Genomic DNA, 53,922 nt, shown 5'->3' on the forward strand with positions numbered 1-53,922 from the left:
CCTACATCGTCAACTCGATCGATGATCTGGTCTATGAGTTCGCTGGGGCCGCCAACGGCACTGCGGATGAGGTCAAGTCCAGTGTTTCTTACTCCGTTGATCAACGGTTCACACAGGGCGTCGAGAACCTCACCCTCACAGGGGCAGGCAGCATCAACGGCACGGGGAATGCTTCCAGCAATGTGCTGACGGGCAACAGTGGTGCCAACACATTGGCAGGCGGAGGGGGCAACGACACCTACCGTGGCGGATTGGGCGCCGATGCATTGGTGGCCGCTTCGGGCACATCCAACGACACCTACATCTGGGGTCGAGGCGAGGGCGCGGACACCTTGAGCGATGCCGGCGGCACCGACCAACTCAGCGTGCTGGTCGGCGTCACCGCCGACCAATTGTGGCTGCGCCATGTGGGCAATAACCTGGAACTGTCGGTGATCGGCACCACCGACAAGTTCACCATTAACAACTGGTACACGGCGGTAGCCAACCAGGTCGAGAGCGTGAAGCTGTCGGACGGCAAGGCACTGATCGCCAGCAAGGTAGAGAATCTGGTCAATGCCATGGCCGGGTTCACGCCACCTGCGGCGGGCCAGACCACCTTGCCAGCCAACTACCAAACGTCCCTCAACCCGGTGATCGCGGCCAACTGGGCATAAGGCCCCTCAGCGAAGCAACCATGCGCATCCTCTTCATCCACCAGAACTTCCCTGGCCAGTTTCGCCGCATTGCCCAATCCTTGGCGGCGCAGCCCGGCTGGGAAGTGCTGGTAGGGTTAGGCCGCCGCACGGTGTCAGGCATGGAGGGGGGGCGCTGGCACAGCAAGATGCAGCAGCCCGATACAGCTTTGCTGGCGAACAGGCCTATCGGCAATTTCTGGAACGAAAATTCTAGGCGTCCGCCAAACCTTCCACCATGATCTGAACGCGCTGGCGTCCCTGGTATTCGTCCAGGCCGATGCGAAACGCCAGGTGCACTTTGTCGGGCAGCGGTTCCGTGCGCCCAAACCAGATGCCATCGCGCACCTGGCCTTGCACCCGCAGGCTCAGCTTCATGTGGCGCGTGCCGACCAGGCGCTGGCTGATCACCTCGACCGCGTCGCTGAAGACGGGTGTGTCAAAGCCCGGCCCCCACACCGTTTGCTCCAGTGCCGATGCCGTCTCAGGCGTGAACCATTGCGTTTCCAACGGGCCGTCTGTGCTGATCTGGCGCGCCAGCAGGCTGGGGTCCAGGCCCTCGTGGGCGACCAGCATGATGGCTTGCTCGAAGGTGTCGAAATCTTCCTCCAGGATGGTGCAGCCGGCCGCCATGGCGTGGCCGCCGAACTTCTTCAGCAAACCCGGGTGGCGTTTGCTGACCAAGTCGAGCGCATCGCGCAAATGAAAGCCGGGGATCGACCGGCCCGAGCCTTTGAGCAGGCCGTCCTGGCCCAAGGCGAACACGAAGGTGGGGCGGTGCTGGCGGTCTTTCAGGCGCGAGGCGACGATGCCCACCACGCCTTCGTGAAATTCCGGATCGAAGATGGCGATGGCGGGCGGCGGTTCGTCTTCGGGCATCAGTGATTCGAGCAGCGCTTCGGCTTGCTCGCGCATGCCGGTTTCCAGCTCGCGGCGTTCGCGGTTGATGGCGTCCAGTTGCTGGGCCAGTTCTTGCGCGCGGCCCACATCATCGGTCAGCAGGCATTCGATGCCCAGGCCCATCTCGGCCAGGCGGCCCGCCGCGTTCACACGGGGCCCCAGGGCGAAACCGAAGTCCTGGCTCGAAGCTTTGACGGGATCGCGCCCCGCCGCGACAAACAGCGCCGCGATGCCCGGCTGCATGCGGCCCGAGCGGATGCGTTTGAGGCCCAGGCTGACCAGTCGGCGGTTGTTGGCGTCCAGGCGGCCCACATCGGCCACGGTGCCCAGTGCCACCAGGTCAAGCAGGCTGTCGATGCGGGGCTGGTTGGCGGCATCGAAGGCGCCGCGTTGGCGGAGTTCGGCGCGCAGGGCCAGCAGCACGTAGAACATCACGCCCACGCCCACCAACGCCTTGCTGGCAAAGGGGCAATCGGGCTGGTTGGGGTTCACGATCACGTCGGCCAGCGGCAGGCTGACCTGGCCATCCGCGTTGACCACGGGCAAGTGGTGGTCGGTGATGACGACCTGGATGCCCAGGGCATGGGCACGGTCCACGGCTTCGTGGCTGGCCATGCCGTTGTCCACGGTCATCAGCACCTTGGCCTGCTTGGCGTGCACCATCTCCACGATGGGTGGCGTGAGGCCATAGCCGTGCAGGGCCCGGTCGGGCACCACGAAGCTGATCTGGCCGGGCAGGGCGCCCAGCATCTTCAAGCCGCGCAAGCCCACGGCGCAGGCGGTGGCGCCGTCGCAGTCGTAGTCGGCCACGATGCAGATGTGCTGGTTTTGCTCGATGGCATCGGCCAACAGGCGAGCGGCTTCCAGCGCGCCTTTCAGCTCGCTGGGCGGCAGCAGTTTGGCAGGGGCATCGTCCAGTTCATCGACGTGGCGCACGCCGCGCGAGGCGAACAGGCGCGCCAGCAGCGGGTGCACGCCGGCTTGCTCAAGCGCCCAGGTGGTGCGGGCGGGGACGTCTCTGGCGGTGATTTTCATGGGGCGGGATGGGGCCAGTTCAAAGTGTGGCGAGCAGGGCCGAAGGCAAGGTGCCGGGGCGGCCCAGCCAGCGCTGGGCGCGGCTGATCAGGCGCTGCGAGAAAGAGGGCGCAGCGGGGGCGCTCAAGGTGATGGCGCTGCGCTCGCCGCACAGCGTCAGCTCAATGGTTTGGCCGGCGTCCAGCGCGGCGCAGGCGGCTTTCAACACGGTGCCGTCCAGCGCATGCCAGGTGGCAATCCAGTCGGCCAGGTTGCTGGCGAGCAAGGGGGCGCGCAAATCGATCACCAACTCTGTGCCTTCGGGCAAGGTTGGCGTGGCTTGGCTGGGCAATTGCCCGGTGCCGCTCAGCCAGAAGGAGTTGACGGTCAATTGGCCGGCCGCCTCGCGCGGCGCGTTGAGCGGGTGCTCGTACATCAGCATCTGCACTTCGTTTTGCAGGCGCTTGATCAGGCGGGCTTGCGGGTGGTCGGGCATCCACACATCGGGGTTGCGGCCAATGACCCGGTCCAGCGAAGCGGTGGGCAGGCTGGTCAGCGAGGGGTGGGCGGCGTACCAGCGGGTCGGGTTGGCGTAGAGCAGGGTCCAGCCCTCCTCTTCGAACCAGGGGCTTAAAACCTCCAGGAAAGCGCGGGCCTCTGCGTCTGTCAGGCGCAGTTCATCGGGGTCGAGCAGGGTCAGGGTTTCGCGGCCCATCAGCCAGTGGCAGGGGCTCAGGAGGCCCCAGGCCAGGCCTTCGGTGGCGATGCCGCTGGCCTGCGCCTGCCAGGCCGCCCAGGGCAAGGTGCCGTCGGCCAGGTCGCCCCAGCCCAGGCGCGAAGCCAAAACGCGCTCGTGGGGCATGGCCCGGGCGTACTCATCGCCATCCAGGCGCTGGGAATGGGTTAACCGCCCCAGGAGTTGGTGCAGGTGAGGTAACTGCTGGGCGTCGTCCAGCCGGGGCAGGGCCTGCTGGCAAGGTTCGGACAGGCTGGCCGCGAAAGGCAGGATCAAATGCTGAGAGGGAATCGAGGCGGGCATCCGGGGATTATCAAGTGAGTACACTTCGCCCACCATGAACCTTCCCTATGAATGGCGAGTTGGTTGGCGCTACACCCGCGCCGGCCGAGGTGCCCGCCGCAATGGCTTTATCTCTTTCATCTCGGGTGTGTCCGTCCTGGGCATTGCCCTGGGCGTGGCGGCGCTCATCATCGTTTTGTCGGTGATGAACGGCTTCCAGAAGGAGGTTCGCGACCGCATGCTGTCCGTGATTGCCCACGTCGAGATCTACGACGCGCATGGCGGTCCGCTGGACGACTGGAAGGCCTTGGCGGCCAGGGCCCGCCAGAATCCGCAGGTGATTGGTGCGGCGCCTTTCGTGCCGGCACAAGCCTTGATCGCGCGGGGCGAGAACATGCGCGGCACCATGGTGCGCGGCATCGTGCCCGACGAAGAGATCACGGTAACGCCTTTGGCTGCGCAGATGAAGTCCACCATGGCTTTGCTGACGCCGGGCAGTTGGGGCGTGGTGATTGGCGCCGAGTTGGCCAACGGCATGAATGTGCGCGTGGGCGATCCCATCACCTTGGTGGCCCCCAGTGGCCAGGACACGCCTGCAGGCGTGGTGCCGCGCATCAAGCAGGTCACCGTGGTGGGCACTTTCAATGCGGGCCACTATGAATACGACAACGGCCTGGTGCTGATGCACGCCGACGATGCCGCGAAGTTGTTCCGCACGGGCGGTCTCACCGCGGTGCAGCTCAAGCTCAAGGATTCGCAAGACGCCCGCGTGGTGGCCGGCGAGTTGGCCGTGTCGCTGGGCAGTGATGTGGTCGTCAACGACTGGACGCGCACCAACCGCAACTGGTTCGATGCCGTGCAGGTTGAAAAACGCATGATGTTCATCATCCTGACCTTGATCGTGGCCGTGGCCGCTTTCAACCTGGTTTCAACCTTGGTGATGACGGTGACCGACAAGCGCGCCGACATCGCCATCTTGCGCACCCTGGGCGCCACGCCAGGCTCCATCATGGGGATCTTCATGGTGCAGGGCGCGCTGTCGGGCATCCTGGGCACGCTGAGCGGCCTGGGCCTGGGCCTGCTGGTGGCCTTCAATGTGGGCGCCATCGTGCAGTTCATCGAGCATTTGTTGGGCGTGCACTTTCTGCCGGGCAGCATCTACCTGATCAGCCGCATGCCCAGCGATCCGCAAGCCGGTGACATCGTGCCGATTGCCGTGATCTCGCTGGTGCTGTCTTTCCTGGCCACGATCTACCCCAGCTGGCGCGCCAGCCGAGTCCAGCCCGCCGAGGCTTTGCGTTATGAATGAGCCCATGTTGTCGTCGCCCGATTTGATCCTGCACGCGCAGGGCCTGACCAAACGCTTCACCGAAGGCCCGCTGGACGTGACGGTGCTGCAGGGCGTGGACCTGACCATCTCGCGGGGTGAGGTCCTGTCCATCGTCGGTGCATCGGGATCGGGCAAGAGCACGCTGCTGCATTTGCTGGGGGGGCTGGAGGCGCCCACCTCCGGTCGCGTGCAACTGATGGGCCGCGATTTCTCGCAGCTCAACGCGGCGCAGCAAGGCGGCTGGCGCAACCAGCACCTGGGCTTCATCTACCAGTTCCACCATTTGCTGCCTGAGTTCTCGGCCGTGGACAACGTGGCCATGCCGCTGTTGATCCGGCGCCTGTCGTTGCCTGAGGCGCGCCAGCGGGCCATGGCCATGCTGGCCCGTGTGGGCTTGTCATTGCGCGGCGAGCACCGTCCGTCTGAGTTGTCGGGCGGGGAGCGCCAACGCGTGGCCGTGGCCCGAGCCTTGGTCAGCCAACCTGCCTGCGTGCTGGCCGACGAGCCCACCGGCAACCTGGACCGGGGCACCGCCGATGGCGTCTTCGACCTGATGCTGCAGGTGGCCAAGGAGCAAGGTACTGCCTTCGTCATGGTCACGCACGATGACAGTCTGGCCCACCGATGTGACCGCTACCTGCGGCTGGTCCAGGGCCGTCTGGCGGCCTGAGCGCACCGATTCAACGCGCAGTTTCTTTGACAGAAGACGGCCGAAGCGACCAGCGGCAAGCGCCTCACTGGACCTGGCGCCCACCATTGTCGAGAAAGGTACCTTGAAGATGGCGCCTTCTGCGCAGACGCACTGGATTTTTGGGGCGTGCTTGGGTTGGAGTGCTTTGTCTGGGCAGCGCGCGCCCCGCGCCACACAGAAAAACGCCAACAACCGTCGAACACTACACTAGCCCGACCATGTGGATCGACACCCATTGCCACCTTGACGCCCCCGAGTTCGACGCCGACCGCCAAGCCGTGATCGAACGCGCCTCGCAAGCGGGCGTCGGGATGATCGTCGTGCCGGCCGTCATGCCCTCCACCTTCGAAGCCGCCCGCCAGGCCGCCTTGCAATGCCATGGCACCTACGCCCTCGGCATCCACCCCTTGTTCGTCAAACAAGCAGGTGACGACGCCATCGACCAATTGCGGGCCGCCCTGCAACAGCACCACGCCGACCCGCGCCTGGTGGCCATCGGTGAGATCGGCCTGGACCACTTTGCCCTCAGCTTGAAAGACGAAGCCAGCAACGCCTTGCAGGACCGCATCTATGCCGCGCAACTGGCGCTGGCCGTGGAGTTTGAGCTGCCCGTGATCGTGCACGTGCGCCGCAGCGCCGACGACCTGCTCAAGCACCTGCGGCGGCTGAAGCAACAAGGCAAGGCGATACAAGGGGGCATCGCGCACGCCTTCAACGGCAGTGCCCAACAAGCGCAGGCCTTCATCGACCTGGGCTTCAAACTGGGCTTCGGCGGTGCCATGACTTTTGACCGCGCCTTGCAGATCCGGCGCCTGGCCGCTGATCTGCCCGGTGATGCCATCGTGCTGGAAACCGACGCACCCGACATCCCGCCCCACTGGCTGTACGTGCTGGAAAAAGACCGCGCCAAGGGCATCTCCAGCCGCAACGAGCCCGCCGAGTTGCCCCGCATCGCGCAGACCCTGGCCGCCTTGCGCGGCTGGTCGCTGGAGCAGGCCCGCGACCTCACCACGGCCAACGCGCTCCAGGCTTTGCCCCGCCTTCAAACCCTGATTCGCGCCTGAGCGGACAATACCCCTTTCCCCTGGCGACATCGCCACCCTCTTTTCCCCTTGACCGGGGACACGCACCGCCTCCATGTCCGCCACCGCTCCCGATCCCCGCAGCCTGCCCATTCCCCGCCACGCCAGCCGCGTTCCCCCGCACCTGAATGCCGAACAAATCGGCCGCATCCGCCAGGCCGCCTACAACCTGCCGCAGGTGGTCAAACCGGCCGATTTCATCCCCGAGAACACCCCGAATTTCGAGGACTACCTGGATGGCCAGGGCCTGATCCTGCTGCAAAAGGCCGTGTCTGGCGCGCGGCCCAGCCGCTGGATTGCGCCCGAGTTGATGGACCTCGCCCTGCGCCACCTGGATGCCATCGGTGGCGGCCGCGAAGTGCGCACGGTCATGCTCGACCGAGCCACGGCGCTGGAGGCGCTCGGGCTGTTCCGACGCGGCCATGATTGGGACAGGCTGATCAGCCAGACCTTGGCCGTGCCTGATCAGGGCTGGAAAGTGGTGGTGTCCTTCAAAGTGCCCATCGATGCCGAGCAGGTCTGGGACTTTTACCGAACCGGCGACAAGCCCGCGTTGATCAAAAGCCTGGGCACGCCACCAGCCTACGGGCATGCCGATGAGCTGCTGGCCCACCTGCAAGCGCTGCTGGCCCGGGCCAAGGTGAGTAACCCGCGCCAGATGGCCTCCTTGCTGCCGCGGCTGCAGGCCGAGTGCGGTACCCCCCAGCCGTTTGATGCCCTCAAGGCCGCGTGCACCCGCGCCCTGGAGCGCTGGGAGCACCACGAAGCCGAGCTCGACACCCTGGACGACCTGAACGACCAACTGGCCTTTGATGGCTACCCCGACACCTTCCAGAAAGCGCGCCAACTGCAGCGCAAGGTCACCCTGTATGTGGGGCCGCCCAACAGCGGCAAGACCCACGCCGCCTTCGAGCGCCTGGCCAAGGCCAGCAAGGGGGCCTACCTGGCGCCGCTGCGCCTGCTGGCCCTGGAAGGCCGTGACCGGCTGCAAGGGCGCGGCGTGGCCTGCTCGCTGCTGACCGGTGAAGAAAGCGTGCCGGCCGACGGCGCCGCGGTCGTGTCCAGCACCATCGAAATGGTCGGCACCAACGAGCCCATCGAAGTCGCCGTCATCGACGAAGCGCAGATGATTTTCGATGCCTTCCGTGGCTGGGCCTGGACCCAGGCCATCGTGGCCGTGCCGGCCGACGAGGTCATCATCATCTGCTCGGCCTACGCCGTGCCCGCCATCCAGAACCTGCTGCGCCTGTGTGGCGAGGACTGCGAGGTCAAGCACTTTGAGCGCAAGCAGCACGTGCAACTGTTGCCCGCGCCCCTGTCCATCAATGCCCTGAAAAAAGGCGATGCCGTGGTGGCTTTCAGCCGCCGCGAAGTGCTGATGCTGCGCGACCAGATCGCCGCCAATGGCAAGACCGTGTCGGTGATCTACGGCGCTTTGCCGCCTGAGGTGCGCCGCCGCGAGGCCGAGCGCTTTGCTCAGGGTGAGTCGCACGTGCTGGTGGCCACCGACGCCATCGGCATGGGTCTGAACCTGCCGATCCGGCGCGTGCTGTTCAGCACCATGGTCAAGTACGACGGCCAGACCGACCGGCCGCTCACCGTGTCCGAGGTCCACCAGATCGCGGGCCGGGCAGGGCGTTTCGGCATGCACGACGAAGGCTTCGTCGGCGTGCTCAAGGAGGCCGAACCCACGGCATTGCGCATGCTGCGCGACTTGCTGCCCAAGCAGCCCAAAGCGCCGATTGATTTCAAAGCCCCCGTGGCGCCCAACTGGTGGCACGTCGAGACCATCGCCACGCGCCTGAAGAAAGACCGCTTGCGCGACGTGCTCGGCATCTTCATGGAACAGCTGGAGCTGGACGACGCCCACTTTGCGGTGGCCGAACTCGAGCAGATGCTGGACCTGGCCGCACAGCTTGACGCCAGCGCTGGCAAGCTGACATTGCGCGAACGCTTCATCTACGCCCAGGCGCCGGTGGACACCCGCACCGAATCCCAGGTGCAGGAGTTCCTGAACTGGACGCATTACCACGCGCTCACGGGCGAGGCGGGCAGCCCCTGGTTCCTGGAGGACGTGGATGAGCACAGCCGCCTGGAGCGCATGGAGCAAGCCCTGCGCTCTTGCACCCTGTGGCTTTGGCTGGACCTGCGCTTTCCCAACGTCTACGGACACTTGGACCGCGTGGTAGACCTGCGCGGCCGCCTCAACGATGGCATTGAGAGCCACCTCAAAGGCAAGAAGCCTTTGTGGCAGACGCGGGGTCGTCCGCGCCGGCCTTGATGACGAACGGTGTGAGGCTCAGATGCGCAACAGGGCCTGCACGCGCATTTGCTCGTCGGGCGCGAAGTTGGATTTCACGTAGCTGACGATCTCGGCCTTGCGTTGTGCATCCGACAGGTTGGATGCCTTTTGCAGACGTTCCCACTCGCGCTGGGCGCCGCTCAGGCGCGCTTCCCACTGCGCCCACTCCTCGTCGGCCTTGGCCAGCCGATCGGCCGCGGCCTCGCCATAGCGGGCCACGCGTTCGGCGCGCACGGCGGCCGGGTCCTTGCCAGGCGCCATCTGGGGCACGGGCTCACCCGGATCGGGTGGAGGCGGTTGGCCTGATTCCAATTGGGCGTAGTAGTCCTCGAAGTGCTTCTCGTCGTCCTTGAAGAACGCCTCGGCCCAGGGCGCACCCAGAACCTGGCGCCGCACGGAGCGCTGCTCTTCAAACACCGGCTTCCAGGTGGCACGGTCGGACTGGACGAACTTGTTGCGCCAGTCGTAGGTGCGAACCTGCCAGTACTTGTCCCAGACGGCCATGATTTCGCCGGCCAGTTGGGCACCGTTCTCGCGTTTGGCTTCGTCCTGGATCAGGCTGCGAATTTCTTCAATGGTGACTTCGCCCAGGCCCAGCACGTAGTACTCGAAACGGCTGCGCAACTCGCCACAGGGTTTGAGCTTTTGCTCGGCCACGCACCAACTGCCGGCGGCCTCGGTGCCCGCGAACGAGCCTTCTTTGAACAAGCGACGGCGTACTTCGTCGGGGGAGCGCACTGGCGAAGCGGGCTTGGCGGCCCCCAGACCAAAGGCGCGACCGGCGTCGGCGATTTGCCAGGTGCTTTCACCTTCGGCGTGCGATGGTGACGAGTCGGATTTTGACGTCACCGCGCCCTGCTGCCACAGCAGCCAGGCCCCACCGCCCACCACGGCTGCGGTCAAGCCTGCGACCCAAGCTTTGCGTGTTTGCATCGGACATTCCCATTGAATTGAAAAAGGGCCAACTTCGCGTGAAATTGGCCCCCCGGCGGTACTGAGAGGAAATTACAGCGCCAAAGCCTTCAGGCGGCTGGCTTGTTGCTTGTAGAAAGCGACTGGATCAGGATCGCCCTTGCCAATGGTGCCCAGGACTTGGTTGACTTCGTCCAGGTGGTTCCAGTGGTAGTTGTCCTTGATGACCTTGCCCCAATGGCTGGAGCACTGGCTGACCAGGCCGTCGTTGGCTTCGCCCTTGAAGTAGTCGCCGGTGTAGGCCAGCAGCACGTCGGAGATGTCCCAAGCGTTGGTCTTGACGGCTGTGCCGGAGATCGAATACCAGCGGATGCTGTTGCCATTGACGCTGGCCACTTCAGGACCTTGACCGCAATCGCTGGTAGGGGCGCCTGCGGGGTACTTGGCGTTGAAGGCCGCGGCACCAGGGGTGCTCAAGGCGCCGAGGGCGGTCAGCAGGTCAGCTTGCTTGTAGGTGCCATTGCCGGACAGCCAGCCGATCAGTTGCAGACCACCGGTGGCGACTTTGTCAAAGGTGCCGTCAGGCGTGGTGCCGGCCAGGATGACGTCAGCGACCTTGCTGCCGAAATGGGTGCCCGCGACCGTGGTCACGCTGGCCACCAGGGAAGGCACCGTGCCCGCTGCGTAGCGAACGGTGGGGCCGCCATGGCTGTGACCGATCAGGTTGAACTTCTTGACGCCGTCTGCGGCGGCCCATTGCTGGAGTTGCCTCACCAGCTCTTCACCACGGAATTCGGTGGTTTGCGACGGGTTCACCGAGGCCACGTAGACGGTGGCGCCGTCCTTGCGCAGGCTGTTGGGGATGTTGTAGAAATACTGGATGCCCAGGATGTTGTCAAAACCGATGAAGCCGTGCACCAGCACCAGGGGGTACTTGGTCTGGGAGCCGGTGGTGGTGGTGGCTGCTTGGGCAGCAGGGGCGGCGATCACGGCGGCGCCAGCGACTGCAACGGCGGCGCAAACAGCACGCATGGAGAAAATCGATGTCATGGCTTGATTCCTTGGGTTGTTGTTGATGGGCTAACTGCTGTGATGAATGTCTCGCGGAACGAATAACGAGCCTCGGGTGGTAACCCTTGAATCCGGGGTTGTTCCCACCCCGAAACAATGGGGGTCAGGTAGAAGGCGCGTCAGAACGCAGCGGATGTCGGAGATGTCCTACGGGCAGGCGAGGTCGTGTCCGAATGTCTGTCGTCCATGGTCGATCCACCATGGTTGTTTCCCACATCAAGAGAGAGGCCCCCATATGAAAAAGCTTTCAATTCTTCTCATCAGCTTGTTGTCGTCTGCGGCGGTGTTTGCGCAGGCGGAGCCGTCCGGTCGGGAAATCGTCATGAACACCGACCAGGACAAGGTGGCCGAGGTCGAGCGCCATGCCCAGGAGCTGAAAGACAAGCAGGACGCGGCCATCAACGCGGCCGAGCCCACAGCGGCGGGCCCCAAGCACCAGGCCAAGCGGCATCACAAACGCATGCACAAGCATGAGATGCCCAAGGCCGACATGCCCTCGCCTGCTCCCCAGTGAATCAATGGCCGGATGGCCGCATTGCTCGGGTAACCTCGGCATATCCAGCAACTGGCGCGGCCATTCATGTCATTCGAGTCTTTAGGTTTGTCCCCAGCCCTGGTTCGCGCCACCCGCGAACGGGCTTATCTTGAGCCCACGGCCATCCAGGTCGGGGCCATTCCTGCAGCATTGCGTGCCGCTGACGTGCTGGGTTGTGCGCAAACCGGCTCGGGCAAAACGGCGGCATTCGCCCTGCCCATCTTGCAGCGCCTGTCGGATATCCGCCGCGATCGACCGCGCCAGGTCCACGCCCTGATCCTGGTGCCGACCCGCGAGTTGGCCGCTCAGGTGGGTGACACCTTCCGCAATCTGGCGCAGTATCTGCCCGAGCCTTTGAAAATCGCCATTCTTTTCGGTGGCGTCTCCATCAATCCGCAGATGATGGGTTTGCGCGGCGGTGCCGACATCGTGGTGGCCACGCCCGGGCGTTTGCTCGATTTGGTCGAGCACAACGCGCTCAGGTTGGGCGATGTCCAAACTTTGGTGCTGGACGAGGCCGATCGCCTGCTGGACCTTGGCTTTGCCGACGAGTTGGCACGCGTGCTGGAAGAATTGCCAGCGCGGCGCCAGAACCTGTTTTTTTCAGCCACCTTCCCGCCGGCGGTTCAAAGCCTGGCCGATCAGTTGCTGCGCGACCCGGTTCGCATCGAAGTGGCGGCCGAGCCCGAAGAAAAGCCGGACATCTTGCAGCGGGCGATCGAGGTCGACACGGCCAAACGCACCCCCCTGCTGCGCCACCTGATCAAAGAGCAAGGCTGGACGCGGGTGCTGGTCTTCGTGGCCACCAAGTACGCGACTGAGCTGGTGTGCCACAAGCTGGGCCTGGCCGGCATCCACGCGCAGGCTTTCCATGGCGAGCTCAGTCAGGGCGCGCGCACCCAGGTTTTGTCGGATTTCAAGGCGTCGCGGCTGCAGGTGGTGGTGGCCACCGATGTGGCGGCGCGGGGCATTGATGTCGCACGTTTGCCGGCCGTGGTGAACTACGATCTGCCGCGCTCGGCGGTGGACTACACGCACCGCATTGGCCGCACTGGCCGGGCCGGTCAAAGTGGCGTGGCCATCAGCTTTGTCACGCCAGATGCCGAAGCTCATTTCAGGCTGATTGAAAAGCGCCAGGGCGAGCGGGTGCCGCGCGAGCAGATCCCTGGTTTTGAGCCGGTCGAGGCGGCCCCTGGGCCCGTGTCCGACGTGAACGGCGGCGTCAAGGGCCAGCGTCCCAGCAAGAAAGACAAGCTGCGCGCGGCGGCGGCACGCGGCGGCTCGTCCACCTGAAGACGGGTCAGTCTTTGCGCGCGGTGCCCAGGCGTTTGGTGGCCAGGTACTCGCGCCGGTAGATCTCGAAGGGCATGGTGTCTGCCGCTTCGATGCGGGCTTGCTCATGAATCGACTCGCGCGCCATGAGCTCAAAGTGCGCTTGCTGTTCGGCATCCCAGGGCGCGTCCAGCAAAGTCTGCCGAGACTGCGTTGATTGCGCGCGAACAAAATCCACGTAGACCTTGTCATGCGCTTGCATCAAGGCGGTCAGCACGCGGGCTGAGGGCAGCGTTTCGGGGTGGTTCAGCGCGTCCAGGGCTGCCTGCCACGCTGTCATGTGGCCGTGGTCGCCCTGGGCCGCGTCCAGGGCCTGGGCGATGGGCTCGCATTGCTGGATGACCTCGCGTGCCCAATCGGCCAGCACCACCTCGCGGCCTTGGCGTTCCAGCGTCAAGCCAGGTTCGCGGCCGCGCGAGGCAGTGCGGTGCTGGTTGCGCGCCAGCTCGGCGATCTCTGGGGCCGTGTCTGGTGGGCTGTCCAGCAACAGGCAGTGCAGCAGGAAGGTGTCCAAAAAGCGCGCCGTGCTGTCGTCAATGCCGACGGGCAGGAAGGGGTTGAGGTCCATGCAGCGCACCTCCACGTATTCGACACCGCGCTCGCGCAGGGCGTGCAGCGGGCGCTCACCCGGGAAGATCACGCGCTTGGGCCGGATGGTGCCGTAGAACTCGTTCTCGATCTGCAGCAAGGTGGTGGACAGTTGCCGGTAGTCGCCCTCCGGGCCCTGGATGCCGATGGCTTGATAAGGCGGGTAGCTGCGCGTGAGGGCATCTTGCAGCGAGGCGCCGTAGCCTTCCAGGCCGTTGTAACTGACCGAGAGCGACGATTGCGCATCGCTCTGGTAGCCAAGCCGCCCCATGCGCAGTGAGGTGGCGTAAGGCAAGTACAGCGTGCGGTCGCTCAAGGTGTCCAGGCCATGCTGCTGGCCCGCCACAAAGCTGGGGCAGACGGCGGGCGAGGCCCCAAACAGCAGCAGCAGCAAAAACGACTGGCGTCTGAAATTGCGGATCAGCGCGAAGTAGTCCTCGTTGGACATGCCGGGCAGCGACCAGTTGTAATGGATGCCCGAGATGGTCTGCATGCGCGGGCCATAGCGGTTGGCCAACCCGATGCGGTACACGCTCTTGGCCTGGCCCACGTTCGACGTGCCGTAGTGGCCAATGGGGATGCCTTGATCGGCCGGCAGGATGCTGGGCATGCTACTGACCCACAACTGCTCGTCGCCAGTTTGTGCCAATGAGCGGTAGACGAACTGGTGGATTTGCGTCAGCTCGGCGATGGCGGCTTGCACGCTGCCATGGGCACCGGTCACCAGCTCAATCTGTGACTCGCTGAAATCGGTGGTGATGCTGGGGCTGGCCAAGGCCGAGCCCAGGGCGGCCGGGTGGGGCGTCAAGGCCAGGCGGCCATCAGGGTGCACGCGCAGGCTTTCTTTTTCGATGCCTCGGCGGATGCCTTTCAATCGCTCGGGCGAGAGCGTGCGCAAGCGTTCGTCAAAACTGGTCACGCTCGGGTCTCCTGAATCGTGTTGGACGCGAAGGTACCAGAGTTGGTCAAAACCTGCTGGCGATGCGGGCGCTGCACATGGTTCTGCCTAAATCTTCTGGTAAAGGCGCGAAAAGTCGCGTACTTTACGGTGTCGGCCTGAGCATTTTGTTTCATAGTTGTAGAAGCATGGTCGACCTGCCTTTCGAACACCAATGTGCCTCATCATCAAGAAGCCCGCCGGGCGCACGATTTGCGCTGATTTTTTGAAGAACGCCTGGGAACGCAATTTCCACGGCTGGGGTGGTTTCTTCGTCCAGAACGGCGAAGTGGTCTGGGCGCGAGGCTTGGCTTTTGACGAGCTGCTTGAATACAACCGCCGCCTGCCCGCCCATGTCGAGGCTTGCATTCACCTGCGCAAGGCCACGTATGGCGAGGTGAACCACGACATGGCGCACCCCTACGTCGTCAGGCCAGGCCTGATGTTGATGCACAACGGCAGCATTGCCCACTTGGCCCCACAAGATCCCGCTTTCAGCGACACCTCCGAGCTGGCGCGCCTGCTGGGCGATTTGCTGAAAGGCCTGTCAGACGCGCAGGCCCGCGACTTGATCCGAACCCAAGCTTTTGCCCGCTTGACGGCGCCCTTGATCGAGGGATCAATGGTGGTGCTGATGGACCAGGACGGCGTGGTGCGCCTGGGCCGCGATTGGCACACCGTCAAGAGTTGCGAATGGACCGGGGCCATGACCGGCATCCAGGTTTCCAACTCGCACACCTGGGGCGAAAAGGCCCGGGCGCTGTCGCAGCAAGCGCGGCGCGGTTCCTGGCAGGGGCTGGTCCATGCCCTGCAGGTGCGCCTGGCCCCGGCTTTCCGGGTCATTGGTCGGGCCGCCTCCGGCCGCTGACGGCCTGGCATAAGATCTTCTGCTGGCCGCGCGTGGCGGTCATCAGGAGAGATCATCTTGAGCAAAAAAGTCTGTGTCGTGACCGGCTCGTCGTCCGGCATTGGTGCGTCCACCGCGCGTTTGTACGCTCAGCATGGCTGGGACGTGGTGATCAATTTTTCGCGCGATCCGGTGCCGGCTGAAGCCGTGGCGGCAGACTGTCGCGCACTGGGCGCCGAGGTGCTGGTCGTCAAGGCCGACGTGGCGCTCAATGAAGATTGCGTGCGCCTGGCGGCCGAGGTCCAGGCCCGCTTTGGCCGGGCCGATGTGCTGGTCAACAACGCGGGCACCACCAAGTTCGTGGGGCTGAAAGACCTGGATGGGCTGGAGGCCGATGACTTTCACCGCATCTACAGCGTCAACGTGGTCGGCGCCTATCAAATGATCCGGGCCCTGGCGCCTTTGTTGAAGCAGAACCCGGGCGCGGGCATCGTCAACATCTCGTCGGTGGCGTCGATGATGGGCGTGGGCTCGTCCATCGCCTACATGGCCTCCAAAGGCGCCTTGAACGCGATGACGGTGGGCCTGGCGCGTGCCCTGGGCCCTGAGATCCGGGTCAATGGCGTGGCCCCGGGCTTGGTTGAAACCCCTTGGTTGCAAAACGGCTTGGGCGAGGCGCGCTATGCCGCGTCGGTGCAGGGCTACAAGGCCCGTGCCGCCCTTGAGAGCGTGCTCAGCCCCGAGGACGTGGCCGAGGCGGCCTGGTGGCTGGGCGCAGGCGCGGCCAAAACCACCGGCGAGGTGCTGTTGGTGGACGCGGGCTTGCGGATCACCAAGGCGTGAACTGGTTTAAAAAAGTGCGTCTTGGTCGGCATGCGGTGAGCGTTTGGCCATGACCGCATCGCCCACCTTGATCGACCCGCCTGCCAGCACGCGGGCATTCATGCCGCCATGTCCGCGCATCGCGTTGTAGCCGCCTGGGCCCAGCAGCGCTTCCATTCGCGAGCATGGCTCGCACGGGCCGGTGATTTCCAGCATCACCTCGTTGCCGAGGCACAGCACCATCGGCTCGTTTTTGAACAGTGCGCGGGCGGCCAGCAGGTTCAAGCCCGACACCACCAGGTTGCGCCTGAGCAGCATGGGATCGACCTGGCCCAGGCCCAGGCCAAGGAAGGCCGCGATCACAGGCAGGTGCTCGGCCTGGATCAGGGTGACCTGACGTTTGCCACTACCGCCAGCGCCTGATGGCTTGCGCGCCGAGGCGCGGTCGCCAGCCAGCCCTTGATCCATCAGCACCTGAACGCGGTCGACGTGCACCGTGGGCGCGTGCCGCTCGGGCCGCAGGATGATGCGGTCCAGCCGACCTGGCCGGGGAAACTGCTGGACCAGATGGTGCAGGTTGCTGGGGTCGATCGTGCTGAGTGAGGTCACTGGGCTGAATCCTGAAGGCAAGGCCCACAGGCTACCGCATGGCGGCGCGCATCAATGTGCCGGCACGCCCCCGCTTCCATTGCCACCGGTTGTTCAGGATCGCGTCCACCAGGGGCCGCCGACGGGGCGCGGGCTGTGCGGATTGCCAGTGTGGGCTTGAGCCACCGGCATCAGGGCCAGGCCCGTCAACAGGGCCATGATCGCGCGGCGCAGCCATGCGACGGCCCAGCCATTTGAACTACGTCCGATGGACCCCGAACTCTTGGAGCACCTCGCGCCACGCCGCCAGCTTGCGGTCGAATGACCAGGATGCGTTGGCCGCGCTGGTCGATGGCAGCTTGACGACCGGCAGCCCCAGTGTCTGGGTGACGCGCATGTGTTTTGCGGACTCGCCGCCGTTGTGCGCGATGCCCCGCAAGCCCGGCGCCCATTCACGCAAGCGTTGCAGTTCATTGAGCTGCGCCTGCTCGATCGCGCTGTCCAGGCTGCCTTGCCGCTGGCAATGGGCGTAGACATCCCAGATGCCCAGGCCGTGGGCCCGTGCCGCGTCCAAGCGACATTCATACGGCTGAAGGCGCAGATCGTCTGCGCCGACCAATCCCCACAGCTTTGAGAGGATGAGCCAGAACTGATTGCGCGGGTGGGCGTAGTACTGCTGGTGGGCCAAGGAGGCCATGCTGGGGAAGCTCCCCAGCACCACGAGCCGCGTGTCGGGCGTGATGAGGGGAGGCAGGCCTTGCAAGGTGGGCCGGGCCGGGGGTGGTGAAGCGCTCATCTCCGGTTTATAGCGCGACCATGCCGGACCGGCCTCTGGCATGCGCCACCTCCTGTCGTCTGGGCCCTCGTGCGACACTGACAGCCCCATTCTTGAATGTTTTTCATCACCGCCCAGTACCTGTGAAGCGCAAACTTAAACTGCCCGAAGCCACGCTGTCGGAATCCCGTGGTGTGAGGTGCCTTCACCTGGACACGCCCTGGATCCAGGGCGCCATGCGTGTCAGCAAACCCCTCAAACTGGAGCTGGAGTACATCCAGCGCATGATGGCTTGGCTGCTGTTGCGCGACCCGTCCGCTTTGCCTGACACGCGCTGCGTGCAACTGGGCTTGGGCGCCGCGGCCATCACCAAGCATTGCCATGCCGTGCTGAAAGCGGCCACCACCACGGCGGTCGAGCTCAACCCGACCGTGATCGGCGTGTGCCGCAACTGGTTCAACCTGCCGGACAATGACGAGCGCCTGAACGTGGTCCAGCTTGACGCCGCCAAATACGTCGCCAACGCTGAGCACATCGCCAGCGCCGATGCCCTGTGTGTGGATTTGTACGACCAGGAAGCGGCCAGCCCGGTGCTGGACGACGAGGCCTTTTACCGCGACTGCTGGCGCCTGCTGGCCGACGGCGGCGTGATGAGCGTCAACCTGTTTGGCCGCGATGCCAGCTTTGCGGTCAGCGCAGCCCGCATCGCCGCCGCCTTCGGCCCTGGCCGCACGGCGATGCTCAAGCCCACCCGTGATGGCAATACCATCGTCCTGGCCTGGAAGGGTTTCGAGATGCCAAGCCGAGAAATACTGGCGGAACGGGCCGAAACTTTACAAAATAGATTCGAGCTGCCGGCGGGAAAATGGCTCAAGATTTTGTCCACTTTCACCCCCCGACCGACGACATGACCACGTCAAGCCCGTCCGCACCCGCCAAGCCCGCCAAGAAGCGCTCCCTCACGCACAAGGGGCCGCTGGATTGGAAGTGGCTGTTGGCCTGGTTGACCGAGGACGGCATCATCACCGTCAAGGAAGGCGAGCGCGTCGCCCAGCGATTCGCGGCCGGTGACAGCGCTCAGCACCCCTTGGTGCGCCTGGGCGCCATGGGCCTGAAACGCGCCGACAACGACCACGTGCTCGAACTCGAAGCCCTGACCGAATGGCTGGCCAAGCACTTGGGCCTGGGCTACCTGCGCATTGACCCCTTGAAAGTGGACGTGGCCCGCGTGTCCGAGGTCATGTCCATCAACTATGCCGAGCGGCGCAAGTGCCTGCCCGTGCAGGTGGGCCTGAACGAAATCACCATCGCCACCAGCGAGCCGCTGGACGTGGCCTGGATCGACGAGATCCTGTCGCACACCAAGAAGAACGTGCGCCTGGTCGTGTCCAGCCCGCTGGACTTGCAGCGTTACCGCACCGAGTTTTACACCCTGGCCAAGTCGGTCCGCGACGCCAACAAGAAGGCCGGCGACAGTGTGGCCCACAACTTCGAGCAACTGGTTGAGCTGGGCAAGACCAACCGCCAGTTGGACGCCAATGACCAGGGCATCATCCAGGTGGTGGATTGGCTGTGGCAATACGCTTTCGACCAGCGCGCCTCCGACATCCACCTGGAACCGCGCCGCGAGATGGGCGCCATCCGCTTCCGCATCGACGGCGTGCTGCACACGGTTTACCAGGTGCCGCTGTCGGTGATGCAGGCCATGACCGCGCGGATCAAGCTGCTGGGCCGCATGGACGTGGTCGAGAAGCGCCGGCCACTCGATGGCCGCATCAAGACCCGCAACCCGGCGGGCGACGAAATCGAAATGCGTTTGTCCACCATGCCCACCGCCTTTGGCGAAAAGCTGGTGATGCGGATTTTTGATCCCGACAACACCGTCAAGTCGCTGGAGGCCCTGGGCTTTGCGCCCAATGAGCAAACGACCTGGGAGCAACTGGTCTCGCGCCCGCACGGGATCATCCTCGTCACCGGCCCCACGGGTTCGGGCAAGACGACCACGCTGTACTCCACGCTCAAGCGCATCGCCACTGACGACGTCAATGTCTGCACCATTGAAGACCCGATCGAAATGATTGAGGCGTCTTTCAACCAGACGCAGGTGCAGTCCAACATCGACCTGAACTTCGCCGATGGCCTGCGCGCGCTGATGCGGCAGGACCCGGACATCATCATGGTCGGCGAAATCCGCGACCTGGAAACCGCTGAAATGGCCATCCAGGCCGCCTTGACCGGCCACCTGGTGTTCTCGACCCTGCACACCAACGACGCGGTCTCGGCCATCACCCGCCTGACCGACATTGGCGTGGCGCCCTACCTGATCAGCGCCACCGTGATCGGCGTTCTGGCCCAGCGCCTGGTGCGAACTTTGTGCCCGGTCTGCAAGAAGCCCGATGAGGTTTTGTCGCCCGAAACCTTGGCCGCGTCCATCAAGCCTTGGCGCATGAACGGCACACTGCGGCCTTACCAGCCTGTGGGGTGCCTGGATTGCCGCATGACGGGCTTCAAGGGCCGCGTGGGCCTGTACGAACTGCTGCCCATCACCGAGCCTTTGCGCGCCGCCATGACACCGACGGTGGACATGGCCAAGCTGCGCCAGGCGGCCGCGCAAGAGGGGCTGCGTCCCTTGCGTTTGTCGGGTGTGATGAAGGTGTCGGAAGGGGTGACCACGCTGGATGAGATTTTGCGCAACACGCCGCAGTGGGAAGGTTGAGCTGAGTTGGCCTGGGGTTTGAAGGGCTGAAGGGCGTGGCGTGCTTGGGGCGCGTGCTTTGTATGGGCAGCGCGGGGCGGGGATGAGTCGGAGGCGGGCGGGGCTCCTATGGTGGCGGTCCACCGCGTAGCGGCGGACTGCGCTCGGTGCTCGGCCACGGCGGGCGGCTGCGGAACTCGCGCTGCGCGCTCAAACAGTCCTCGCCGACCCCTCGCTGTGCGAGGGGCAACCCGCCGCTGCCTGCGCGCCTCGCCGCCCCCGAAGTCGCCCCGCCCGCCTCCGCCTCATCCCTAATCGCCCCGCTGGTGGTGCAGCACGATTGCAACCGTGGCATGCCACCAGCGGGGCGAACAAAGGGCTGGGGCGGTTTCCGGCAGGGCGCCTGGCTTGGTGCTGAGAAGCGAAATGCCTATGTGGGCACGCGCAGCGTGCATCGTCATCTGACTGGCCGTGGCTGTTTGAACGAAGCGGCCAAAGGCCGCGCAGTGAGTTCCACGGCCCCACCTCGGCATGAGCATCGCAAGGTAGTCCCGCTACCAGCGGGACCACCAAGCTGAAGCCCTGCCGGAAACCGCCCCAGCCCGCGCCCCGCGCTGCCAAGAAAAAGCCGTGGCCTCAGCCAAGCACCGAACAACGCCTCAAAGCCCATCGCCCGACGGCCCCGCACTGGCCGAGAAATTCTCGACCACCACCTCGCAGCACACCCCCTTGGGCTCGGCTTCGCTCCAGCGCACGGTGCCCCCCAGCTGCTTGACGCGCTTGCGCACACCACCCAGTCCCAGGCCATGGGACCAGGTCTCGGGCGCCCGTCCCAGGCCGTTGTCGGTCACCGTCAGTGACAGCTGATCGTTCGCCAGCACCAACACCACCTGCACCTTGGACGCCTTCGCGTGGCTGATGGTGTTGTTGACCAGCTCACGCAGGATGCGGGTCAGGGCCGACCATTGGCCCATGGACAAGGTCACATCACAGTCCTGCGCCATCTGCCAGGTCAACTCGCATTGCGCGAAGCCCAGGCGCTGATTCAAATCGCGTTTCCACTCGCCGGCGGCTTCGCTCAGGCCATGGCTTTGGGCAGCCAGCCCGCGTGTCAGCGTCTTCAAGTCTTGCAATGTGTGGCGGATGTATTCCTCAATGTCGGCATTGGGTGCCTGGTACATCAGGGTCAGCAGGCGGGCGCCGATGTCGTCATGCAAGTCTTGCGCGATGCGCACGCGCTCTTCGCTGCGGCCTTGCTCCACGGCCTGGTCAAAGCTCAGCACCCGGTGCAACTGGTCAATGATCCGGTCGGCCAGGCGGGCGTCTTCCGAGGTGAACAGTCGCCGACCTTTGTTCGAGTGCTTCAGCACCAGGGCGTGCTTCGAGGGCGTTTCCCTGGTGGGCCGCAAAGAAGGCAGGCGCACCAGCATCACCGAGCCATTGCCGCGCAATTCAGACGCGAACACTTCGCCGCGCGCCACGGTGACTTCCAGCGGATCGAACAACTCGCGCATCAGTCGGGCCATCAGGTCATCGGTCTTGGCGGGGCGGCGCTCCAGCTCGCGCGCCATGCGGTACAGGCGTTCGAAAAGCCGCTCCATCGTGATGGGATCGCGCCCTGGAAGGCGGGTCATCAGCCAGCGCCTCACCGTCATGTACACACCGAAGGACAGGAACAGCGACAAGGTCATCGACGTGAACTGGCCCAGCGAAAACACCGCCACGAAGAGCAGGTCGAGCGAGGCTGCCACGGTGCTAGAGGCGGCCAGCAGCGAGAACTCCTGCAAGATCTGTTTGGAGCGCGACAGGTAGGGCGCCAGCAGCAGCTCGGAGGCGAAGAACACATGCCAGGTCATCACGCCAAAGGTGGTGATGTTGAGCAGCATGTCAGGCCGCGCGCCACCTTGTGCCACGGCCACGCTCAACAATACCCAGGTCGCCAGCGTGATGATTGAAAAGCGCTGCAAGACCAGCGTGAATGGGTGGGGCGAGGCGCGGTAGGCGGCACCCATCAGCATGATGGCGGCCGCCGTCATGACCGTGCAGCCGGTGTGCAACCAAAGCCAGCTGCTGGGGTGATCCAGGCTCATGGTCGTGATGCCCAGGCCGGCGGCGGCGGCCCAGCCCAGGGCCATGAAGTAAGGCCAGCCTTTCAAGCGGCGGGGGTGCAGCACGGCCACCTGGATCATGGCGGCCGCGGTGATCAGGTCCAGGCCGCCACGCGCGCGCATGTCCAGCGTCATGAACCACTCCGGCAGGAACAGGTCCAAATTGGTCTCGACCGCGATGAACATCAACTGCCCCGCCTGGCTCAAGGCCAAGGCCAGGTAGGCCAGGTTGCGCAATTGCGGCCCGGCCAGCACCACCACGGCGCCCACGGCAAACAGGGTCATGGCCAGGGCCGACAGCAACCAGAACAGGGGGCTCAAGCCTGACCAGCCGCGCGGTGTGATCAACACCGGCTCGTCCGGCGCATTGACCAACTGCAACTGCACCACCTTGTTGTCGCCCGGCAAGGCCGCGAGCAATCGAGCCACTCCCAGGTGCAGGTCCACAAAGTGCTGGCGTTGGTCGGCGTCACTGATCCAGCGCCCAGAGCGTTGCAAGGCCAACATCTCGATGGGCGTTTCCAGGACCAGGGTGCTGCCGTGGGCCTGAACGATTTCGCCGCGCAGGCCTTCCAGGATGTGCCCTTCCAGGCGTTGCATCGCGGGGTTGTCCACCGAATGCAAGCGGACCGTGCCTTCTGCCGTGGCGCGCAAGGTCACGGGCAGCCGGGGTTGGCCGGACAGCCAATGCCCCACCAGAAGCACCAGCACGAAGCCCATCAGCACCGCGCCCACCAGCATGCGCAGACGCCAGCCAATCCAGCGCGGCAGATCGTGCGAGCCCTGCAGCACCTCGTCCAGCGTGGGGATGTAGCCGGAGCCTCCGATCAGCAAATCAGGCGCAGCGCGGGGCGGCGAGGTGTCCATGGCCGGCATGGCGCGAAACTCAGACCAGGCCTTGCTTGCTGGCCAGCACCGCCGCTTCTGCACGGCTGGACACGTTCAGTTTTTTGTAGATGGATTTGATGTGGTCGTTGACCGTGAACCACTTGATGCCCATCAAGGCCGCGATTTCCTTGATGGTGAAGCCCTTGCTGAGGTAAGTGAGCACTTCGCTTTCACGCGGCGTCAGGCGTTCATGGTCCAGTGGGGCGGCGGGTGCGGGCGCGCTGACGGGGGCAGCGGCAGGCGCGGCCGGTGCATGGCCCGCCAGCAAACCATCGCCAGTGCGGAAATGCGTCAGCAGGCGGCGGGCAATGGCGGGCGACAGGGGCGGCTGGCCCCGCACGATTTTTTGCAGCTCTTCCACCAGGACCTCGAAACGGTCCTCTTTCAGCAGGTAACCGTCGGCGCCGCACTGCAGGGCAGGGAACAGGTGTTCGTCGTCCGAGTAAAGCGTGGTCACGATGCGCGTGGCCGGGTAGTTGGCCAGCTCGGTCAGCAATTCCAGGCCGCTGCCGTCGGGCAACTCCAGATCGACCATGATCAATTGGTAAGGATCGTCGCAGGCGGCGGCTCGGCCACGGGCTTTGTGGCCCAGCAGCCGTCGCGCGGCTTCGAGATCGCCGGCTTCGGCGATGCTGCTGATGTCGCTGAAGCTTTCGCGCACCACGCGGCACAAAAAGCCCCGGGCGACCGGGTTGTCTTCGAGAATCAGAACCTTGACAGCCATGGAGCCCCTCCCGAAGCTTGCTGCCAGGGACGGCAAGCCGGGGTTAATCTGCACCCCTGACCACCCGGGGCGAACAATCTTTGATTATCCGCATGTCTACACATGCCGTCATTCGAAATCGCATCGTTCCAACACCAAGATGGGTGGTCCTCACTCCTACAATTGGCAACATGCACATATTGATCGCCAACGACGACGGCTACCTGGCCCCCGGCCTCCAGGCTTTGGTCGATGCCTGCCAGGGTTTGGGCACCATTGACGTTTTCGCCCCTGAGCGCAACGCCAGCGGCACCTCCAACTCCCTCACACTGCACCAGCCTTTGAGTGTTCACACGGCGGCCAACGGCTTCCGCTTTGTCACAGGCACCCCGTCCGACAGCGTTCACCTGGCCTTGACGTCGGGTTTGATCGCCAAGCCCGACCTGGTCCTCTCTGGCATCAACAACGGGGCCAACATGGGCGATGACACCCTGTACTCCGGCACGGTTGCGGCCGCCACCGAGGGTTACCTGTTTGGCATTCCATCGATCGCGTTTTCACTGACCGACAAGGGCTGGGCGCACCTGGACGTGGCCGCCCGCGTGGCCCGCCGCGTGGTGGAGGCCGTGTTGGCCAATCCACCACAGCAGGGCCACTTTCTGCTCAACGTGAACATCCCCGCCGATGCCAAGGCCGAATCCGCGCCTTGGCGCACCACGCGCCTGGGTCGCCGCCACGCCAGTTTTCCCGCCATCGCCCAGACCAATCCCCGGGGCGAGCCCATTTACTGGATCGGGCCAGCGGGTGAGGCCCGCGACGTGGGCGAAGGCACCGATTTCGAAGCGACGCGCCAAGGCCTGGTGTCCATCACGCCCCTGCAGGTCGACATGACGCACCACGCCGCCCTGCCGCAATGGCAAACCTGGGTGGGCCAACAGCAGTGAGCGACAAAGCGCCTGAACGCAAAGCCAGCCGGTTTCCCTTGCGGCTGGATCAGATGGGCTCCGCGCGCCCGGCGGCCACAAGCCGCGACACCCTGCTGCTGCGGCCCCAGGCCCCCCTGCAAGCCGCCGAGCGAGACCGCAAGGCCGTCACGGCCCCCCAAGGGCTGGGCCTGGATTCGGTCCACGTGCGCATGCGCATGGTCGACCGCCTGAGGGCCGACGGCCTGCAGAACCCGCGCGTGCTGGCGGCGTTCGCCCGCGTGCCGCGCCACCTGTTTGTCGATACCGCCCTGGTCAACCAGGCCTACGAAGACACCAGCCTGCCCATCGGCCTGGGCCAGACCATCTCCAAGCCCTCGGTCGTGGGTGCCATGATCGCTTTGCTGTTCGCCCGGCCCGGATTGGCGGCAGATGCCTCGCGGCCTTTGGGCATGTGCCTGGAAATCGGCACGGGGTGTGGCTACCAGGCCGCCTTGCTGGCCGACCTGGCTCGCCAGGTGATCTCCATCGAACGGTTGCGCGATCTGCACCTGAAAGCCCGTCGCAACCTGGACGTGGTCCGCCAGCAGCTGCCCGCCTCGCCCGATGTGAGGCTGGTGTATGGTGACGGCATGCTGGGCCATGCGCCTTCCGCGCCCTATGACACGATCATCGCGGCGGCAGGTGGGCGCAGTCTGCCTCAGGCCTGGTTGGACCAGTTGGCCCCCGGTGGGCGTCTGGTGGCCCCCATGGACGATGGCCGAGGCCAAGGACAAGTCTTGACTGTGGTCGATCGACACCTGGATGGTCGGCTTGAGCAAACGGTCTCCGGTGCCGTGCTGTTCGTCCCCTTAAAATCCGGCATCACCTGATGCCTTGGCCGTGGCTGACACGCGCCCGCTTTGAGTCCTCCTCACATGCAAATCATTCTGAATCCCCGCTTGTTGGCCAGCGTTGCGGTCGTGTTGTCCTTGGTGGGTTGCGCCACGCACAACCAGCGCGCGCCGGTTGAAGATCGCAGCCGTTCCGGCGGCAGCAGCGCTGCCTCTGGTGGTGCCAACGCGCCTGCCCGCGCGCTGCCTGGCGCCGAGAACGCCGGCAAGCCCGGTTACTACACGGTCAAACCCAACGACACCCTGATCCGCATCAGCCTGGAAACAGGCCAGAACTGGCGCGACCTGGCGGCCTGGAATAACTTGGTTGATCCCAATCGGATTGAGGTTGACCAGGTGCTGCGCGTGGTGGCCCCGGAGGCCATGGCCAGCGGCGCCTCATCGACCAAGCCGATCGCTTCGCCCAACATTCAGGCCCGGGTCATTGATCCGAAGGCCCCGTCGTCGGCTGCTTCTGGTGTCAAGCCTGGCGCCTCGGGCGCCACGGCAGCGGCCAGTCAGGCAGCCTCGGCAGCCGAGACCGCCAAAGAGCCCGCCGCCAAAGAACCCCGCGAAGCGGATGAGCCCAATTGGCAATGGCCCGCCAACGGCCCTGTGCTGGGCGGCTTTGAAGAAGGCAAGCGCAAAGGCCTGGTCATTGGTGGCAAGGCAGGCGACGCGGTGTTCGCTGCGGCCGATGGCCGCGTGGTCTACGCCGGCTCGGGCCTGCGTGGCTATGGCAATCTGGTCATCATCAAGCACAACGCTGAGTACCTGACTGCCTACGCCCACAACCAGACTTTGCTGGTCAAAGAAGACCAGGCCGTGCGCAAAGGCCAGAAGATCGCCGAAATGGGCTCGACCGATGCCGAGCGCGTGCAACTGCACTTTGAAATCCGCAAACAAGGCAAGCCCGTTGACCCTGCACGTCAGTTGCCCACACGTTGATCGATCGTTCGTTGATGTCTGAAGCACAAGTTCCCCTTCGCCCTTCGGATGAATGGCTGAAGGTCGAGTCCCTGGATTTGGAAGCCCAGGGCGTGGCCCACCGTGCCGATGGCAAGGTGGTGTTCATTGAAGGTGCATTGCCAGGCGAAGAAGTTCGCGCGAATGTGTTTCGCCGCAAGAACAACTGGGAGCAGGCCACGATGACCGAGATGCGCCGCGAAAGTTCGCAGCGCGTGGTCCCCCAATGCCCCCACTTTGAAACGTGCGGCGGTTGCAAGATGCAGCACTTCCACCCGGCGGCGCAGGTGGCCGTCAAGCAGCGCGTGCTGGAGGACAACCTCTGGCACCTGGGCAAAGTCAAATCCGAGACCTTGCTGCGGCCCATTGAAGGGCCGGCCTGGGGCTACCGCTACCGCGCCCGCCTGTCGGTGCGCCATGTGGCTAAGAAGGGCTTGGTGCTGGTGGGTTTCCGCGAGCGCAAATCGCACCATTTGGCCGACATCCAATCCTGCGAGATCCTGCCGCCACATGTGTCCCGCCTGTTGCTGCCTTTGCGCGAGCTGATCGGTGCGATGGATCACTGCGACCGTGTGCCCCAGATCGAGGTGGCCGTGGGCACGCACGTCACAGCCTTGGTGCTGCGCCACCTGGCGGCGCTGAGCGCCAGAGAGATCAAGCTGCTGCGCGATTTCGCGGCCAGGCAAAGCGCCCACAGTGAAGGGCGCTTTCCGATCGTCTGGTGGCTGCAATCGAAGGGCCCCGAGACCGTCAAACCGCTGGACGACACCCAGCCTGGTCTGGACTACACCTTGCCTGAATTCGGCATCACCATGCCATTCAAGCCCACTGATTTCACCCAGGTCAACCATGCCATCAACCAGGTGCTGGTGGGCCGGGCCTTGCGGCTGTTGCAAGTGCAGCCTGACGAGCGCGTGATCGACTGGTTCTGCGGGCTGGGCAACTTCACCTTGCCCTTGGCCACGCAGGCGCGTGAGGTGTTGGGCATTGAGGGCAGCGAGGAGTTGGTTGCCCGCTCACGCGACAACGCGCAGCTCAATGGCCAGGCCGATCGCACCAGTTTTGTCGCCCGCAACCTGTTCGAATTGACACCGACCGAACTGGCCAGCCATGGTCACGCCGACAAGTGGCTGGTCGATCCGCCGCGCGAGGGCGCATTCGCCCTGGCCAAGGCGGTGGCTGATTTGAACCAGGACCCGAGTCTGGCGCCCGATTGGGTCGCGCCCAAGCGCATCGTGTACGTCAGCTGCAATCCGGCAACCCTGGCGCGCGATGCCGCCTTGCTGGTGCACCAGGGCGGCTACCGCTTGGTGGCGGCGGGGGCGGTCAACATGTTCCCGCACACCGCGCACGTCGAAAGCATGGCCGTCTTTGAAAAGGACGAGGCCTGACCGACCAGCCTCATCAGGCCAGGTAGTCGCCATCGCAGAAGGTGTGGCGCTCGGTGCGGTTGCGGCCAGTGGCCTTGGCCTGGTACAGAGCCTGGTCGGCGCGTTCGATGGTGGCCACGATCGATTCATCCACCTGGTAAGTGGTCATGCCCGCCGAGAAGGTCACGCGCAGTTCCGGCAGATTGGAGCTCACCACCGTGTTGCTCAGCATCAGCCGGATGCGCTCGATCACCACGGTGGCGTCTTCGCAGTCGGTTTCGGTGAACAGCACCAGAAACTCTTCCCCACCCCAACGTGCCACCACGTCGGTTTCGCGAAGGCCAGCTGCAATCACGTTGGACAGGGACCGCAGCACCTCGTCGCCGGTGCCGTGGCCCCATTCGTCATTGATCTTCTTGAAGTGGTCCACATCGATCAGGCCCAGGCAAAATCGGCCCTGGCTGCGGTCGGTGCGCTGCCCTTCGGCATTCAGCACGCTGACCATGTGACGCCGGTTGAACAGGCCGGTCAATTCATCCCGAATGGCCAGCTCCTTGATCTGTGCCAGCGCGGCGGTCAAGTCTGACTTGCGCTGGGTCAGGCGGGCTCGCAGGCGGGCCATCTCGTTGACCAGCAGGCACACGCTCACCAGCATGATCACCAGCACGCCGCCGTACACCATCTGCAACTGCACGGTGATTGGCGCGGCTGATTCACGCATCGCGGTCATCAGAAACACGGTGGCAAACACGATCCCGGCCAGCACGCTGGATCGGATCAGTTGGCGGGACGTGGCCGTGAACATGCCGAACATCAGGATGATGAACAGCAGCATCAAGGCCACCGGCGCTCCCGGGCCGCCGATCAGGTAGCCCCAGCCCAGAAAGCCGATGGCCGCGGCCATCTGGGCTTCCGACATGGAAGGATTGGCCAGCTTGCGGTTCCAGCCGGTGCGCAGCAGGCCGTAAAACGTGCCCATGATCAACACGGCGGCCCAGGTCAGTTGTCGGCACCCGTCTGGGTCGATCACGCCGACGCTCGCCCCATAGTTCAAGGCCACCAAACCGGTGGTGCAATTAACCACGCCCACCATGTAGCGAAGCCCGATCTTCTTTTGCTTGATGTCCCTGGTGAACAGGACATCGCTCAGCCAGCCCAGGCTCAACCAGCGGTGCAACCAAAGGGTGTTGCAGCGGATCATGGCGGTCACGCAGACCACGACGGCGGTGATCAGCACGGCCCACGCAATCAGGTAGTGGGCTTGGGCGCCGAGCAGATCGGAGGGGGTGAATTCAGGCAGGTATTTCAAGGCAATGTCTGGTTCAACACGGCCTCGGCTTGTCCGAGGCCCCGTGTTTTCCATTTTGAAATACACGGCCACCGTTTCTGTCAGGGTTGCACCTGCGAAATGAGCACTAGTGCAGGGTCTGTGCCCCTTGTTCGCGGGGAGTCAGCCCTGCTGCCGGATCCAGGCCTGCACCGAGGGGCGTTGCCATTGCCGCGCCACGTAGGTTTTCAAACTGGGCGGCACGGGGTCTTGGTTGAGCACCAGCCGGTTCAGCATCAGGGCCAGCTCGGTGTCCGCGATGGACCAGGCGCCGAACAGATTGTCGCCCGCGTCATTGATCAGGGATGAGGCCACGGTGATCAGTTGCTGAGCAGCGGCTTGTCCCGAAGGCGACAAGGGCAGGGCGCTGGGTTGTTGGAAGATGACGGTGGTGGGCCGGTCTTCGCGAAGCGGCATCAGATCGCTGCGCAGCCAGGCCTGCAGCTGACGCGCCCTGGCCCGGTCGCGCAGGGACGCGGGCAGCACGGCGAGGTGGTGGGGCGCAGGAAAAGCATCGTCCAGGTACTCGATGATGGCCGATGACTCGGACACCGAAAAATCGCCATGAGCCAGCGTTGGCACGCGGCCAGTGAGCGACAAGTGCTGGTAACCGCTGGTGTGGTGCGCGTTGTTGACCAGGTCGATTTTCTCGATGGCGAAGGGGATCTTTTTTTCAGTCAGCGCCACGAAGGCGAACATGGCGTAGGGACTGAAGAAACGGCTGTCAACGTACAGCGTGAGATTCGAGCTCATGAGGCCTCCCGATGTGGATTCGGGAAAGCATACGCCCAAGTTTTCAAGCCTGCAAAGCAAAAGGCCGGACGTTGCCGCCCGGCCTTTTCTCAGTTTCAAGTCAACAAGTCAAGAAGTCAAGAGATCAAAGCACCTCGGAGGCGAAGTCCGCCAGGCGCGAGCGTTCGCCACGTGCCAGGGTGACGTGGCCGCTGTGAGGCCAGCCCTTGAACTTGTCCACCGCGTAGGTCAGCCCCGAACTGCCTTCGGTCAGGTAGGGCGTGTCGATCTGCGCCAGGTTGCCCAGGCAGATGATCTTGGTGCCCGGCCCGGCCCGCGTGATCAAGGTCTTCATCTGCTTGGGCGTCAGGTTCTGCGCCTCGTCGATGATGACGATCTTGTTCAGGAAGGTGCGACCGCGCATGAAGTTCATGCTTTTGATCTTGATCTTGCTGCGCACCAAGTCGTTGGCGGCGGCGCGGCCCCACTCGCCAGCGTTGTTGTCGCCCCCCTTGGCCAGCACTTCCAGGTTGTCGTCCAGCGCGCCCATCCAGGGCGACATCTTTTCTTCTTCCGTGCCGGGCAAAAAGCCGATGTCTTCGCCCACCGGCACCGTCACGCGGGTGACGATGATTTCGGTGTAGCGGCGGTCGTCCAGCACCTGGCTGAGGGCGGCGGCCAGGGTCATCAAGGTCTTGCCGGTTCCGGCCGAGCCCGTCAGCGTCACGAAGTCGCATTCGGGGTCCATCAGCAGGTTCAGCGCGAAATTTTGCTCGCGGTTGCGCGCTGCCACGCCCCACACCGATTGCTTCTGATGGCTGAAGTCGCGCACGGTTTTGATGACGGCGGTCTTGCCGGTGATCTCGGTGACCTTGCCGTACCAGGGCGACGCGCCGGGCGTCTCCAGGTAAACGAACTGGTTGATCAGCAGCACCGGCACCATCGGGCCGCTGATGCGGTAGAAGGTGATGCCGCTTTGCTGCCAGCTTTCCATGCCTTTGGCGTGGCGCTCCCAGAAATCGGCGGGCAAGGGCAGCACGCCGGTGTACAGCAGGTCGCCGTCTTCCAGCGTCTTGTCGTTGAAGTAATCCTCGGCCGGCAGGCCCAGGGCGCGAGCCTTGATGCGCATGTTGATGTCTTTGGACACCAGTGCCACGTCGCGATCAGGTTGTTGCGTGCGCAGGGCTTGCACCACGCCCAGGATCTGGTTGTCGGCCTTGCCTTGGGGCAGGCCAATGGGCAGTTGCGCGTCCAGACTCATGGTCTGGAAGTACAGCTTGCCGCGCGCATCCTTGTGACCAGTCTTGGACAGCTCGATGCCCACCGACGGATCGGACTGGCCGCGTCCCATGTCGGCCGCCAGTGCGTCCAGGTCGCGGCTGACCTGGCGGGCGTTGCGCGCCACTTCGGTCATGCCCTTTTTGTGGCCATCCAGCTCTTCGAGCGTGATCATGGGCAGGTAGACATCGTGTTCGTCGAAGCGGAACAGAGACATCGGGTCGTGCAGCAGCACGTTGGTGTCCAGCACGAACAACTTGGCGGGGCCGGCAGCGCCCTTGCGGCGGCGCGAGCCACCCAGCGTCGGGTTGGCTGCGGTGGCCGGGGTGCTGCGCATCGGGAAGGACGGGCTGCCGTCGCTGATCTTCTCGGCCACCACGGGGGCGGGCGTGCGCCGTTTGGGCGCTGTCGGCGCGGTGCGCGCGGGCGGCGTCAGGTCGGTGACGGTTTGCTTGAAAGCCGGCGTGTTCAAAGGCTCTTTGCCGACCAATTCCAGCACCGGCGCGCGGGCTGGTTTGGCGGGGGTGGTGCGAGTGCTGCTGCGGGCACTGGTTTTGGCAGGTTTGGGCTGCGACGAATAGTCGTCAGCGTTCAGCATGTCAGCTCGTTTGGCGGGCGGCTTGGGCAGGGGCATGGTGTTTCCGTTCCTTGGGTGGGCACAAACAAAAAGGCCGCACAGAACACTGGGCGGCCTCACGCTGATCTTGCAGGCAAGCCAAGCTTGCCATTCGGGGTTCACAAAGGGGGCTGAGTCGGTACAAGCTCAGAATCATGAGTTGATTATGCACACTCCGTGTCCGACACATGGTGGTGTCGGAGGCGTGCAACATGCCTCTTTGTCACGCTTTGTGAACGGGCCTGTATCAACAGCCCGATCAGGCCGCTTCTTTGTTCAAGTCCTTGACGGCCTTGAGCACGGCATCGACGTGGTCGGCAACCTTGATGCCGCGCCATTCTTCGCGAAGAATGCCGCTGGCATCGATCAGGAAGGTGCTGCGCTCGATGCCCTTGACCTTCTTGCCGTACATGATCTTGTTCTTGACCACACCGAACATGTGGCAAAGCTTTTCTTCAGTGTCGGCAATGAGGTCGTAGGGCAGTTCAAGGTTTTCCTTGAACTTGTCGTGCGACAGGAGGTTGTCCCGGGAGACACCGAACACGATGGCGCCAGCCTTGATGAATTCCTTGTGCTTGTCGCGGAATTGCATGGCTTCGGTGGTGCAACCGGGCGTGTGGTCCTTGGGGTAGAAGTACAGCACCACGGTTTGGCCCACGAAGGCCTGGGGGCTGAATTTGACTCCACCCGTGGCGACAGCTTCGAATTCTGGCAAAAGTTTGTTGATGGCGGGTGTCATGTTCTACTATTGATCAGCCTGCGTGAATAACCCGAGATTATAAAGTGCTTCTGGGCCGCCCCCCAAGGCTCGGAAGGATCTCCCCCAAATTAGGGGCCCAATGCGCTTTTCAAGGGCGTTTTCAGGCCTGAAATAGCAGCGCGGCGACCACGCGACGCCCCTCACCCACCAAAATGTTGTATGTGCGGCACGCCGCCGGGGTGTCCATGGTCTCCACGCCAATGCGCTTTTGCATCAGCGCTTTCATCAGGGCGGGCGGGGCGAATTTCAGGGTGGAGCCGCTGCCCAGCACCACCAATTCCGGGTCCATCAGCAAGATTTGCTCGAAATGAGCCTCGCTCAGGTCAGCGATGCTGGCCACGGGCCACGGCACCGGCGCCCCGCTGGGGGGCACAAGCACGCTGCCAAGGTGCTCCTGGCCATTGATCGACACCGACTGGTGGGTGTAGGCATTGATGACATTGACGCCTTCAGGGCGGTCTGCTTGGAGTTTCATGGGGGCCCAAAGTGAGGGGGGTGTGGTTAAATTCTATTTCTTTGTCCTTTGCTGCCGCGCATTCCCTGCGTAATTCCGTCTCCGGAGACCCTGTTTTGAAGCCGATCACCAAGTCCAGCAAGCTCGCCAGCGTCTGTTATGACATCCGTGGGCCGGTCCTGGAAAAGGCCCGGCAGATGGAAGAAGACGGCCACAAGATCATCAAGCTGAACATCGGCAACCTGGCCGTGTTCGGGCTGGAGCCGCCCGACGAGATCGTGCAGGACATGATCCGCAACCTGCCCAACGCGGCGGGCTACACCGATTCCAAGGGCCTGTTCGCACCGCGCAAGGCCATCGTTCATTACTGCCAGGAAAAGAACATCTCTGGCGTGGCGGTGGACGACGTCTACCTGGGCAACGGCGCCTCCGAGCTGATCGTGATGGCCTTCAACGCGCTGTTGAACGATGGCGACGAGGTGCTGATTCCCGCGCCCGACTACCCGCTGTACACGGCGGCCGTGGCGCTGTCCAGTGGCAAGCCCGTGCACTACCTGTGCGACGAGGCCAAAGAGTGGTATCCCGACCTGGCCGACATTCGCGCCAAGATCACGTCGCGCACAAAAGCCATCGTCGTCATCAACCCCAACAACCCGACGGGCGCGCTCTACCCGGACGACATCCTGCAGGGCATCGTCGACATCGCCCGCGAGCACGAGTTGATGGTGTTCGCCGACGAGATCTACGACAAGACGCTGTTCGACGGCCACACGCACACCAGCATTGCTTCGCTGGCCGACGACGTGTTCTTCTTGACCTTCAATGGCCTGAGCAAGAACTACCGCTCTTGCGGCTACCGCGCTGGCTGGATGGTGGTGTCGGGCGAGAAAAAACACGCGGGCGACTACATCGAGGGCCTGAACATGCTGGCCTCGATGCGCCTGTGCGCCAACACGCCAGGCCAGCTGGCGATCCAGACCGCGTTGGGTGGCCACCAGAGCATCAAGGAGTTGGTGGCGCCCAGCGGACGTTTGTGCCGCCAGCGCGACCTGGCCTACGAGTTGCTGTCGAAGATCCCGGGCGTGAGCGTGGTCAAACCCAAAGCGGCGCTGTACATGTTTGTGCGCCTGGACGCCAAGATTTACCCCATCACCGATGACCAGCAGTTTGCCTACGAATTGCTGGCCGAAGAAAAAGTGTTGATCGTGCAGGGCACCGGCTTCAACTGGGAACATCCGGACCATTTCCGCTTGGTGTTTTTGCCCAACAGCGATGACCTGGCCGAAGCCATTGGGCGCATTGCGCGCTTCCTTGAGAATTACCGCAAGCGCCATGCTTGAACAGGCGCCTGACCTGCGCCTGACCTGACAACGACCAAGACCTTTAAAGATTCCATGAGCTCCACTTCGCAAAAACCCGTTCAAGTTGGCCTGCTTGGCATCGGCACCGTTGGCGGGGGCACCTTCGCTGTGCTGCGCCGCAACCAGGCGGAAATCCGCCGCCGTGCCGGGCGTGGCATTGAGATTTCGATGGTGGCCGACCTGAACATCGAGCGTGCCCGTGAGGTCGCCGGCGAGGGCGTGACCGTGGTCAGCGACGCCCGCCAGATCATTGCCAACCCCGACATCGATGTGGTGGTTGAGTTGATCGGCGGCTATGGCATTGCCAAGGCCTTGGTGCTGGAAGCGATTGCCGCTGGCAAGCACGTGGTCACGGCCAACAAGGCCTTGCTGGCTGTGCATGGCACCGAGATTTTTGCGGCCGCACGCGCCAAGTGTGTGATCGTGGCGTTTGAAGCGGCCGTGGCCGGGGGCATCCCGATCATCAAGTCGCTGCGCGAAGGCCTGACCGCCAACCAGATCCAGTGGGTGGCGGGCATCATCAATGGCACCACCAATTTTATCCTGTCCGAGATGCGCGACAAGGGCCTGGACTTTGATGTGGTGCTGAAAGAAGCGCAACGCCTGGGCTATGCCGAGGCCGACCCGACCTTCGACATCGAAGGCGTGGATGCTGCGCACAAGATCACTTTGATGAGCGCCATCGCCTTTGGCGTGCCGGTGCAGTTTGACAAGGCCCACATTGAGGGCATCACCAAGCTGTCGGCGACCGACATCAAGTATGCCGAGCAGATGGGCTACCGCATCAAGCTGCTGGGCATCGCGCGCCGACAGGCCAATGGCATCGAGCTGCGCGTGCACCCCACGCTGGTGCCGATGCGCAGCCTGATCGCCAACGTGGAGGGCGCCATGAACGCTGTGATGGTGCAGGGCGATGCTGTGGGCACCACGCTGTATTACGGCAAGGGTGCTGGCGCCGAGCCGACCGCATCGGCCGTGGTGGCCGACCTGGTCGACATCGCCCGCCTGCTGGATGCGGCGCCTGAGGCCCGAGTGCCTTCGCTGGCTTTCCAGCCTGATGAGCTGTCGGCCATGCCTATTTTGCCGATCGAAGAAGTGGTCACAGCTTTCTACCTGCGCTTGCGCGTGGCGGACCAGACTGGTGTGCTGGCCAAGATCACCGGCATCCTGGCCGACCAGCAAGTCTCGATCGACGCGGTCATTCAGCGCGAGGCCGACGAGGTCAGCGGCGAGGGCGGCAACCAGACCGACCTGATCATCTTGACGCATGACACGGTCGAGGGGCGCATGAATCAAGCCCTGGCGCAAGTGCAAGCCCTGCCCACCGTGCTGGCTCCCATCGTGCGCCTGCGCAAGGAAGAGCTGGCATGAAGTACATCAGCACCCGTGGCGACCAGACGCAGCGCGGCTTCTCCGAGATCCTGCTTGAAGGCCTGGCGCCCGATGGTGGCCTCTACCTGCCCACGTCTTATCCCCAAATCGACGATGCCACGCTTTCTAAATGGCGAGGCCTGAGCTACGCCGAGCTGGCGTTTGAGATCCTGTCGCTGTACATCGACGACATCCCCTTGAGCGACTTGAAGGCCATCGCCGCCAAGACCTACACCAAAGCGGTGTACGGCTTCGAGGCGATCGTGCCTTTGAAGAAGCTGGAAGACGGCGTCTACCTGCAAGCCCTGTCCAACGGCCCCACGCTGGCCTTCAAGGACATGGCCATGCAATTGCTGGGCAACTTGTTCGAGTACGAACTGACGCGCCGTGGCGAGCAGCTCAACATCCTGGGCGCCACCTCGGGCGACACCGGCAGCGCGGCTGAATACGCCATGCGCGGCAAGCACGGTGTGCGCGTGTTCATGCTGTCGCCGCATGGCCGCATGAGTTCTTTCCAGCAGGCGCAGATGTTCAGCCTGCAAGACCCCAACATCCACAACCTGGCGGTTGAAGGTGTGTTCGATGATTGTCAGGACATCGTCAAGGCCGTGTCCAACGACCTGGAGTTCAAGCGCAAGTACAAGATCGGCACGGTCAACTCGATCAACTGGGCGCGCTTGCTGGCCCAGGTGGTGTACTACTTTGCCGGGTACTTTCAAGCCACCAAGACCAACGCCGAGAAGGTCAGCTTCACGGTGCCTTCGGGCAACTTTGGCAACATCTGCGCGGGGCACGTGGCCCGCATGATGGGCCTGCCGGTGCACGAGTTGGTGGCCGCCACCAATGAGAACGACGTGCTCGACGAGTTTTTCCGCACCGGCACCTACCGCGTGCGCAAGGGCGCTGAAACGTATGAAACGTCCAGCCCATCGATGGACATCTCCAAGGCGTCCAACTTCGAGCGCTTTGTGTTCGACCTGTTGGGGCGCGATGGCGCGCGCGTCAAGGCTTTGTTCAAGGACGAGGTCGAGGTGAAAGGCTCCTTCCAGGTCAGCGCCGACGAGTTCAAGAGCGCGGCCCAGTATGGCTTTGCCTCGGGCAAGAGCACGCACGCCGACCGCCTCAAGACCATCAAAGACACTTTCGATCGCTTTGACGTGATGGTGGACACCCACACGGCCGACGGCCTGAAAGTGGCGCGCGAGCACCTCACGCCCGGCGTGCCCATGCTGGTGCTGGAAACCGCCTTGCCCGTCAAGTTCGCCGAGGCCATTTTTGAAGCCACGGGCCGCCATCCCGAGCGCCCGCACTGGATCGCCGGGCTCGATGGCCTGGAAGACCGCCCCAAGCGCTTCACCGTGATGCCGGCCGATGTGGGCATGGTCAAGGACTACGTCATCCGCCATTGCCAGGACTGAGGTCGCGCCATGGCCAGCCACGTGCCCAACAAAGCCCTGATGCCGCTGGACGATGCGCTGCAGGGGTTGGGTGAAGCCCTGCACGCGCATGAGGAGCTGGCCGCCGAGGTGATCGACAGCTTCGAGGCCCTGGGCCGGGTGCTGGCCGATGACCTGGTGTCCCCCGTGGACGTGCCGCCGCTGGACAACAGTGCGATGGACGGCTATGCCGTTCGCTGCGCGGACGTGCCCACCGATGGCGTGGCTTTGCCGCAGTCGCAGCGCGTGGCGGCGGGGCAGTTGGGGGTTGAACTGGCGCCGGGCACCTGTGCCCGCATTTTCACGGGGGCACCGGTGCCTCAGGGCGCTGATGCGGTGGTCATGCAAGAGCAATGCGAAGCAGGCCCTGATGCCGTTCGCTTCCTGACGGCGCCCACGCTGGGGCAGAACATCCGCCGTCGAGGCGAAGACATCGCCCAGGGTGCGACGGTGCTGTCGCGCGGTTTGCGGCTGTCGCCTGCGGCTTTGGGCGTGGCGGCATCGGTCGGGGCGGCCAGCTTGACGGTGTTCAAGCAACCCCGCGTGGCGGTGCTCACCACAGGCAACGAACTGGTCATGCCGGGCCAAGCTTTGCCGGCGGGCGCCATTTACAACTCCAATCGCCACATGCTGCGCGGCCTGATCCAGGCGACGGGTGCGCGCAGCAGCGACTTGGGGCTGATCCCCGACGATCTGGCCACCACGCGCACCAAGCTGCGCCAGGCCGCGCAAGACCACGACCTGATACTGACCAGCGGCGGCGTGTCGGTGGGCGAGGAAGATCACCTCAAGGCCGCTGTGCACGCCGAGGGCGAGTTGCACTTCTGGCAACTGGCCATCAAGCCCGGCAAGCCCTTCGTGTTCGGCCGCATTCGCCGGGCGGATGGTTCGCACGCGCTCTACATGGGCCTGCCAGGCAACCCGGCGGCCAGTTTTGTCACTTTTTTGCTCCTGGTGCGGCCCGTGCTGGGCCTGCTCGCGGGCGAGCCCTGGTGTTGGCCCGCGCCCACTTCGCTGCGTGCTGATTTCGATTGGCCCATCGCCGACAAGCGCCGCGAGTTCGTGCGCGTGCGGCGCAACGAGTCGGGTGGTGTCAACCTCTATCCGCACCAGGGATCGGGCGTGCTGACCTCGGCTGTGTGGGCCGATGGCCTGGTCGATTTGGCGCCTGGGCAAACTGTTCAGCGCGGCGACGTGGTGTCTTTCGTGGCCTTGTCAGACTGGCTGGCCCCGCCTGCAACACAATGCCAAGGCTGAGGCCAGGCATGAGGCTGCCGCGATGAAAATCACCGTGCGCTATTTCGCCCAGGTCAGAGAGCTGCTGGGCCCGGGTGAAGACCTGCATTGGCTGGCCGACGCTACCGATGTGCCTGCAACCGTGGGTGAACTAAGGCAATGGCTGATCGGTCGCTCGCCCCAACATGCCCAGGCGCTGGACGCCAGCTTGCCACTGCGCGCGGCCTGCAATCAGTTGATGTGCTCGGCCCAGGAGCCTTTGCCGGGCGGCGCGGAAATCGCGTTCTTCCCACCCGTGACGGGGGGCTGATGACCATGGCCGCGGCGCGCGTGTCAATACAGGCGGGCGATTTCGACTTGTCGAGCGAAGTGGCCCTGCTGCGCAGCCAGGACGGCCAGATTGGCGCGGTGGTGAGCTTCGTGGGCACCGTGCGTGAATGGCTGTTGTCGGCCGATGGCGCCGCTGCCGATCCGCAGGCCTGCCTGGAGTTGGAGCACTACCCCGGCATGACCGAATCCGCCATCGACGCCATGATCGATGAAGCCCAGCGCCGGTTTGACCTGCGCGGCGTGCGCGTCATTCACCGGGTGGGGCGCTTGGCCGTGGGCGAGCAGATCGTGCTGGTGTTGACGGCCTCCAGCCACCGGGGCCAGGCTTTCGCCGCGTGCGAATTCCTGATGGACTGGCTCAAGACCCAGGCGCCCTTCTGGAAAAAGGAAATCTCCGCCACAGGTTCGCGCTGGGTTGAGGCCAAGGTCAGCGACGACGAAGCGCTGGCGCGCTGGGGAGCCCTGCCATGAGCCAATGGATGTTAGGTGCCGCCGTGGCCACGGGCGCCGTGTTGGGTGCCTTGCTGCGTTGGGGCGCCGGTTTGTGGCTCAATTCGGGGTGGGCGGGCTTTCCGATCGGGACGCTGGCGGTCAACGCCGTCGGCGGCTTGCTGGCGGGCATGGCCTTAGTCGCCTTTGGCCGTTACCCCAATGAGCCCCTGCGCTTGTTGCTGGTGACGGGTTTTCTCGGTGGTTTGACAACGTTCTCGACTTTTTCCGCAGAATCGCTGTCGTTGCTGGAAAAAGGGCGCTTTGACCTGGCGGCATTCCACACCACCGCCCACGTGCTGGGCGCCCTGGCCTGTGCCGCCGTGGGTGCGCGCGCCATGCGCTGGTACCTCGCTTAACGGTCGGTCAACGCCCCGGCTGGTATTTCCCCTTCTTTTCACCATTTGGCATTGAAGGGCAGCGCCCAAACTGCCGATAAGGTCTGATCTGACTGCTTTCGAGCTGGGCGAATGTTCTCTGTAGATATCTTCAGTTGCTATGCGGTGGCGGGTGTCGGTTCCCTGGTGGGGCTGGGCCTGATCTCGCTCATTCAGACCGAGCAGCCGCGCGTGTCCTACGCGCTGTTCTTGTACCGCTGCGCCTTCATCTGCCTGGCTGCTTTGGGGGGAGTCATCTTCGCCCCGCCAGATTTGATCCCTTGGGTGACCAAGGCCGCCATCGGTTTTGCGGGCATGGGCGTGACCTTGCTGGCCTGGGCCTTCAGGCAACTGAACGGACGCCGCACGCCACCCTGGCTGGGCACATTCATCACCGTGGCCGTGGGCGCGGGCCTGTGGGGCTTTGCCTTTGGCAGCGATGAAGTCTATGTGCGGGCGGTTGGCATTGGCTTCACCGTGGTGAGCCTGGGCATGGCGCTTGACCAGGGCTGGCTGATTTTGCGCAGCGCGCGTGTCAATGCCAGCGAGTTGACCTTGTTGCTTGTGGCCGGCGGCTTTGCCCTGCACTGGGTCTTCTTCCTGGCCAATGTGCTGACCGTGCCGGGGCCTTATCCACCGCATTGGCTGCACAGCCCCCAATGGTTGTTGCCGATCAGCGGCATCAGTTTTGCGCTGCTGCCCCTGGCGGTCGCTTCGGTCGTGTTCGCCATCATCAACGACCGCTTGAACCAGCAACTGCGCGCGCGCGCCTTGTCTGACGAGTTGACGGGCGCCTTGTCGCGCCGGGGCTTGCGCGAATTGGGCGAACGCATGCTGGCGATGCAGGAGCACCAACCCAGCCTGGTGGCGGTGCTCATGCTGGACGTTGACTTCTTTAAAGCGGTGAACGACCGATATGGTCACTTGATCGGCGACGATGTGCTAAAGCACATCACCCACGTGGTGCGCGAACGCCTGCGCGAAGACGCCTTGCTGGCCCGCTATGGCGGTGAAGAGTTCACCATCTTGCTGCCCGTGCACACCATGCAGGAGGCCCATGGCGTGGCCGAGCGCCTGCGCCATGCCATCGAATCGACCCCTTGCGAAACCAAGGTGGGACCGATCCGGGTCACCATCAGCATCGGGGTGAGCTTTCACTGCCCCAACAGCTCGCTGGAAGAAGACCTGTCGCGCGCCGATGTGCGCCTGTTCGAGGCCAAGCAAAACGGCCGCAATCGCGTGGTTTTTGGCGACAACGATTGTTGATCTGCATCAAGGTTGAGATGGCGTTCAGACCTTGAAATGGGGTCAGGGCGCCCCATCTGCGTGAGCAATCGGCCTATCCATGACGGGCCCCAAAGGATTGCCCCATGCGACTTGACAAGCTCACCACCAAATTCCAAGAAGCGCTGACCGACGCCCAGAGCCTGGCCGTCACCCGTGAGAACCCCTACATCGAACCGGCGCACTTGCTGCTGGCCATGATCCGGCAGGACGACGGCCCCCGGGCCTTGCTGGAGCGCGCCAGCGTCAACGTCCCGGGCCTGCTCACGGCCCTTGAAAAGCAAATTGCCAAGTTGCCACAAGTGCAGGGTGGCGAGCAGGTGCAAGCCGGCCGCGACACGGTCAGCCTGTTGCAGGGCGCAGAAAAAGAAGCCCACAAGCGCGGCGACCCCTACATCGCCAGCGAGATGTTTTTGCTGGCCCTGGCCGAGCACAAAGGCGACACGGCCTCGGTGGCGCGCGACTTTGGCCTGAACCGCAAGACGCTGGACGCGGCCGTGCAGGCCGTGCGTGGCGACCAGAAGGTCGACAACCCCGAAGCCGAAGGCCAGCGTGAATCGCTGAAGAAGTACACGCTGGACCTGACCGAACGCGCCCGCCAAGGCAAGCTCGATCCGGTGATTGGCCGCGATGAAGAAATCCGCCGAACCATCCAGGTGCTGCAACGCCGCTCCAAGAACAACCCCGTGCTGATTGGCGAGCCTGGCGTGGGCAAGACCGCCATCGTCGAGGGGCTGGCGCAGCGCATCGTGGCGGGCGAAGTGCCCGACTCGCTCAAGAACAAGCGCGTGCTGGTGCTGGACATGGCCTTGTTGCTGGCCGGCGCCAAGTACCGGGGCGACTTCGAGGAACGCCTCAAGGGCGTGCTGAAAGAAGTGGCCAAGGACGAAGGCCAAACCATCATCTTCATTGATGAGCTGCACACCATGGTGGGCGCGGGCAAGGCCGAAGGCGCCATGGACGCGGGCAACATGCTCAAGCCCGCCCTGGCACGCGGCGAGCTGCATTGCATCGGTGCGACCACGCTGAACGAATACCGCAAGTACATCGAGAAAGATGCCGCGCTGGAGCGCCGCTTCCAGAAGATCCTCGTGGGCGAGCCCACCGTGGAGGCGACCATCGCCATCCTGCGCGGCCTGCAAGAGAAGTACGAAGTGCACCATGGCGTGGAGATCACCGATCCGGCCATCGTGGCCGCGGCCGAGCTGTCCAACCGTTACATCACCGACCGCTTCCTGCCCGACAAAGCGATCGACTTGATCGACGAGGCGGCGGCCAAGATCAAGATCGAGATCGATTCCAAGCCTGAGGCGCTGGACCGGCTGGACCGCCGCGTCATCCAGCTCAAGATCGAACGCGAAGCCGTGCGCCGCGAGAAGGACGAGGCGTCGGTGCGCCGCATGGGCCTGATCGAAGAAGAGATCGTCAAGCTGGAGCGCGAAGTCGCGGACATGGAAGAGATCTGGCAGGCCGAGAAGGCCCAGGCCCAGGGCTCTGCGCACGTCAAGGAAGAGATCGACCGCATCCGCTTTCAGATCGAGGAGTTCAAGCGCAAGGGCGATTTCAACAAAGTGGCCGAGCTGCAATACGGCAAGCTGCCCGAACTTGAAAAACGCTTGAAGGAAGCACAGGACAAGGAAACCGCCAAGGGCAAGGATGGCACGCGCCCAACCTTGCTGCGCACGCAGGTTGGGGCCGAAGAGATCGCCGAAGTGGTGGCGCGCGCCACGGGCATCCCCGTGTCCAAGCTGATGCAGGGCGAGCGCGACAAGCTGCTCGCCATGGAAGACAAGCTGCATGACCGCGTGGTGGGCCAGCAAGAGGCCATCGTGGCGGTGAGTGACGCCATCCGCCGCTCGCGGGCAGGCTTGTCCGACCCGAACCGTCCCTATGGCTCCTTCTTGTTCCTGGGCCCCACCGGCGTGGGCAAGACCGAGCTGTGCAAAGCGCTGGCCGGCTTCCTGTTCGACAGCGAGGACCATCTGATCCGCATCGACATGAGCGAGTTCATGGAGAAGCATTCGGTGAGCCGCCTGATCGGCGCGCCTCCGGGCTACGTGGGCTACGAAGAAGGCGGCACGCTGACCGAAGCTGTGCGCCGCAAGCCCTACAGCGTGGTGCTGCTGGACGAGGTCGAGAAGGCCCACCCGGACGTGTTCAATGTGCTGTTGCAGGTGCTGGACGATGGCCGCCTGACCGATGGCCAGGGCCGCACGGTGGACTTCAAGAACACGGTGATCGTGATGACGTCGAATCTCGGCTCGCACCAGATCATGCAGATGGTCGGCGAGCCGTCAGAGGACATCAAGGCGGCCGTGTGGGTCGAGGTCAAGCAGCACTTTCGCCCGGAGTTCTTGAACCGCATCGATGAGGTGGTGGTGTTCCACGCGCTGGACCGCGCCAACATCGCGTCCATCGCGCGCATCCAGCTCAAGGGGCTGGAATCGCGGCTGGCCAAGATGGACATGAAGCTGGACGTGTCGGAGGCGGCGCTGGCCGAGCTGGCCAAGGTGGGCTTCGATCCGGCCTTTGGTGCAAGGCCTTTGAAGCGGGCGATTCAGCAGCAGATCGAGAACCCGGTGGCCAAGCTGATCCTGCAGGGCAAGTTCGGTCCCAAGGACGTGATCCCGGTGGATGTGACCGACGAAGGCGGGTTTCAGTTCGGGCGCGTGGTGCATTGATTTAGTTGAGCACCCCCTTAATCAAGGGGGTGTCGCGACCTGAAAACATTGTAAAAATACATTGCTGAGCTTCAGCGCAGATGTTTGTCTTTTTTGCATTCCTTCAGGGAGATTTCATGAACCGTCTTTCAATGACGGCAGTCGCTTGCGCGCTTGCCTTGTCCGCTACCACGTCTTTCGCGGCGTCCTCGGCGTCAGCCTCCATCCAGAACTTGCAGTTCCAGATTTTTGACCTGATGCCCGCTGATGGCGTGGCGAACTACTACAAGACGACCAACCTCGGCATCAACCTGTCCGTTTCAGCTTCCGATGGCAGCACCGGCAGCACTGAAAGCCATTCGTACAGCCGAAGCACTGGCTTGTTCACGTTCAGCAAGAACACCAGCGCGGATGTTGATGTGAGCCAAGCCCAGGCTTCCCTGTTGGCGAGCGGCATGACTGTGTCCGGCTCTGCCAATGGCGCTCAAACCTCGTTCAGCGGCTCCCTTCAGAGCAACAGCAACAACAGCTGGCCTTACTACTACAACGGCACGCTAACGTTGTCGGCCCACTCCGTGTTGATCGTGACCGCCGATGCTTTGGTTCAGGCCGCCGCCTCCAACGGACAGGCTTGCGGCAACTACTACTACTGCGGCTCCACGGAGCAAGCCAGTGCTTCCGCTTTCATGAACCTGTCCTACAGCGTGGCAGGACAGGCGGGTTCCACCTCGGGCTCTTCAACCAACAACTTGAGTCTCAGCGCCGCGGCCCGCGGTGAATACACCTACCAAAGCTACCGGGGTTACGACTGGAGTCAGCCGGATTGGTACAACCACCCCATCTACGAAAACATCACCGTGCCGAAGTCGGATCAGACGCTTGAGCAGAGCGGCAAGTTCTATGCGGTGTTCACCAACATTTCGGACACCGAACAGCTGGCCAATTTTAACCTGGGTGTTTCCGTCAATGGCAGTGCGTCGACTGGCTTGCTTCGGGCCGCCGTTTTGCCCTCTGCTGTTCCGGAAGCAAACGGCCTGGCATTGGCCGCTGTCGGCTTGATGACCGCTGGTTTGATGATGCGTCGGCGCCGCCAAGGCTGACCTGACCATCCTGCGTCATCTGAAAGCCACCTTCGGGTGGCTTTTTTTTTGCGAGCGCCTTCAACTCGAATCGACTCGCACCGGCCAGCGCCAGGTTTGACCAATGGCCAGCGCCTCGTCCGTCAATTGAAAGGTGCCCCAGTGCACCGCCATCGCCCGTTTGCACCCCAGGTCCTTGAAGATCTGCACCGACTCGGCCGGGTTGACGTGCGGGTTCTTCATGGGGCCACGAACGCTTGCCGGGGCGGTGATCAGCGTGAGGGCTGCCGCATCAGGCCACGTTGACGGGGATGTTGGCGATCTTGGCCTGCCATGCCTTGGGGCCGGTGATGTGGACGCTGGTGCCGCCCGAATCCACCGCCACCGTCACCGGCATGTCGGTCACGTCGAACTCGTAGATGGCTTCCATGCCCAGGTCGGCAAAGCCCACGACTTGGGCGGTCTTGATGGCCTTGGACACCAAGTAGGCGGCGCCGCCCACGGCCATCAGGTAGGCCGATTTGTGGTTCTTGATCGATTCGATGGCGACGGGGCCACGCTCGGCCTTGCCGATCATCGCGATCAGGCCGGTCTGGGACAGCATCATGTCGGTGAAGCCGTCCATGCGCGTGGCCGTGGTCGGGCCGGCGGGGCCAACCGCTTCATCGCGCACCGGATCAACCGGACCCACGTAATAGATGACGCGGTTGGTGAAATCAACCGGCAGCGACTCGCCCTTGGCCAGCATGTCCTGGATGCGCTTGTGCGCCGCGTCGCGACCGGTCAGCATCTTGCCGTTCAGCAGCAAGGTGTCACCCGGCTTCCAGGAGGCCACTTCGGCCTTGGTCAGCGTGTTCAGGTCAACGCGCTTGCTCTTGTTGTAGTCGGGCGCCCAGTGCACGTTGGGCCACAGGTCGAGGCTGGGCGGCGTCAGGTAAGACGGGCCGCTGCCATCCAGCACAAAGTGCGCGTGGCGGGTGGCTGCGCAGTTGGGGATCATGGCCACGGGCTTGGAGGCCGCGTGCGTGGGGTAGGTCTTGATCTTGACGTCGAGCACGGTGGTCAGGCCACCCAGGCCTTGCGCGCCAATGCCCAGGGCGTTGACCTTTTCATACAGCTCGATGCGCATCTCTTCCAGCTTGTCCTTGGGGCCGCGCTCCAGCAGGTCGTGCATGTCGATGTCGTCCATCAACGATTCTTTGGCCAGCAACACGGCTTTCTCGGCCGTGCCGCCCACGCCCAAACCCAGCATGCCCGGGGGGCACCAGCCCGCGCCCATGGTCGGCACCGTCTTGAGTACCCAGTCGACGATGTTGTCGCCCGGGTTCATCATGATCATTTTGCTTTTGTTCTCGGAGCCACCACCCTTGGCAGCCACGGTCACGTCCACCATGTTGCCCGGCACCACCTCCATGAAGATCACGGCGGGGGTGTTGTCCTTGGTGTTCTTGCGAGCGAAGATCGGGTCGTCCAGCACCGAGGCGCGCAGCACGTTGTCGGGGTTCAGGTAGCCCTTGCGCACGCCCGCATTGATCGCGTCGGCGATGCTGCCTTTGCCGAAGCCTTCCCACTTCACGTCCATCCCGATCTTCAGAAAGACGTTGATGATGCCGGTGTCCTGGCAGATGGGGCGCTTGCCCTCGGCGCACATGCGGCTGTTGGTCAGGATCTGCGCGATCGCGTCCTTCGCGGCGACGCTTTGTTCGCGCTCGTAGGCGCGGGCCAAGTGGGCAATGTAGTCGGCCGGGTGGTAGTAGCTGATGTACTGCAGGGCGGCGGCGACGCTTTCAACGAGATCGTCGTGGTGAATGGTGGTCATGATGGGGCCGATTCTTGGCAGACAGGGAATCCCACGATTTTACCGTTTGATCCGTGCTGCCGCCGGGCAAACTCAGCTGCCTGCGGCATTCTCACGAGCCAATCAAGAACTGTTCTCAATCGCTGTCAATGGCGAGCCATCTCAGTGATTGTCCGGCTTGCTCAGCAAGCGATCCGTGGCGGCAATGGCCAACGCCGACAACAAAAACACGATGTGAATCACCGTCTGGGATATCAGCGCCTTTTCTGAATAGTTCTCAGCGTTGATGAAGGTTTTGAGCAGGTGGATCGATGAAATTCCGATGATCGCCGTGGCCAATTTCACCTTCAGCACCGACGCATTCACATGGCTCAGCCATTCAGGCTGGTCGGGGTGGTTTTCAAGGTTCATGCGTGACACGAAAGTCTCGTATCCGCCAATGATCACCATGATCAGCAGATTGGAGATCATCACCACGTCGATCAGGCCCAGCACCACCAGCATGATGGTGGTCTCCGTCAGGTGCGTGGGCACGGCAACGGCCTGCTGGCCGGTGGCGGCAAAAATGATCTGCAGGGCTTCCTGATTGCCAAAAGCGGCCTGCACCAGGTGCACCAGCTCCACCCAGAAGTGCACCACGTACACGCCTTGCGCCAGGATCAGGCCCAAGTAAAGCGGCAGCTGCAGCCAGCGGCTGGCAAATATCCAGTTGGGCAAATGGCGCATTTTGTTCTTGTTGGGCGACTGACTCATGAAGGCCTTAAGGGATAGTCCAAAGCCCTAAATTCTAGAGGTACGCGCGTGGTTTTGTTCTGGTAAGGTCTCAAAGTATGCATGTGGACACTTCGGAGCAATGCCATGACGACAGCAGCTAACAACACCTCCACCACCCCCAGCCACTACCCGGTGCCGCCCGCATTTGCCCAAAGCGCGCACATCGGCAGCCGCGAGGCCTATGACCAGTTGTGCGCCGAGGCGAACGCCGACCACGCTGGCTACTGGGCCCGGTTGGCCCGCGAATTTCTCTCCTGGAAAAAGCCCTTCACACAAGCGCTGGACGACAGCCAGGCCCCCTTCTACAAGTGGTTTGACGACGGCCTGCTGAACGTCTCCTACAACTGCCTGGACCGCCACGTCGAGGCCGGCCTGGGCAGCAAGGTCGCCATCATTTTTGAGTCCGACGATGGCAAGGTCGCCCGCGTCACCTACAGCGAGTTGCTGGAGCGCGTCTGCCGCCTGGCCAATGTGCTGAAGGCGCAAGGCGTCCAAAAGGGCGACCGCGTCGTCATCTACCTGCCCATGTCGGTCGAAGGCGTGGTGGCCATGCAGGCCTGCGCGCGCATCGGCGCCACACACTCGGTGGTGTTTGGTGGCTTCTCGGCGCAAAGCCTGCGCGACCGCATTGAAGGTGCAGGCGCCGTGCTCGTCATCACGGCCGACGAGCAAATGCGCGGTGGCAAAAGCCTGCCGCTCAAGGCCATCGTTGATGAAGCCTTGGCCATGGAAGGCAGCGCCAGCGTTCGCCAGGTCATCGTCTACCAACGCACGGGTGGCAAGGTGGCTTTTCAGGCCGGACGTGACCTGTGGCTGCACGAAGTCGTGGCCGCGCAACCCACCACTTGCGAGCCCGAATGGGTCGGCGCCGAGCATCCCCTGTTCTTGCTCTACACCTCGGGCTCCACCGGCAAGCCCAAGGGCGTGCAGCACGCTAGCGGCGGTTATCTGCTGCACGCTGCCCTGACCACCAAGTGGACCTTCGACATCAAACCCGAAGATGTGTTCTGGTGCACCGCCGACATCGGCTGGGTCACGGGCCACACCTACGTCACCTACGGTCCCTTGGCCATCGCCGCCACGCAAATAGTCTTTGAAGGCGTGCCCACCTACCCGGACGCAGCGCGCTTCTGGCGCATGATCGAGGCGCACAAGGTCACGGTGTTCTACACCGCACCCACGGCCATCCGCGCCCTCATCAAGGCGGCAGAAACCACGCCCGCCGTGCATCCGCGCAATTTCGATTTAAGCAGCCTGCGCCTTCTGGGTTCGGTGGGCGAGCCCATCAACCCCGCGGCCTGGGAGTGGTACCACCGCGAGATCGGTGGCGGCCGCTGCCCCATCGTCGACACCTTCTGGCAAACCGAAACCGGTGGTCACATGATCACGCCTTTGCCCGGCGCCCACGCGCTGACCCCAGGCTCGTGCAGCCTGCCTTTCCCCGGCATCGATGCGGCCGTGGTGGATGAAACCGGCAAGGAATTGCCGTGGGGCCAGGGCGGCTTGCTGGTGGTGCGCAAACCCTGGCCATCCATGATCCGCGCCATCTGGGGCGACCCAGAACGCTTCAAGACCAGTTACTTCCCTGCAGAGTTCGGCGGCGAGTACTACCTGGCTGGCGACGGTGCCATCCGTGATGTCGACACCGGTTACTTCACCATCACCGGCCGCATCGACGATGTGTTGAACGTGTCGGGCCACCGCATGGGCACCATGGAAATCGAGTCCGCGCTGGTGTCACACCCCCTGGTGGCCGAAGCGGCCGTGGTGGGCCGCCCGGACGATCTGACCGGTGAGGCCATTTGCGCCTTCGTGGTCCTCAAGCGCACACGTCCCACGGGCGACGAGGCCAAGCAGATCGCCAACGAGTTGCGCACCCATGTGGGCCAGCAGATCGGCGCCATCGCCAAGCCCAAGGACATCCGTTTTGGTGACAACCTGCCCAAGACCCGGTCCGGCAAGATCATGCGGCGCTTGTTGCGCGTGGTGGCCAAAGGTGAGAAGGTGACCCAGGACACCAGCACCTTGGAAAACCCGGCCATCCTGGATCAGTTGGCCGAAACAAATTGAATCGCGGTTGACCACTGGATGCCTTGACGCGTGTTGTTTTTCACAAATAAAAGCCGGTACTAGCATTCCCCCTCATTACAAATCGACACGACCCCCCCTAGATTGGGGGGTGCAAAGCTCACGAGAGCTGCGATTTTCTAAAGAAGAGGAGATAAACCATGGCTTCAAGCACAGTGGCATCCGCGCCACCCATGACCAAGGAGGAAAGAAAAGTCATCTTTGCCTCCAGTCTGGGCACGGTTTTCGAGTGGTACGACTTCTACCTTTACGGCTCCCTGGCGGCCATCATCGCCAAGCAGTTCTTCACCGGGCTGGACCCTACGTCAGGCTTCATCTTCGCGCTGCTGGCCTTTGCCGCCGGCTTCATCGTGCGGCCGTTCGGCGCCCTGGTCTTTGGCCGTTTGGGCGACATGATCGGGCGCAAGTACACCTTCCTGGTCACCATCTTATTGATGGGCGCGTCCACCTTCATCGTGGGCATTTTGCCCAATTACGCCTCTATTGGCGTGGCCGCTCCGATCATCCTGATCGTCTTGCGGCTGTTGCAAGGCCTGGCCCTGGGTGGTGAATACGGTGGTGCTGCCACCTACGTGGCCGAGCATGCGCCTCACGGCCGGCGTGGCGCCTACACGGCCTGGATCCAGACCACGGCCACGATGGGTTTGTTCCTATCGTTGCTGGTGATCCTGGGCACACGCACTTACTTCGGCGAAGAGGCTTTCGGCGATTGGGCCTGGCGCATTCCCTTCCTGGTGTCGCTTGCCTTACTGGGCGTCAGCGTCTGGATCCGTCTGAGCATGAACGAAAGCCCGGCTTTCCAGAAGATGAAGGCCGAAGGCAAGACGTCCAAGGCGCCTTTGTCGGAATCCTTCGGGCAGTGGGGCAACCTCAAAATCGTGATCCTGGCGTTGTTCGGTCTGGTCGCGGGTCAGGCGGTGGTTTGGTACACCGGGCAGTTCTATGCCTTGTTCTTCCTGACGCAGACGCTCAAGGTGGACGGCGCCACGGCCAACATCATGATCGCGATAGCGCTGCTGATTGGCACGCCCTTCTTCGTCGTGTTTGGCACGCTGTCCGACAAGATTGGCCGCAAACCCATCATCCTGGCGGGTTGCCTGATCGCGGCCTTGACCTACTTTCCCCTGTTCAAAGCTTTGACTGAGGCCGCGAACCCCTTGTTGGCCCAGGCCCAAGCCACAGCCCCAGTGACGGTCACCGCTGATCCCAAGGAGTGCTCGTTCCAGTTCAACCCGACGGGCACGTCCAAGTTCACCAGTTCCTGCGACATCGCCAAGCAGTACCTGGCGAGCAACTCGGTGAACTACGAGAACCTGGACGCGCCTGCCGGTACCCCGGCCGTGATCAAGGTGGGCGAAACGCTCATCAACGTGTACAGCCCCGCCAAGGTGACCGAGTCAGACATCGCTACCGCGAAGGAGGCCGCGATCAAAGGCAAGGACATTGCGGCCAAGAAGCTGGAGGACCTGAAGGCCACCGGTGCCAGCGGCAAGGAGTTTGATGACAAGCTCAAGGCGGCTGAAAAGGACGCTAAGGAGTCTGGCGCCACCTTGGCCGCGTTTGACAAGGGCGCCAAAGCCGCGGCCGTCAAGGTGATCGATGGCCAGTTCAAGAAGGCGGTGGGCGGGGCGCTCAAGACGGCGGGTTACCCACCCAAGGCCGACCCTGAGAAGATGAACAAGCCCTTGATCGTGGCCATCCTGTCTGTGCTGGTGATTTACGTGACCATGGTCTATGGGCCAATCGCGGCCATGCTGGTCGAGATGTTCCCCACGCGCATTCGCTACACCTCGATGAGCTTGCCGTACCACATCGGCAATGGCTGGTTTGGCGGCTTGTTGCCCACCACCGCTTTTGCGATCGTGGCGCAAACGGGCAACATCTACAACGGCCTGTGGTACCCGGTCATCATCGCCAGTGCCACCTTCGTGATCGGCTTGCTGTTCATACGAGAGACCAAGGACGTGGACATCTACGCCAACGATTGATTTTGAGGGTCTCGCTGGCGGTCATACGCCAGCAAAAAGCCCCGCATGGTCGCCATGCGGGGCTTTTTTTATGGAAGGCGCGGTTGGCTTACTTGAGCGACAAGATCCACTTCACCAATTGCTTGGCTTCGGCTTCATTGACTTGCGCATTGGCTGGCATGGCCATCGTGCCCCATACACCGCCACCGCCTTTGAGTACCTTTTGCACGAGCTTAGCTTCAGCGTCTTTTTGGCCTTTGTATTTCTTGGCCACATCCAGGTAGGCCGGGCCAACGATCTTTTTGTCCATGCCATGGCAGGCCATGCAGGCTTTTTTCTGGGCCAGTTCCTGGTTAGCCAGGGCAGGCGACAAGGCGGCCAAGGCGAGAGCAGTGCCAGCCAGCAACGAAGGGAGCAATTTCATGGAGGGTCCTCGGGCAATCTGTGAAGTAAAGTCTAAGCACTATCTTAGTAACGCGGACAGGCCTGGTGTCGGTTGACCGCAGCAGGATTATTTTTCAAAGGGGCTTCGCATGTGGTTTATCGTGATCGGCGTGGTCATGCTGCTGATGAATTTTGCCGGCATTGGGCCCATCGGCGAGTGGACCTGGGCCGATCGCTGGTGGGCCATGTTGCTTCCTTTTGTGCTGGCCGCTGCCTGGTGGGCCTGGGCGGACGCCTCCGGCATGACCCAGCGCAAGGCCATGGACAAGGATGACGCCAAGCGAGTGGCGCGGCGCCAGAAGAGCATGGAGTCCCTGGGCCTGGGGCCCAAGAAGAAGAAACGTTGATCCGGCCCGCTCTGAAAGCCCAATGAACAAAGCCACCGAAAGGTGGCTTTGTTCATTCAGGCAGGGTTGTTCATTCAAATTTATCCAGCACGGCACCCGTGCTGGCGCTCGACGCATTGCGGGCAAACTTGGCCAGCACGCCACGGGTGTAGCGCGGGGCAGGGGCCTTCCACAGTGCCCGGCGGCGTGCGATTTCAGCGTCGTCCACATTCAGCTGCAACAGCAACTGGTGCGAGTCAATGGTGATCGAGTCGCCCTCTTGGATCAGGGCGATCAAACCACCTGCAGCGGCTTCGGGCGCCACGTGGCCCACGACCATGCCCCAGGTGCCGCCCGAGAGGCGGCCGTCGGTGATCAGGCCCACGCTTTCACCCAGGCCTTGGCCAATCAGCGCGCCCGTCGGGGCCAGCATTTCAGGCATGCCCGGGCCACCCTTGGGTCCCAGGTAGCGCAGCACCATCACGTCGCCGGCCTTGATTTGCTTGGCCATGATGGCGGCCAGGCCAGATTGCTCGTCTTCGAACACGCGGGCGGGGCCAGTCATCACCGGGTTCTTCAGGCCGGTGATTTTGGCCACGCAGCCTTCGGGCGCCAAGTTGCCTTTGAGGATGGCCAAATGGCCTTCGGCATAGATGGCATTTTTGATGGAGCGGATCACCTTCTGGTCGGCGCGCGGCTCGTCGGGCACGTCGGCCAGCACTTCGGCCATGGTCTGGCCGGTGATGGTGATTACGTCGCCATGCAGCAGGCCGGCGTTCAGCAACAGCTTCATGACTTGCGGGATGCCGCCGGCGCGGTGCAGGTCAATGACCAGGAATTCGCCGCTGGGCTTGAGGTCGCACAGCACGGGCACTTTCTTGCGCATGCGCTCGAAGTCGTCGATGGTCCAGTCCACTTCAGCCGCGTGGGCGATGGCCAGGAAGTGCAGCACCGCGTTGGTCGAGCCTCCAGTGGCCATGATCACGGCCACGGCATTTTCAATCGCCTTCTTGGTGACGATGTTGCGCGGCTTGATGTCCTGGCGGATGGCCTCGACCAGCACACGGGCGCTTTCCTTGGTGTTGACGGTTTTTTCGTCTTCGATGTTGGCCATCGTGCTGCTGTAGGGCAGGCTGATGCCCAGGGCCTCGAAGGCCGAGCTCATGGTGTTGGCCGTGTACATGCCGCCGCAGGAGCCGGTGCCGGGGATGGCGCGTTTTTCGATCTGGCAGAAGTCTTCTTCGCTCATCTTGCCGGCGGTGAACTGGCCCACGGCCTCGAACACGCTGACGATGTTCAGGTCCTTGCCCTTGTAGTGGCCCGGCATGATGGTGCCGCCGTACACGTAGATGGCGGGCACGTTGGCGCGCAGCATGCCCATCAGGCCGCCGGGCATGTTCTTGTCGCAGCCACCAATGACGATCACGCCGTCCATCCACTGGCCGCCCACACAGGTTTCCACGCAGTCGGAGATCACTTCGCGCGACACCAGGGAGTACTTCATCCCTTCGGTGCCCATGGCCATGCCGTCCGAAATCGTCGGCGTACCGAAGACCTGAGCGTTGCCGCCGGCTTCCTTGATGCCTTCAATGGCGGCGTCGGCCAGTTTTTGCAGGCCGGAGTTGCAGGGCGTGATGGTGGAATGGCCGTTGGCCACGCCAATCATGGGTTTGACGAAGTCGCCCTCCTTGTAGCCCATGCCGTAGTACATGGAGCGGTTTGGCGCGCGGGCGACGCCTTCGGTGATGTTCTTCGAGCGGCGGTTCAGGCTCATGGCAGGTCTGCTTATAGG

Annotated in this window: 47 protein-coding genes; 28 read left to right on the forward strand and 19 right to left on the reverse strand. The window is 63.5% G+C overall.

Translation table 11 applies throughout. The annotated features are described in order from the left end of the window. On the forward strand, positions 1-656 hold a 656-nt coding region (locus H7225_RS13450), incomplete at its 5' end, for a calcium-binding protein (RefSeq protein WP_290662631.1). Between the two features lie 231 nt (positions 657-887). Here the strand turns inward: H7225_RS13450 and recJ are convergent. After that, a complete protein-coding gene (recJ, locus tag H7225_RS13455; RefSeq protein WP_290662633.1) occupies positions 888-2,609 on the reverse strand; it encodes a single-stranded-DNA-specific exonuclease RecJ in 1,722 nt (573 codons plus the stop codon). A gap of 19 nt (positions 2,610-2,628) precedes the next feature. After that, complete coding sequence (locus tag H7225_RS13460) at positions 2,629-3,627, reverse strand: hypothetical protein (protein ID WP_290662635.1); 999 nt, start codon at positions 3,625-3,627, stop codon at positions 2,629-2,631. A 34-nt stretch (positions 3,628-3,661) separates the two neighbouring features. On the opposite strand from H7225_RS13460, the gene H7225_RS13465 reads away from it, so the two are divergent. The 4 genes from H7225_RS13465 (at position 3,662) to H7225_RS13480 (ending at position 8,990) form a co-directional block, all read left to right on the forward strand. Beyond that, a complete protein-coding gene (locus tag H7225_RS13465) occupies positions 3,662-4,915 on the forward strand; it encodes a lipoprotein-releasing ABC transporter permease subunit (RefSeq protein WP_290662637.1) in 1,254 nt (417 codons plus the stop codon). Further along, positions 4,908-5,606 carry a lipoprotein-releasing ABC transporter ATP-binding protein LolD gene (gene lolD / locus H7225_RS13470; protein ID WP_290662639.1) on the forward strand — a complete coding sequence of 233 codons (699 nt, stop codon included), beginning with the start codon at positions 4,908-4,910 and terminating at the stop codon, positions 5,604-5,606. The genes H7225_RS13465 and lolD overlap by 8 nt, the downstream gene beginning before the upstream one ends. A 239-nt stretch (positions 5,607-5,845) precedes the next feature. Next, the gene (locus tag H7225_RS13475; RefSeq protein WP_290662641.1) at positions 5,846-6,691 is read left to right on the forward strand and encodes a TatD family hydrolase; all 846 of its coding nucleotides are present in this window, start codon (positions 5,846-5,848) and stop codon (positions 6,689-6,691) included. 73 nt (positions 6,692-6,764) lie between these two features. Further along, complete coding sequence (locus H7225_RS13480; protein ID WP_290662643.1) at positions 6,765-8,990, forward strand: helicase-related protein; 2,226 nt, start codon at positions 6,765-6,767, stop codon at positions 8,988-8,990. Between the two features lie 18 nt (positions 8,991-9,008). On the opposite strand, the gene H7225_RS13485 is transcribed toward H7225_RS13480, so the two are convergent. Further along, entirely contained in the window at positions 9,009-9,944 is a 936-nt protein-coding gene (locus H7225_RS13485; RefSeq protein WP_290662645.1) for a lipase secretion chaperone, read from the reverse strand. 72 nt (positions 9,945-10,016) lie between these two features. Beyond that, complete coding sequence (locus H7225_RS13490; RefSeq protein ID WP_290662646.1) at positions 10,017-10,973, reverse strand: triacylglycerol lipase; 957 nt, start codon at positions 10,971-10,973, stop codon at positions 10,017-10,019. A 256-nt stretch (positions 10,974-11,229) separates the two neighbouring features. On the opposite strand from H7225_RS13490, the gene H7225_RS13495 reads away from it, so the two are divergent. Both H7225_RS13495 and H7225_RS13500 read left to right on the forward strand, forming a co-directional pair. Then, entirely contained in the window at positions 11,230-11,508 is a 279-nt protein-coding gene (locus tag H7225_RS13495) for a hypothetical protein (protein ID WP_290662648.1), read from the forward strand. Between the two features lie 66 nt (positions 11,509-11,574). Continuing rightward, positions 11,575-12,822, forward strand: a complete 1,248-nt coding sequence (locus H7225_RS13500) for a DEAD/DEAH box helicase (RefSeq protein ID WP_290662650.1) — start codon at positions 11,575-11,577, stop codon at positions 12,820-12,822. A 7-nt stretch (positions 12,823-12,829) separates the two neighbouring features. Here the strand turns inward: H7225_RS13500 and gshA are convergent, their stop codons facing one another. After that, positions 12,830-14,368, reverse strand: a complete 1,539-nt coding sequence (gene gshA, locus H7225_RS13505; protein WP_290662652.1) for a glutamate--cysteine ligase — start codon at positions 14,366-14,368, stop codon at positions 12,830-12,832. A gap of 193 nt (positions 14,369-14,561) precedes the next feature. Here gshA and H7225_RS13510 point away from each other — a divergent pair, with 193 nt between their 5' ends. Then, positions 14,562-15,254: a hypothetical protein gene (locus tag H7225_RS13510; RefSeq protein WP_290662654.1), complete on the forward strand. Its 693-nt coding sequence runs from the start codon at positions 14,562-14,564 to the stop codon at positions 15,252-15,254. A 57-nt stretch (positions 15,255-15,311) separates the two neighbouring features. Then, positions 15,312-16,076 carry an SDR family oxidoreductase gene (locus H7225_RS13515; RefSeq protein ID WP_290662656.1) on the forward strand — a complete coding sequence of 255 codons (765 nt, stop codon included), beginning with the start codon at positions 15,312-15,314 and terminating at the stop codon, positions 16,074-16,076. A 6-nt stretch (positions 16,077-16,082) separates the two neighbouring features. On the opposite strand, the gene H7225_RS13520 is transcribed toward H7225_RS13515, so the two are convergent. Beyond that, complete coding sequence (locus tag H7225_RS13520; protein WP_290662658.1) at positions 16,083-16,664, reverse strand: MOSC domain-containing protein; 582 nt, start codon at positions 16,662-16,664, stop codon at positions 16,083-16,085. Positions 16,665-16,902: 238 nt separating this feature from the next. Next, positions 16,903-17,439 (reverse strand): DNA-deoxyinosine glycosylase, encoded by a 537-nt coding sequence (locus H7225_RS13525; RefSeq protein WP_290662660.1) that lies wholly within the window; start codon positions 17,437-17,439, stop codon positions 16,903-16,905. 122 nt (positions 17,440-17,561) lie between these two features. Between H7225_RS13525 and H7225_RS13530 the strand changes: the two genes are divergently transcribed. After that, a complete protein-coding gene (locus tag H7225_RS13530; protein ID WP_290662662.1) occupies positions 17,562-18,329 on the forward strand; it encodes a spermidine synthase in 768 nt (255 codons plus the stop codon). After that, a complete protein-coding gene (locus H7225_RS13535; protein WP_290662664.1) occupies positions 18,326-20,134 on the forward strand; it encodes a type II/IV secretion system protein in 1,809 nt (602 codons plus the stop codon). The genes H7225_RS13530 and H7225_RS13535 overlap by 4 nt, the downstream gene beginning before the upstream one ends. A 638-nt stretch (positions 20,135-20,772) precedes the next feature. Here H7225_RS13535 and H7225_RS13540 read toward each other — a convergent pair. After that, a complete protein-coding gene (locus H7225_RS13540) occupies positions 20,773-23,097 on the reverse strand; it encodes an ATP-binding protein (RefSeq protein WP_290662666.1) in 2,325 nt (774 codons plus the stop codon). Between the two features lie 10 nt (positions 23,098-23,107). Then, positions 23,108-23,833, reverse strand: coding sequence for a response regulator transcription factor (locus H7225_RS13545; protein ID WP_290662667.1), 726 nt, complete (start codon positions 23,831-23,833; stop codon positions 23,108-23,110). A gap of 170 nt (positions 23,834-24,003) precedes the next feature. On the opposite strand from H7225_RS13545, the gene surE reads away from it, so the two are divergent. From surE to rlmD, 4 genes are read left to right on the forward strand one after another with little or no spacing between them, the layout of a single operon-like run. After that, positions 24,004-24,756, forward strand: a complete 753-nt coding sequence (gene surE / locus H7225_RS13550) for a 5'/3'-nucleotidase SurE (protein ID WP_290662669.1) — start codon at positions 24,004-24,006, stop codon at positions 24,754-24,756. Next, positions 24,753-25,607, forward strand: coding sequence for a protein-L-isoaspartate O-methyltransferase (gene pcm, locus H7225_RS13555; protein ID WP_290662671.1), 855 nt, complete (start codon positions 24,753-24,755; stop codon positions 25,605-25,607). Before surE ends, pcm begins: the two co-directional genes overlap by 4 nt. 45 nt (positions 25,608-25,652) lie before the next feature. Continuing rightward, the gene (locus tag H7225_RS13560; protein ID WP_290662673.1) at positions 25,653-26,555 is read left to right on the forward strand and encodes a peptidoglycan DD-metalloendopeptidase family protein; all 903 of its coding nucleotides are present in this window, start codon (positions 25,653-25,655) and stop codon (positions 26,553-26,555) included. 14 nt (positions 26,556-26,569) lie between these two features. Beyond that, entirely contained in the window at positions 26,570-27,964 is a 1,395-nt protein-coding gene (rlmD, locus tag H7225_RS13565; RefSeq protein WP_290662675.1) for a 23S rRNA (uracil(1939)-C(5))-methyltransferase RlmD, read from the forward strand. A 13-nt stretch (positions 27,965-27,977) separates the two neighbouring features. Here the strand turns inward: rlmD and H7225_RS13570 are convergent, their stop codons facing one another. From H7225_RS13570 to H7225_RS13590, 5 genes are all read right to left on the reverse strand, one after another. Beyond that, positions 27,978-29,252: a diguanylate cyclase gene (locus H7225_RS13570; RefSeq protein ID WP_290662677.1), complete on the reverse strand. Its 1,275-nt coding sequence runs from the start codon at positions 29,250-29,252 to the stop codon at positions 27,978-27,980. Between the two features lie 141 nt (positions 29,253-29,393). After that, positions 29,394-30,023, reverse strand: coding sequence for a glutathione transferase (gene yfcF / locus H7225_RS13575; RefSeq protein WP_290662679.1), 630 nt, complete (start codon positions 30,021-30,023; stop codon positions 29,394-29,396). A gap of 124 nt (positions 30,024-30,147) precedes the next feature. After that, positions 30,148-31,914 (reverse strand): PhoH family protein, encoded by a 1,767-nt coding sequence (locus H7225_RS13580; protein ID WP_290662681.1) that lies wholly within the window; start codon positions 31,912-31,914, stop codon positions 30,148-30,150. Between the two features lie 241 nt (positions 31,915-32,155). Beyond that, positions 32,156-32,635, reverse strand: a complete 480-nt coding sequence (locus H7225_RS13585) for a peroxiredoxin (protein ID WP_290662683.1) — start codon at positions 32,633-32,635, stop codon at positions 32,156-32,158. Between the two features lie 121 nt (positions 32,636-32,756). Further along, positions 32,757-33,131, reverse strand: a complete 375-nt coding sequence (locus H7225_RS13590; RefSeq protein WP_290662685.1) for an Mth938-like domain-containing protein — start codon at positions 33,129-33,131, stop codon at positions 32,757-32,759. A 95-nt stretch (positions 33,132-33,226) separates the two neighbouring features. Between H7225_RS13590 and H7225_RS13595 the strand changes: the two genes are divergently transcribed. From H7225_RS13595 to H7225_RS13640, 10 genes are all read left to right on the forward strand, one after another. Continuing rightward, positions 33,227-34,450 (forward strand): pyridoxal phosphate-dependent aminotransferase, encoded by a 1,224-nt coding sequence (locus H7225_RS13595; RefSeq protein ID WP_290662687.1) that lies wholly within the window; start codon positions 33,227-33,229, stop codon positions 34,448-34,450. A gap of 54 nt (positions 34,451-34,504) precedes the next feature. Next, positions 34,505-35,842, forward strand: a complete 1,338-nt coding sequence (locus H7225_RS13600; RefSeq protein ID WP_290662689.1) for a homoserine dehydrogenase — start codon at positions 34,505-34,507, stop codon at positions 35,840-35,842. Beyond that, positions 35,839-37,260, forward strand: coding sequence for a threonine synthase (thrC, locus tag H7225_RS13605; RefSeq protein ID WP_290662691.1), 1,422 nt, complete (start codon positions 35,839-35,841; stop codon positions 37,258-37,260). Before H7225_RS13600 ends, thrC begins: the two co-directional genes overlap by 4 nt. A gap of 9 nt (positions 37,261-37,269) precedes the next feature. Further along, positions 37,270-38,535: a gephyrin-like molybdotransferase Glp gene (glp, locus tag H7225_RS13610; RefSeq protein ID WP_290662693.1), complete on the forward strand. Its 1,266-nt coding sequence runs from the start codon at positions 37,270-37,272 to the stop codon at positions 38,533-38,535. A gap of 22 nt (positions 38,536-38,557) precedes the next feature. After that, positions 38,558-38,824, forward strand: a complete 267-nt coding sequence (locus H7225_RS13615; RefSeq protein WP_290662695.1) for a MoaD/ThiS family protein — start codon at positions 38,558-38,560, stop codon at positions 38,822-38,824. Between the two features lie 5 nt (positions 38,825-38,829). Next, positions 38,830-39,315, forward strand: a complete 486-nt coding sequence (locus H7225_RS13620) for a molybdenum cofactor biosynthesis protein MoaE (RefSeq protein WP_290662718.1) — start codon at positions 38,830-38,832, stop codon at positions 39,313-39,315. Beyond that, the gene (locus tag H7225_RS13625) at positions 39,312-39,692 is read left to right on the forward strand and encodes a CrcB family protein (RefSeq protein ID WP_290662697.1); all 381 of its coding nucleotides are present in this window, start codon (positions 39,312-39,314) and stop codon (positions 39,690-39,692) included. Before H7225_RS13620 ends, H7225_RS13625 begins: the two co-directional genes overlap by 4 nt. Before the next feature lie 111 nt (positions 39,693-39,803). Further along, complete coding sequence (locus tag H7225_RS13630; RefSeq protein ID WP_290662699.1) at positions 39,804-40,976, forward strand: GGDEF domain-containing protein; 1,173 nt, start codon at positions 39,804-39,806, stop codon at positions 40,974-40,976. Between the two features lie 104 nt (positions 40,977-41,080). Continuing rightward, positions 41,081-43,675 (forward strand): ATP-dependent chaperone ClpB, encoded by a 2,595-nt coding sequence (gene clpB, locus H7225_RS13635; protein ID WP_290662701.1) that lies wholly within the window; start codon positions 41,081-41,083, stop codon positions 43,673-43,675. 116 nt (positions 43,676-43,791) lie between these two features. After that, entirely contained in the window at positions 43,792-44,754 is a 963-nt protein-coding gene (locus tag H7225_RS13640) for a hypothetical protein (protein WP_290662703.1), read from the forward strand. A gap of 60 nt (positions 44,755-44,814) precedes the next feature. Here H7225_RS13640 and H7225_RS13645 read toward each other — a convergent pair whose 3' ends face one another. The 3 genes from H7225_RS13645 to H7225_RS13655 all read right to left on the reverse strand — a co-directional run bounded on the left by H7225_RS13645 (position 44,815) and on the right by H7225_RS13655 (position 47,284). Then, positions 44,815-44,976: a hypothetical protein gene (locus H7225_RS13645; protein WP_290662705.1), complete on the reverse strand. Its 162-nt coding sequence runs from the start codon at positions 44,974-44,976 to the stop codon at positions 44,815-44,817. A 49-nt stretch (positions 44,977-45,025) separates the two neighbouring features. Further along, positions 45,026-46,552, reverse strand: a complete 1,527-nt coding sequence (locus tag H7225_RS13650) for a fumarate hydratase (protein WP_290662707.1) — start codon at positions 46,550-46,552, stop codon at positions 45,026-45,028. Positions 46,553-46,693: 141 nt separating this feature from the next. Then, a complete protein-coding gene (locus H7225_RS13655; protein ID WP_290662708.1) occupies positions 46,694-47,284 on the reverse strand; it encodes a TIGR00645 family protein in 591 nt (196 codons plus the stop codon). Positions 47,285-47,389: 105 nt separating this feature from the next. Between H7225_RS13655 and acs the strand changes: the two genes are divergently transcribed. Beyond that, positions 47,390-49,375, forward strand: coding sequence for an acetate--CoA ligase (acs, locus tag H7225_RS13660; protein WP_290662710.1), 1,986 nt, complete (start codon positions 47,390-47,392; stop codon positions 49,373-49,375). A 158-nt stretch (positions 49,376-49,533) separates the two neighbouring features. Then, the gene (locus tag H7225_RS13665; protein WP_290662712.1) at positions 49,534-51,381 is read left to right on the forward strand and encodes an MFS transporter; all 1,848 of its coding nucleotides are present in this window, start codon (positions 49,534-49,536) and stop codon (positions 51,379-51,381) included. Between the two features lie 88 nt (positions 51,382-51,469). Here H7225_RS13665 and H7225_RS13670 read toward each other — a convergent pair whose 3' ends face one another. Beyond that, positions 51,470-51,784 (reverse strand): c-type cytochrome, encoded by a 315-nt coding sequence (locus H7225_RS13670; protein ID WP_290662714.1) that lies wholly within the window; start codon positions 51,782-51,784, stop codon positions 51,470-51,472. Positions 51,785-51,893: 109 nt separating this feature from the next. Between H7225_RS13670 and H7225_RS13675 the strand changes: the two genes are divergently transcribed. After that, the gene (locus H7225_RS13675) at positions 51,894-52,151 is read left to right on the forward strand and encodes a TIGR04438 family Trp-rich protein (protein ID WP_290662716.1); all 258 of its coding nucleotides are present in this window, start codon (positions 51,894-51,896) and stop codon (positions 52,149-52,151) included. A 70-nt stretch (positions 52,152-52,221) separates the two neighbouring features. On the opposite strand, the gene ilvD is transcribed toward H7225_RS13675, so the two are convergent. Next, positions 52,222-53,904 carry a dihydroxy-acid dehydratase gene (gene ilvD / locus H7225_RS13680; protein WP_290662720.1) on the reverse strand — a complete coding sequence of 561 codons (1,683 nt, stop codon included), beginning with the start codon at positions 53,902-53,904 and terminating at the stop codon, positions 52,222-52,224. Positions 53,905-53,922 lie beyond the last annotated feature (18 nt).

Source organism: Aquabacterium sp., assembly GCF_014378415.1.
In the GTDB taxonomy this organism is placed as follows: domain Bacteria; phylum Pseudomonadota; class Gammaproteobacteria; order Burkholderiales; family Burkholderiaceae_C; genus Aquabacterium.

Coding starts and splice junctions, on each gene's coding strand:
- recJ (WP_290662633.1), bottom strand. CDS start 2,609: ATGAAAATCACCGCCAGAGACGTCCCCGCCCGCACCACCTGGGCGCTT.
- H7225_RS13460 (WP_290662635.1), bottom strand. CDS start 3,627: ATGCCCGCCTCGATTCCCTCTCAGCATTTGATCCTGCCTTTCGCGGCC.
- H7225_RS13465 (WP_290662637.1), top strand. CDS start 3,662: ATGAACCTTCCCTATGAATGGCGAGTTGGTTGGCGCTACACCCGCGCC.
- lolD (WP_290662639.1), top strand. CDS start 4,908: ATGAATGAGCCCATGTTGTCGTCGCCCGATTTGATCCTGCACGCGCAG.
- H7225_RS13475 (WP_290662641.1), top strand. CDS start 5,846: ATGTGGATCGACACCCATTGCCACCTTGACGCCCCCGAGTTCGACGCC.
- H7225_RS13480 (WP_290662643.1), top strand. CDS start 6,765: ATGTCCGCCACCGCTCCCGATCCCCGCAGCCTGCCCATTCCCCGCCAC.
- H7225_RS13485 (WP_290662645.1), bottom strand. CDS start 9,944: ATGCAAACACGCAAAGCTTGGGTCGCAGGCTTGACCGCAGCCGTGGTG.
- H7225_RS13490 (WP_290662646.1), bottom strand. CDS start 10,973: ATGACATCGATTTTCTCCATGCGTGCTGTTTGCGCCGCCGTTGCAGTC.
- H7225_RS13495 (WP_290662648.1), top strand. CDS start 11,230: ATGAAAAAGCTTTCAATTCTTCTCATCAGCTTGTTGTCGTCTGCGGCG.
- H7225_RS13500 (WP_290662650.1), top strand. CDS start 11,575: ATGTCATTCGAGTCTTTAGGTTTGTCCCCAGCCCTGGTTCGCGCCACC.
- H7225_RS13510 (WP_290662654.1), top strand. CDS start 14,562: ATGTGCCTCATCATCAAGAAGCCCGCCGGGCGCACGATTTGCGCTGAT.
- H7225_RS13525 (WP_290662660.1), bottom strand. CDS start 17,439: ATGAGCGCTTCACCACCCCCGGCCCGGCCCACCTTGCAAGGCCTGCCT.
- H7225_RS13535 (WP_290662664.1), top strand. CDS start 18,326: ATGACCACGTCAAGCCCGTCCGCACCCGCCAAGCCCGCCAAGAAGCGC.
- H7225_RS13540 (WP_290662666.1), bottom strand. CDS start 23,097: ATGCCGGCCATGGACACCTCGCCGCCCCGCGCTGCGCCTGATTTGCTG.
- H7225_RS13545 (WP_290662667.1), bottom strand. CDS start 23,833: ATGGCTGTCAAGGTTCTGATTCTCGAAGACAACCCGGTCGCCCGGGGC.
- surE (WP_290662669.1), top strand. CDS start 24,004: ATGCACATATTGATCGCCAACGACGACGGCTACCTGGCCCCCGGCCTC.
- H7225_RS13560 (WP_290662673.1), top strand. CDS start 25,653: ATGCAAATCATTCTGAATCCCCGCTTGTTGGCCAGCGTTGCGGTCGTG.
- rlmD (WP_290662675.1), top strand. CDS start 26,570: ATGTCTGAAGCACAAGTTCCCCTTCGCCCTTCGGATGAATGGCTGAAG.
- yfcF (WP_290662679.1), bottom strand. CDS start 30,023: ATGAGCTCGAATCTCACGCTGTACGTTGACAGCCGTTTCTTCAGTCCC.
- H7225_RS13580 (WP_290662681.1), bottom strand. CDS start 31,914: ATGCCCCTGCCCAAGCCGCCCGCCAAACGAGCTGACATGCTGAACGCT.
- H7225_RS13585 (WP_290662683.1), bottom strand. CDS start 32,635: ATGACACCCGCCATCAACAAACTTTTGCCAGAATTCGAAGCTGTCGCC.
- H7225_RS13590 (WP_290662685.1), bottom strand. CDS start 33,131: ATGAAACTCCAAGCAGACCGCCCTGAAGGCGTCAATGTCATCAATGCC.
- H7225_RS13600 (WP_290662689.1), top strand. CDS start 34,505: ATGAGCTCCACTTCGCAAAAACCCGTTCAAGTTGGCCTGCTTGGCATC.
- thrC (WP_290662691.1), top strand. CDS start 35,839: ATGAAGTACATCAGCACCCGTGGCGACCAGACGCAGCGCGGCTTCTCC.
- glp (WP_290662693.1), top strand. CDS start 37,270: ATGGCCAGCCACGTGCCCAACAAAGCCCTGATGCCGCTGGACGATGCG.
- H7225_RS13615 (WP_290662695.1), top strand. CDS start 38,558: ATGAAAATCACCGTGCGCTATTTCGCCCAGGTCAGAGAGCTGCTGGGC.
- H7225_RS13620 (WP_290662718.1), top strand. CDS start 38,830: ATGGCCGCGGCGCGCGTGTCAATACAGGCGGGCGATTTCGACTTGTCG.
- H7225_RS13625 (WP_290662697.1), top strand. CDS start 39,312: ATGAGCCAATGGATGTTAGGTGCCGCCGTGGCCACGGGCGCCGTGTTG.
- H7225_RS13630 (WP_290662699.1), top strand. CDS start 39,804: ATGTTCTCTGTAGATATCTTCAGTTGCTATGCGGTGGCGGGTGTCGGT.
- clpB (WP_290662701.1), top strand. CDS start 41,081: ATGCGACTTGACAAGCTCACCACCAAATTCCAAGAAGCGCTGACCGAC.
- H7225_RS13640 (WP_290662703.1), top strand. CDS start 43,792: ATGAACCGTCTTTCAATGACGGCAGTCGCTTGCGCGCTTGCCTTGTCC.
- H7225_RS13645 (WP_290662705.1), bottom strand. CDS start 44,976: ATGAAGAACCCGCACGTCAACCCGGCCGAGTCGGTGCAGATCTTCAAG.
- H7225_RS13650 (WP_290662707.1), bottom strand. CDS start 46,552: ATGACCACCATTCACCACGACGATCTCGTTGAAAGCGTCGCCGCCGCC.
- H7225_RS13655 (WP_290662708.1), bottom strand. CDS start 47,284: ATGAGTCAGTCGCCCAACAAGAACAAAATGCGCCATTTGCCCAACTGG.
- acs (WP_290662710.1), top strand. CDS start 47,390: ATGACGACAGCAGCTAACAACACCTCCACCACCCCCAGCCACTACCCG.
- H7225_RS13665 (WP_290662712.1), top strand. CDS start 49,534: ATGGCTTCAAGCACAGTGGCATCCGCGCCACCCATGACCAAGGAGGAA.
- H7225_RS13670 (WP_290662714.1), bottom strand. CDS start 51,784: ATGAAATTGCTCCCTTCGTTGCTGGCTGGCACTGCTCTCGCCTTGGCC.
- H7225_RS13675 (WP_290662716.1), top strand. CDS start 51,894: ATGTGGTTTATCGTGATCGGCGTGGTCATGCTGCTGATGAATTTTGCC.
- ilvD (WP_290662720.1), bottom strand. CDS start 53,904: ATGAGCCTGAACCGCCGCTCGAAGAACATCACCGAAGGCGTCGCCCGC.